This is a genomic window from Nocardioides panacisoli, from assembly GCF_039537325.1.
GTDB classification, from domain to species: Bacteria; Actinomycetota; Actinomycetes; order Propionibacteriales; family Nocardioidaceae; genus Nocardioides; species Nocardioides panacisoli.
In genome coordinates, this window is the sequence record NZ_BAABAH010000001.1 from 426,510 (window position 1) to 484,180 (window position 57,671).

Genomic DNA, 57,671 nt, shown 5'->3' on the forward strand with positions numbered 1-57,671 from the left:
CTGCTCGGGATGACCAACCCGGCCTACTTCGCTCTCTACGCCCGGCGGCGGATGGATCTCTACGGCGCGACGTCGGAGGACTTCGCCCGGGTGAAGGTCAAGAACGCCCGGCACGGCCTGGAGAACCCGAACGCGCGCTACCGCAAGGAGGTCAGCGTCGAGGACGTGCTGTCGTCCGCGGTCGTGTCCGACCCGCTGCACCTGCTCGACATCTGCGCCACGTCCGACGGCGCGGCGGCGGTCGTGCTCACGTCGACCGACTACGCCAAGAGGCTCGGGATCGCCGCACCGGTGCGGGTTTCCGCGGTCTCGACGGTCACTCCGACGTTCCCCAACACCGTCATCGACATGCCGCTCCTGGCGACCGACTCCTCCGCCGTGACCGGGTCGCCGGCACGGACCTTCAAGGAGTCGATCGGTGACGCGGCCTACGAGGAGGCCGGGATCGGCCCGGACGACGTGGACGTCGCCGAGGTCTACGACCTCTCGACCGCTCTGGAGCTCGACTGGATCGAGGACCTCGGCCTGTGCAAGCGCGGCGAGGCCGAGGTGCTGCTCCGGGCGGGGGAGACCACGATCGGCGGCCGGATCCCCGTGAACCCCTCCGGCGGCCTGGCCTGCTTCGGCGAGGCCGTGCCGGCGCAGGCGATCGCGCAGGTGTGCGAGCTGGTGTGGCAGCTGCGGGGTCAGGCGACCGGCCGGCAGGTCGAGGGCGCGAAGGTCGGGATCAGCGCCAATCAGGGGCTGTTCGGTCACGGTTCGGCTGTGGTTCTGTCGGTGTGACCAACGGGCCCGCGTGGTTCTGGTCCTTCACCGCCGGGCCCCGCTCGATCGCCCACTGGGCGAGCGCACCGACCTGCCGGGGCATCGCGTCCGCGATGTCCGCCAACCGGTCGGTGCGGCCGGCGAGCCCCAGCGCGAGGACGGCAGCACTCGCGGTCTGCTGCGTCTCCGAGGTGTCGACCGCCGCCCGGGCGAGCACCTCGACCGCGTCCTCCGGCAGGGTGTCGGTCACCCACATCAGCGTCGACGCGGCGCGGGTGCGCAGCCGCGGCCGCCGCTCGGTGAGGAGCTGCTCCGCGAGCGCGTGCGCGCTGAGCGCCGAGGCCATCCGGCCGACCAACGACCAGCACAGGTTGGCCAGCCGCTCGTCGTCGTGAGCGGTGAGACCGAGCGCCACCTCGGCGACCGAGTGGGCGTAGGGGCTGGCGAGCAGCATCGCCGCTGCCAGGTGCCGGCGCCGACGGTGCACGTGGCACAGCGCCTCCCGGACCAGCCGTCGCAGCATCTGGTCGGGGTCCGGCGACTTGCGCGACGACAGCAGCTCGGCGTGCATGCCGATGTGGTCGGCGAGGGTCCGCGCCTCCTCGGGGTCGATCAGCTCGTGGTTGGCCCGCGCCTGGCGCAGGGCGGCTCGCGCGGCCTCGTCGGTGGTCGCGTGCAGCACCCGCTCGAACCTCGCGTCGGTGAGCCGCGAGGCGAGGTCGAGGGTCACCGAGGACGGGACGCCCGCCGCCGCCTTGAGCTCGTGGCCGACGTGCACCTCGATCACGTGGTCGTCGGGGTCGAGATGCTCGCGCCCGATCATGGCCGCCGCGACGATCGCCGCGCTGTTGCGCAGCTTGCCGCTCGGTGACTGCAGCAGCCGGAGCACTAGGTCGCACGCGGCGGGGTCGGACATCTCGGACAGGACGGCGAGCACGGGCGTGATGACCGCGGCGTCGGGGTCGAGGACGAAACGGCCGACGCTCTTGGTCAGGTGCGGCTGGGCCTGCCGGGCGTTCAGCAGCGTCACCGTCGCCTCGTAGCGCGCCAGGTACGGCGTCGTCGCCGCCCGCGCCAGCTCGTCGACGAGGTGGGTGGCGAGGCTCTCCCACGTCCGGCGGGGGAGGTAGACGTTGTCGTAGGCGTGCAGCTGGTCGGCCAGCCACAGCCACTCGTGGCCGTGCACCTCGCCGGCGTCGACCCGGTCGAGGATCTCGTCGATCCGGACCGGGTCAGGTGGCTCCGGCTTCTTGGCGTGCCGGTCCATCAGCTGGCCGTCCCGTGCGACCGCACGGCGTACGACGCCCAGGTGCTCGGGCGGCAGGCCCGCGACCTGTTCATAGGCAGCGACCAGCCGGGGGGAGAGGTACTCCAGCCCGGACTCCCAGCGGGAGATCCGGCTGGAGTCGATCCTGATCCCGAGCTCGCGCATCGGCGCGACGAAGTCCGCGCGCGGCAGTCCCCGGGTGTTGGGTCCCAGCATGCGCGTGGTCGCGAGCAGCCAGGCCATTCGCTTGTTGCCCTCGTAGCGCGATCCCGCAATTGCCGTCTCGTCGTGCGGGAGCCGCTGCGGTCGACCAAGGGAGCGTCGGTCGCCGCTGCCGCGGATAGGCGTCACAGTGTCCCCTCTGTTGTCCCCCTACGTGCGATCTAAGACAGGCCCATCAGAACCCGTCTCGCCCGTTTGATTCAGGGATTTCCAGAAACTTGCAAGAACTGTCTGGACCGCGTCGTCCGACACGAGGCTCGCCAGTGCTTCGGGACGCAACTGTCTCGCGGCATGCCTCCACGGAGGCTGAGTGGCGCGGTCCCCGCGCCTTCTTGAGGGAATCCGAAAGGGACAAGATGAATAGCAGCGGCATCAAGCGCGGACTGGCAGTAGCTGCCGTCAGCGCGATGGCTGTGTTGGGGGTCCCCCACGCAGCCTTTGCAAACACGATCGCGGAACAGCAGGACAACGCGAACGGCACCAAGTCCGTTACGCTCTACAGCCCGCACCCGATCGCCAACCAGGCCTCGACCAAGAACGACGGTCAGAACACGACCATCTCGCTCGAGGCAGCCGGCTCCTCCGACATCGTCACGATGCGCTGGGAGTTCAGCACCGACGGCGGCGCGACCTGGACGAACATCGGCAGCGTCCTGACCTCGCCGAACGACGACGGTGCGTGGCACCTCGAGTGGAACCCGGTGGCGGACAGCGGGCTCACGCTCCCTGACGCCAATGTCAAGGTCCGTGCGGTGGGTCACTCCAACCTCGACGGCCTCGACCACGCCAGCTCGTCCTCGACGATGACCGTGAGCAGCACGTTCGACACGATCGCGATCAACGACGGCAGCGCCCTCGGCGTCTGGCACGCCAACGGTGGCGGCGCCAAGGTGATCCTCAGCGGCTCCGCGTCGACCAACTTCCCGAACGCCCAGATCGCGATCGCGGACCCGGGCAACGGTTTCGACCTCGGCGAGCAGACCCTGCTCATCGCGGCCGGCAAGTGGAAGTCCGTCTACGACATCGAGCCGACCTACGCCTCGGCGCCCTTCGGCTACAACGCCCCCGACCAGATCGTCTTCAACGCGGTGACCGACCAGGTCAACCCGCTGTCGGCGGACTCCGAGGGCTTCACGCTCTACAACCAGACCATCGCCAGCATCACCGCGACGCACGGCACCCCGCCGGACAACGCGACGGCGATCCCGGTGACCCTGACGGTCAAGGACCAGAACGGCAACCCGATCGCGGGCGTCAACGTCTCGGCGCTGCAGGGCGGCCTTCCGCTCGCCGCGCTCGGCACGACCGACGCCAACGGTCAGGTCACCACCACGCAGTCGGTGAACACCGGCACGGTGCAGTACGTCGCGAACGCGGCGACCGGCAACCAGGTGCTCTTCGACTCGGGTCTGGGCGACAAGGACACCAGCCTGCTGCTCGAGGCGGGTCACGCGGCCAGCCTGGTCGCGACCAGCGCCGACGGTGCTGCCTTCGACTTCGACGAGCAGGACGGCAACGACGTCCAGGTGCAGGTCAAGGACCAGAACGGCTCGAACTTCGACGTTCCGGACACCCAGGACCTGACCTACCACTGGAAGTCGATCAGCTTCACCGGTGAGACAGTGAACGGCACCAGCCACACCGTCGCGACCGACACGACCGGCAAGTTCGACATCCCGGCCCTGAACGGTGCGGACTTCCCGCACGGTCTCGAGTCGGGCACCTTCGAGCTCTACGCCTCCCTCGGCGAGGGCGGCACCGGCCACCCGGTCACCGAGGCGAAGGTCCTGACGGTCAAGGCCGGCGAGGCCGCGGTCCGCTACACCGACCCCGACGGTGACGGTAAGGTCATCGCCCCGGTCGGCACCACCGCCCACGTCCAGGGCCAGTTGGTCCTCGAGGACGGCACCGGCCTCCCGGGCCGCAAGGTCGACGTCAACATGGCGCTGGGCACCGAGTTCGACGGCCACGGCAACACCACCGGTACGCCGGACGCCGTGATCACGAGCAACGACCCCGACACCACCGGCGCCAACGGCTCGTTCACGGTCGACGTGGAGGACCTCTCCACCGACCCGAACGAGACCGAGGTCGGCGGCGAGGTGCAGGCCTTCTCGGCCGTGTCCTCGTTCGGTGACTGGCTCGGTGACGCCAACCAGGCCGGCGAGGGCCCCGAGCCCTACACCGAGGGTGTGGACTTCGTGGCCAACTCGGCTCCGGCCGGCTCGGTCCTGAGCACCGACGTCAGCGCCACGGCCGGCCCCGCCGGCAGCGCCGCCATCGGCACGCTGCACCTGGAGACCGCGAACGGCGACGACCTCGCCGGCGTGCAGGTGAACCTGACCCTCGACCACGGGTACTTCATCAACAACAACCACCCGTTCATCGACCCGGTCGAGGGTGCCTACGTGCCGGAGTTCGACTCCAGCCTCGGCAACCACCTGACGGTCAGCACGGACAGCAGCGGTGACGCGTTCTACTTCACCAGCATCGGTCGGGACTCCGGTTTCGACGACGACGGCAAGGTGGACGCGAAGGTGACGGCGTCGGTGACCGGGGCTTCCTCGGCGAACGACTCCACCACCTGGAGCTCGGACAACCCGTTCAACGTCAGCGAGATCTCCGTCGTGAAGACGCCGGACGCTGACCAGGACGAGCCGACCGACCCCGCTCCGCTGGGTGGCCCGGGCGTCTACTACGACGTCTTCGCCAAGGACCAGTTCGGCAACCCGGCCCGTGGTGTGGAGGTCCAGGTGGACTGCGCCGTCTCTGACGACGCCGACTGCCCGACCTTCGACTACGACCTGGCTCACGACGGCTACGGTGTGGCCGGTGCCTCCGACCTCGACAACGGCGGCGACATCGCGCTCGTCGGCAACGAGGCCGGCGACTTCCACCTCACCGCCACCGTGACCGGTGGTCTGACGCCGGACTTCTTCGGCAACTCGACCAGCACCACCGAGGTCTGGGACGCCGACGGCACGTTCGTCGGGCTCATCTTCCCGACGTCCAACCCGGTCGAGAAGGCGGTCACGACCACCTTCGAGCAGACCTTCTACGAGGTCGACGAGACCCAGGGTCACTACGCCATCAGCGCCGACCCGGGCACGCAGAACGTCCCGACCGACGCGCCGGTGACGGTCACGGTGAACGCGACCGACCAGGTGGGCAACCCCCTGGCCGGCATGGAGGTCGACTTCGTCCGGACCTCGGACGCCGACAACGACCAGGTGTTCTTCACCGACGGCAGTGGTGAGGCGCAGTACGTGTTCCAGGGCACCGACCAGCAGTGCGGTAGCTCCGAGACCGTCACCGCGGTCGTCCGGGACCCGAACACCCAGGCCATCGTGAAGACGCTGAACATCACCATCCACTTCAAGAAGTGCGCGGTGGACGCGTCCCTGTCCGGTCAGTCGTCGCAGGACGGCAAGAAGGACATCCTGAAGGTCACCGCCACCACCGCAGACGGTGGCAGCGCCCTGACCGGCACGCCGGTCACGCTGATGGCGAAGATCAACGGCCACTGGACCCACGTGGGTATCGGTGGGGACGTGCTGAACAGCAACGGCAAGGTCAAGATCACCGTGAAGGACCGCAACGGTGACCACGTGACCAAGTACAAGGCCATGATCGACGAGCACGGCCGCAACCAGGCCACGACGACCAACAAGGCTCGCGTGCGCTGATCAACGAGGGGACGTCCTGGGTGGGCTCGGCCACCCAGGACGCCGCCCGTTTTGTCTCACCTGACAACCCCTGGACGCGGTCCGGGCCAGCTCTCCTGTCGCTGCGAGATGACTTGGCCCGGACCGCTCCACGTCGTTTTCCGGCCGATGATCCAGGGCCGGTTTCTGTGTATTTACTGAGAACTTGCAAGAACTACTTGTCTGGTCCAGTCCGGCAGCAGGCTCACGAGGGTCTGGGCAGACATCCGTCTTCCGGGCCGCCTCCTCGGAGGCTCAGCGGCGCGGCTCCCAGCCGTCGGGACTTTCCCGGCAGCGCTTCCCGTGCCACCAGGGGAAACCGAAAGGGAACAGCATGAAAAGCAGCGGCATCAAGCGCGGACTGGCAGTAATTGCCGTCGGCGCGATGGCTGCGTTGGGCATCCCACACGCAGCATTTGCAAACTCCATCGATTCGCAGATGGACAACCAGTGGGGCAGCAAGCACGTGACCCTCTACGGGCCGCACCCCGGTGCCAACCAGATCTCGATCAAGAACGACGGGTCCAACACGACCGTCCGCCTCGAGGCCGGCGGCACGTCCGACATCAACACGTTGCGCTTCCAGTACAGCGACGACGGCGGTGTCACCTGGGTGAACATCGGCGGAGTCCTGACCTCCCGCAACGACGACGGCGCCTTCTCCATGGAGTGGAACCCGCAGGCTGACAGCGGCATCGCTCTCGGCACCGTCCTGCAGGTCCGCGCCAACGGTCACTCGACCCTCGACGGCCTGGACCACCCCGGCTCGGGCGTCCCGGTGACGTTCACCAACACGCAGGACACCATCAACGTCAAGGACGGCTCGCAGCTCGGCGTCTGGCACTCCAACGCCGGCACGGACCTCGTGATCGTCAGCGGCACGGCGTCCTACAACGGCACCGGCACCATCGGCATCGGCGAGCCCGTCACCGGCACGCGGGTGGACGTGGTCAACTTCCCGATCGCGAGCAACGCCTGGAAGCTGGCCTACGACATCAAGCCGTCGTACTCGGTCTTCCCGTTCGGCTACAACGCCCCTGACCAGATCGTCATGAGCGCGACCACCTCGTCGGCCAACCCGACGTCGAGCGACACCGAGTCCTACACGCTCTACGACCAGGTCATCACCTCGATCACGGCCACGCACGGCACGCCGCCGGACAACGCGACGGCGATCCCGGTGACCCTGACGGTCAAGGACCAGAACGGCAACCCGATCGCGGGCGTCAACGTCTCGGCGCTGCAGGGCGGTCTTCCGTTCGGCTTCTTCGGCCCGACCGACGCCAACGGCCAGGTGACCACCACGCAGTCGGTGAACACCGGCGCGGTGGAGTACGTCGCCAACGCCGCCACCGGCAACCAGATCCTGTTCGACTCGGGTCTGGGCGACAAGGACACCACCCTCCAGCTCGAGGCCGGCCACGCTGCCAGCCTGGTCGGGACCAGCGCCGACGGTGCTGCCTTCGACTTCGACGAGCAGGACGGCAACGACATCCAGGTGCAGGTCAAGGACCAGAACGGCTCGAACTTCGACGTTCCGGACACCCAGGACCTGACCTACCACTGGCGGAGCATCGGCTTCAACGGTGAGACGGTGAACGGCACCAGCCACACCGTCGCGACCGACACGACCGGCAAGTTCGACATCCCGGTCATCAGCGCGGGCGACTTCCCGCACGGTCTGGTCGCGGGCACCTTCGAGCTCTACGCCTCGCTCGGCGAGGGCGGCACCGGCCACCCGGTGACCGAGGCGAAGGTCCTGACGGTCAAGGCCGGCGAGGCCGCGGTCCGCTGGAGCGACCCCGACGGTGACGGCAAGGTCATCGCCCCGGTCGGCACGACCGCGCACCTCCAGGGCCAGCTGGTCCTCGAGGACGGCACCGGCCTCCCGGGCCGCAAGGTCGACGTCAACATGGTCCTGGGCACCGAGTTCGACGGCCACGGCAACACCACCGGTACGCCGGACGCCGTGATCACGAGCAACGACCCCGACACCACCGGCGCCAACGGCTCGTTCACGGTCGACGTGGAGGACCTCTCCACCGACCCGAACGAGACCGAGGTCGGCGGCTTCGTCCAGGCGTTCTCCGCGGTCAGCTCGTTCGGCGACTGGCTGGGCAACACCAACCCGTCCGACCCGTCCGACCCGGCTGAGGGCGCTGAGCCCTACACCGAGGGTGTGGACTTCGTGGCCAACTCGGCTCCGGCCGGCTCGGTCCTCGACGTCAACGTGAGCACCACGGCGGGTCCCGCGGGCGCCAACACCGTCGGTACGGTCCACCTGGAGACCTCGTCCGGCGACGACCTCGCCGGCGTGCAGGTGAACCTGTCGCTCGACCACGGATACTTCATCAACATCAACCACCCGTTCGTCGACCCGAACGAGGGCGGCTACGTGCCGGAGTTCGACTCCAGCCTCGGTAACCACCTGACCGTCAGCACCAACGCATCCGGCGACGCGACGTTCTTCACGAGCATCGGTCGCGACTCCGGGTTCGACGACGACGGCAGGGTGGACGCCACGGTGACCGCGGCGGTGACGGGCGCTTCGTCCGACAGCGACACGACCACCTGGAGCTCGGACAACCCGTTCAACGTCAGCGAGATCTCCGTCGTGAAGACGCCGGACGCTGACCAGGACGAGCCGACCGACCCCGCTCCGCTGGGTGGCCCGGGCGTCTACTACGACGTCTTCGCCAAGGACCAGTTCGGCAACCCGGCCCGTGGTGTGGAGGTCCAGATCGAGTGCTCCGTCTCTGACGACGCCGACTGCCCGACCTTCGACTACGACCTGGCTCACGACGGCTACGGTGTGGCCGGTGCCTCCGACCTCGACAACGGCGGCGACATCGCGCTCGTCGGCAACGAGCCCGGCACCTTCCACCTCACCGCGCACGTCACGGGCGGTCTGACGCCGGACTTCTTCGGAAGCTCGACCAGCACCACCGAGGTCTGGGACGCCGACGGCACCTACGTCGGGTTCTTCGTCCCGACGGCCAACCCGGTCGAGAAGGACATCAGCACGACGTTCGAGCAGACGTTCTACGCCTCGGAGCCGACCACCTTCGCCATCGCAGCGGACCCGGGCACGCAGGACGTCCCGACCGACGCGCCGGTGACGGTGACGGTCACCACCACCGACCAGGAGGGCAACCCGGTTCCGGGCCTGGAAGTTGACTTCGTCCGTACCTCGGACTCTGACAACGACCAGACGTTCTTCACCGACGGCGATGGAGTGGCGCAGTACGTGTTCCAGGGCACCGACCAGCAGTGCGGCAGCCAGGACACGGTCACCGCGGTTGTTCGGGACCCGAACACCCAGGCCATCCTGAAGACGCTGAACATCACGATCCATTTCGCCAAGTGCCACGTGGATGCCTCCCTGTCCGGTCAGTCGTCGCAGGACGGCAAGAAGGACATCCTGAAGGTCACCGCCACCACCGCAGACGGTGGCAGCGCCCTGACCGGCACGCCGGTCACGCTGATGGCGAAGATCAACGGGAACTGGACCCACGTGGGTATCGGTGGGGACGTGCTGAACAGCAACGGCAAGGTCAAGATCACCGTGAAGGACCGCAACGGTGACCACGTGACCAAGTACAAGGCCTTCATCGACGAGCACGGCCGCAACGAGGCCGCCGTCACGAACAAGGCCCGCGTGCGCTGATCCGATGACGGGAACGTCCTGGGTGGACTCGGCCACCCAGGGCGGACCCGCCCCTAGTCCCGACAGCTACACAGGTCGTACCTGACCAACCCGGTTCCCGTCCCACTCGAGCGTTCCTGCACCAGCGCTCGGCTCGGGGAGTGGGACCATCAGGACTCACGGTGCTTCCCGGACGCGGTCCGGGCCAACTCTCCTGTCGCTGCGAGATGACCTGGCCCGGACCGCCCGGCATTTTTGCGACGCGGCCTCATCGAGACCACCGGTGCTTTACCCAAAACCCGAGGTTAAGAACCGGATCGACGGCTCATCTGGTGGAATAGCCGCGGCACGGTCCGGACCAGTCATCTCGCAGCGACAGGAGAGTTGGCCCGGACCGTGTCACGTCCGCAGGGGTCAGCCCTTGCGCGAGCTGACCGTGAGGTCGATCAGCTGCTCGGCGAGGGCGACGGCATCGTCGACGCCCGCGGAGTCGGGGGTGATCGCGCTGACCTGGTAGCGGTAGGCGCCGGCGTTGTCGAGGTAGCCGACCGCGATGTTCAGCTCGTCGTCGGTCCAGGCGACATAGGCCTGGCCGCCGACGTCGTCGAGCTCCTGGAAGTTGTCCATCTTCTGGTAGGTCTTCGACTCGGCGTCGTAGGACTTGTTGTCGGCGGCGGCGTCGAGGGTGACCGAGATGCGACCGGACTTCTTCGGCTGCTCGAAGGAGCACTCCTGGCCCTTCGTGGCCTTCAGGGCGAGGTCGAGGGCCTCGCTGAGCTGCTGGTCGGAGAACGGGCAGTCGGGGGACCGGGTGTCCGGCGTCTTCGGGCCGGCGACGTCCCCGGTGCCGCTGTCGATCTGACCGCTCGAGTCGCCGCTCGACGTACCGTCGTCGCTCTTGTCGTCCCCGCCGCACGCGGAGAGCGGCAGGAGGAGCGCGAGCGCGGTCACGGACAGGGCGAGAGATCGAGAGCGCATGCGGAGAACGTTAGGTGGTCGGTGGTGGAGGGCACACGCGATTCAGGAACGTCTCAGCAAGGGGTCAGGAACGCCGCTCGACGACCCGCCAGACCGTGTGCTCGCCCGGCAGTCCCTTGAGCTCGACCACCTCGGGATCGACCAGCTCCACGGCCGCGTCCTCGTCGAGGTGCTCCCGTACGGCGTCCCCGGCCAGCACGTCGCCGCCCTCGGCGAGGTCCGCGACCCGCGCCGCCATCGCGACGTTGCGACCGAAGTAGTCGCCCTCGCGGGCAACGACCTGCCCGGTGTGCACGCCGATCCGGACCCTGATCCGGTGCCGCCGCAGCAGCGGGTCGGTCGGGCGGGCCAAGTCGGCCTGGACCGCCAGCGCCGCGCGACACGCCGCCTCGGCGTCCCGGAACGCCACCATGAACCCGTCGCCGGCGGTCTTGACCACCTGGCCCCGGTACTGCCCGATCCGGCCGCGCAGGACCTTGTCGTGCGCCGCGAGCACCCGGACCCAGCTCCGGTCGCCCAGGCGGTCGTTGAGGGACGTGGAGTCCTCGATGTCGGAGAAGAACAGCGTCACCGTGCCGTCCGGTGCCGCCATGTTGAGGATGTCGGCGCGCTCGCTCGCGGCCCAGCTGCCGATGTCGTCGATCGTCGACTGGATCAGTCCGGTGATCCCGTGGTCCCGGACCTTCGTCGCGGTCTGCACGACCCGCCGCAGGTAGCGCTCGGTCGTCGACTTCGGAGGGCCGGGCCGCAGCGCGGCGTCGAGGTCGGACTCGAGCTCCGCGATCCGGGCCTCGCGGTCCGCGAGCTCGCCCTGCAGTCGACGTACGACGACCAGGAGCGCCAGGGCCGCGCCGGCCAGCACGACGCACCCGATCGCCAGGACGATTGCCACGGTCGCCAGCCTAGGAGAGCTCGCAGAGGACGAGCCGGTCGGTGCCGGACGCGTCGGTCCAGTGCTCCTGCCGGGTGAGGCGGACGCCCTGATCGGCGAACAGCGCCGCGACGAGCTCGGGGCTGCGGTAGAGGTCGTGGCGGCGCGGGAAGTCCCGCGGTGGAGGGGCGCCGGCGCCGGCCCCGGGCGGGCCGAAGGTCGCCGTGACGATCCGGCCCCCGGAGGCCAGCACCCTGCGCCACTCGACGACGACCGCCGACGGGTCCCGGAAGAGGTGGAGCGCCGTCACGCAGGTCAGCAGGTCGACCGACGCATCCGGGACCGGGAGGGCGGCAGCGTCGGCTCGGGCCCAGGCAGCGGACGGGAGCGCGGCGCGGGCGACGGTGAGCATCCGCTGCGAGAGGTCGACCCCGAGGAGCCGGCCGCTCCCGCCGGCGAGTTCGCGCAGCACCAGTCCCGTGCCCGTGGCGACGTCGACCACCAGGCCGCGGACGGGTCCGGCGAACCGAGCGACCGCCGCGGCGAGGCCGCGGTGCATCTCGTTGTCGTCGTACGTCGCCGCCCGCTCGTCGTAGTGCGCGGTGACGGCCGCCCGGACGGGATCGGCCACCTCAGAGGGCCGGCTCGTTCGGCGCCGGCGCGCCGCGCACCCCGATCACCGGCCGCGGCTCCCAGCCGGGCGGCCCGAAGAGGTAGCCCATCCGGTCGCGCCAACGGGTCGCGCCGCGCACGTTCCGGAAGATCTGTGCGTAGTCGCCGTACTGGAGCTTGATCAGGTTGTAGGTGCCGACCGGCTTGGTCAGGCCGTACCTGGGGCGCTGCCGCTCCTGCACGAAGCTGCCGAACATCCGGTCCCAGACGATGAGGATGCCGGCGTAGTTCTTGTCCAGGTACTCCGGGTCCGAGCCGTGGTGGACCCGGTGGTGCGACGGGGTGTTGAAGACCAGCTCGATCGGGCGGGGGAGCCGGTCGATGGTCTCGGTGTGGACGAAGAACTGGTAGATCAGGTTGAAGCCGAACGCGACGTAGAGCGTCCACGGCGGGAAGCCGAGCAGGGGCAGGGGCACCCAGAAGGCCAGCTCCCACCAGGGGTTCCACTTCTGCCGGAGCGCGGTCGCGAAGTTCATGTACTCGCTGGAGTGGTGCGCCTGGTGCGCCGCCCAGCCGACGTTGACGCGGTGCACGAACCGGTGCTGCCAGTAGTAGAAGAAGTCGAGCGCGACCAGGACGGCCGGCCAGTACCACCAGGCGCCGGTGTCGACGTGGAACGGCGCCACGTGGTCGTAGAGCCACAGGTAGCCGAAGAAGCCCATCACCTTGAGCAGGGTCAGCGTGACGATCGATCCGAGCCCCATCAGCAGGCTGGTCCTCGCGTCCCGGCCGAGATAGCCGGTCGCCCCGTTGAAGCGGTCGTCGTGGTCGAGCCACTTCAGCGCCGCGAGCTCCAGGGCGATGCTGAGGAGGAAGAACGGGATCGCATAGGTGACCGGGTTCTTCGCGGGGTCGAGCAGGTCGTGCACGTACTTCTCCCAGGGCGGCGGCGGACTGGCTCGAGGGTACCGTCGAGAATCGGGTTGCCGCGCTGAGTAGCGTGAATGCGTGACCGTCGCCCCCACCCTCAGCACCGTCGGCGAGCTCCGCGCCGCGGGCCACGTCCAGAAGACGCTGCGGACCGAGATCCGCGACAACCTGCTTGCCAAGCTCGCCGCCGGTGAGAACCCGTGGGAGGGCCTGCACGGCCTCGAGGACACCGTGCTTCCCCAGCTCGAGCGCGCCCTGCTCGCCGGCCACGACGTGGTCCTGCTCGGCGAGCGCGGCCAGGGCAAGACCCGGATCCTGCGCACCCTGATGGGCCTGCTCGACGAGTGGACGCCGGTGATCTCGGGCTCCGAGCTGGGCGAGCACCCCTTCGACCCGGTCACGGCGACCTCGCGTGCCGCGGTGGCGGAGTACGGCGACGACCTCCGCATCTCGTGGAAGCACCGGACCGAGCGCTACTCCGAGAAGCTCGCGACGCCGGACACGAGCGTCGCGGACCTGATCGGCGACGTCGACCCGATGAAGGTCGCCGAGGGCCGCTCGCTGGGCGACCCGGAGACCATCCACTTCGGCCTGATCCCGCGCTCGCACCGCGGGATCGTCGCGATCAACGAGCTCCCCGACCTCGCCGAGCGGATCCAGGTCGCGATGCTCAACGTGATGGAGGAGCGGGACATCCAGATCCGCGGCTACGTGCTGCGGCTGCCGCTCGACGTGCTCGTCGTCGCGAGCGCGAACCCCGAGGACTACACCAACCGCGGCCGGATCATCACCCCGCTCAAGGACCGGTTCGGAGCGGAGATCCGCACCCACTACCCGACCGAGCTCGAGTCCGAGATCGCGGTCATCCGGCAGGAGGCGGAGCTGGTCGCCGACGTGCCGGCACCGCTGCTCGAGATCCTCGCCCGGTTCACCCGCAACCTGCGGGACTCCACGGCCGTCGACCAGCGCTCGGGCGTCTCCGCGCGGTTCGCGATCGCCGGAGCCGAGACGATCGCCGCCTCCGCGCTGCGCCGCGCCACGGTGCACGGCGAGGACCACGCCGTCGCCCGGGTCGTCGACCTGGAGACGGCGGTCGACGTGCTGGGCGGGAAGATCGAGTTCGAGAGCGGCGAGGAGGGCCGCGAGGAGGAGATCCTCACCCACCTGCTGCGGACCGCGATCGCCGAGACCGTCCGCGGCCGGTTCCGCGGCGTCGACTTCGCGCTGCTGGTCGACGTGATCGAGGGCGGCGCGATGGTCACCACCGGCGAGGGCGTCACCGCCCGCGACGTGCTGACCGGGCTGCCGGTCCTCGGCGAGTCCGAGCTCTACGACGAGGTCTGCGAGCGGGTCTTCCCCGGCACCGGTGGGGTCAACGACGGCGAGCGGGCCTGCGCGATCGAGCTCGCCCTCGAGGGGCTGTTCCTCGCCCGCAAGATCGGCAAGGACACCGACGGGTCCGAGACCGTCTATGGCTAGGGGGAGCCGCTACCAGCGGTACGGCGGCGGCGACCCGCTCGCCCCGCCGGTCGACATCGCCGAGGCGCTGGACGCGATCGGCGAGGACGTGATGGCGGGCTACAGCCCGGAGCGGGCGCTGCAGGAGTTCCTGCGCCGCGGCGGCCGGGAGGGTGACGGCCTCGACGACCTCGCCCGCCGGGTCGCGGAGCGGCGCCGCGAGCTGCTCCAGCGGCACAACCTCGACGGAACGCTCGACGAGGTCAAGGAGCTGCTCGACAAGGCGGTCCTCGAGGAGCGCAAGCAGCTGGCGCGCGACGCGATGATGGACGACGCCGACCGCGCCTTCCGCGAGATGCGGATGGACAACCTGCCGTCCTCGCCCGCCGCCGCGGTGACCGAGCTCGCCGACTACGACTGGCAGTCGGCGGAGGCGCGGGCGGCGTACGAGGAGATCAAGGACCTGCTCGGCCGTGAGCTGCTCGACCAGCGGTTCGCCGGCATGAAGCAGGCGATGGAGAACGCCACCGACGAGGACCGGGCGGCGATCCAGGAGATGCTGTCGGACCTCAACGAGCTGCTCGAGAAGCACGCCCGCGGCGCGGACACGCAGCAGGACTTCGACGACTTCATGGCCAAGCACGGGGACTTCTTCCCGGAGAACCCCCAGAACGTCGAGGAGCTGGTCGACGCCCTGGCGCAGCGGGCGGCCGCGGCGCAGCGGATGCTCAACTCGATGACGCCCGAGCAGCGCCAGGAGCTGATGGAGCTCTCGGCGCAGGCGTTCGGCTCGCCGGCGCTGATGGACCAGCTGGGCCGGCTGGACGCGAGCCTGCAGGGTCTGCGGCCCGGTGAGGACTGGTCGGGATCCGAGCGGTTCGACGGCGAGGAGGGGCTGGGCCTGGGTGACGGCACCGGCGCTCTGCAGGACCTCGCCGACCTCGACGAGCTCGCCGACCAGCTCTCGCAGAGCTATGGCGGCGCTCGGCTCGACGACGTGGACCTCGACAAGCTCGCCCGCCAGCTCGGCGACCAGGCCGCCGTCGACGCCCGCCGGCTCCAGGAGCTCGAGCAGGCGCTGCGCCGGTCGGGCACCCTCGAGAAGGGCTTCGACGGCGAGCTGCGGCTCACCCCGAAGGCGATGCGCCAGCTCGGCAAGGCGCTGCTGCGCGACGTCGCCCAGCGCATGTCGGGCCGCCAGGGGCAGCGCGACCTGCGTCAGGCCGGTGCTGCCGGCGACCTGTCGGGCGCCACGCGGGCCTGGGAGTTCGGCGACACCGAGCCGTGGGACATCCCGCGGACGATCACGAACGCCGTGCTCCGGACCGCAGGCGAGGCGCCGGGGGTTTCGAGGCTCGGCGCTGGGGCGCCTCGCACCTCAGCCACCGGCGGCGTGCGGCTCTCGATCGAGGACGTCGAGGTGCAGGAGACCGAGGCGCGGACCCAGGCGGCGGTGGCGCTGCTGGTCGACACGTCGTTCTCGATGGCGATGGACGGGCGCTGGGTGCCGATGAAGCGGACGGCACTCGCGCTGCACACGCTCATCGGGACGCGGTTCCGCGGCGACCGCCTGGAGCTGATCGGCTTCGGCCGGCACGCGGAGACGATGGACATCGAGCACCTGACTGCGCTCGACGCCCGCTGGGCCAAGGGCACCAACCTGCACCACGCCCTGCTGCTGGCCAACCGGCACTTCCGCAAGCACCCGACCGCACAGCCGGTCCTGCTCATCGTCACCGACGGCGAGCCCACCTCGCACCTCGAGCCGGATGGGCAGGTCTACTTCGCCTACCCGCCGCACCCGCTGACCATCGCGCTGGCGGTGCGCGAGCTCGACAACTCCTACCGGCTCGGCGCGCAGACGACGTTCTTCCGGCTCGGCGACGACCCGGGCCTGGCCCGCTTCGTCGACTCGATGGCCCGCCGCGTGGACGGCAAGGTGATCAACCCCGAGGCCGACGACCTCGGCGCTGCGGTGGTCGGGTCCTACCTCGGCTCCCGCGGGCCGCGCGGCGCCGGCGGCCCGTCGTCGTACGGCGACTGGTTCGGCGGGCGCGGGTTCTGGGTGGGCTAGCGCCGGCTGTGGAGGAGCGCGGGCGCCTGTTTGCCGGCCTGCGGGCTCGGGCAGGCGAACGGGCATGGCAGACGATCTCGGGCGCCCGCTGCGCCGTACCTCCCCTTCCGTAGTCGAGAGCGACCCGTTCTGGGCCGCCGTCCGCGAGCGGCACCCCGGCGCCACGCTCGTCCTCCTCCCACCGGAGCTGCCCGGCGACGAGCCGCCACCCGTGCCGCTCGCCGAGGCGCGCGACGCCGTCCGGGCCGCCCGCCGTGCCTGGGAGGTGGCCGCACCCGTCCTCGAGGAGTACGGCGACCCGGGCTCGCCGTCCGTCGGCTGGCGCAGCCGCCCCGGCGGCCGGGCCCTCGTCACCGAGGCGGGCGTGCGCGGGATCGGGGTGGACGCCGGCGCCGCGGCCCTCCGCGAGATCGCGGCCCGGCTCGACCGCGACGACGGCGGCTGGCGGTTCGATCCCGGCAGCCGCAACGGCCACCCGCTGCTGCGGGCGACCGACGGCCACGCCGAGCTCCGCGCCGAGGCCGGGCCGGGCGCCACCGTGCTGACCGTCGCCACGCGCCCGATGGCGGTCGCCGGCCAGGACCGGGCGCTGCTCGTCGAGGAGGCGGGGTCATGGCGGTGACGATCGACGTCCCCTACGGGGTGCTGAGCGCGGCGAAGGCGGAGTGGGACGAGGCCGCCGACGAGCTCGACGGCTCCTTCCGCCGGCTCGTGACCGCGTCCACGAGCGGGCTCTCGCCGGCCGCGACCGCCGCCGTGGAGACGTTCCGGCAGCGGTGGGGCGACGAGCTCAAGGCGTGCGGCCAGAAGGCGCAGACCTTCAGCGACGCTTTCCTCGACACCGGCAGTGACTTCCTGATCACCGACACGGCGCAGGCGAGGCTGATGCGGTCGGTGCTGCCGTGGGCCTTCCACGACGCCCGGATCGAGGGCCGCTGAGATGGCCGCGATCGTGCTGCCCGCCGAGGTCGGGCCGTTCCGCCGGATGCAGTCGACCTCGCAGGGCGCCGCGCAGCTCGCCGGCGACCTGCGGGCCGTCACGACCGACGTCAAGGAGGTCCAGGCCTGGGCCCAGGGCTCGTCCAGCACGGACTGGGCCGGTGAGGCGCAGCAGTCCGCGGTCAGCGCGCGAGCGCGGTTCGCCGTACGCCTCGACGGAGGCGAGGCCGCCCTCGACGGTGCAGTGGTGGCCGCCGACCGGTTCGAGGACCGGCTCCGCCGGCTGGAGAACGAGCGGATCGCCCTCGAGCGCGAGCGGACCGACCTCGGTGAGGACATCGAGACCGTCCGCTCGGCGATCGCGCACGCGGGCGAGTCCACGGACCTCACCGGACTCGAGAGGATCGCCGCCCGGCTGCGCCATCGTGCGGGGACGCTCGTCGCGGACATCTCCGCCTGGGAGACCCGCTACCAGGCGGCGGAGGACGACTTCGTCACCGCGCTACAGGCCGTCGACACCGTCGGGGAGGGCAGGGCCGCGGCGCGGGCCCCGGGCCGGCTCGACCCGACCGACCTGCTGCACCAGCTCTCGCAGCGGGTGGGCGACCCGGCAGCGCTCGCCGCCTGGTGGCGGACCCTGACCCGCGCCCAGCGCGAGTGCCTGGTGACCGAGGCGCCGCACCTGCTCGGCAACGCCGACGGGATCCCGGTGACCGCACGCGACCAGGCCAACCGGGCCTACCTGGGCGGGCGGCTGGACTACCTCGGCCGCCGGGAGCGGGACGGCCAGCTGACCGACGCCGAGCGCGCGGAGCTCGAGAAGGACCGGAGGCTCGCAGACCTCGTCGACCGCTACAGCGCTCCGGACCCGGACACCGGGGGGCAGCAGCTGTTCGTCATCGGCTTCCGGCCCGACGACTACAGCGGCGACGGCGGCGTGGTCGTCAGCCTGGGCAATCCCGACACGGCCGACCACGTGGCGACCTACGTCCCGGGGACGACCAGCGAGGGCGGCGACCTGAGCGGCTTCGACCGCATCGACACCCTGCACGACACGATGGTCGACGAGGGTCGCGGCAGCGTCGCGACGATCCTCTGGGACGACTACGACGCCCCGAGCGCCGACTCGTTCACCGATGTGCACGAGCTCGCGGACATCGGCGGAGTCGTGTCCACGGACGACGCTCGGGTCGGCGGCGAGCGGCTCGCCGACTTCGTGGACGGTCTTCGCGCGACCGACCGCGGCGCCCCGGAGGACCTGACCCTGATCGGGCACAGCTACGGCGCGACGACGGCGGCATACGCAGCCCAGGACGGGGCGGCCGCGGACCAGTACGTCCTGCTCGGCAGCCCCGGCGCGCCGGCCCCGACCGCGGGACAGCTCACCCACGGGGACGTCTACGTCGGCGCCGCCGACTACGACCCGGTCAGCCTGCTCGGGCTGGGCTCGCGCGGCGGCGTGGGAGCGCTCGGCTACGACCCGGCGCAGGAGAGCTTCGGCGCGACGCGCTTCGACGTGGCGCCGGGGTCCTATCGCGTGGAGGACCTGCTCCACAACCACACGTCCTACTTCGGCGGGCGGTCGCTGGACAACATCACCGACATCGCCACCGGTGGCGACCCGACGGTCGACGCCGGACGGGCCGCGGGCGGCGACGGCTCTTACCAGAACCTCAGCGAGCTGCTCGCCGGCAGCACCACCAGCAGCGGCGGGGAGTGGCTGTTCGACCGCGGCAAGGACCTCGCCGACGACATCGGCCACTTCGGCGACTCGCTGCTGCACCTGGCGAGGCCGCACCCGTGACCGGTAAGGATGGGCTCATGCGTCTGCTGCGCCGGATCTCCCTGCTGGCCGTGACCGTGCTCGTGGCCGGGTTCGGTCTGACCGGCTGCGGCGGCGGCGGGGGAGGGGACAGCCAGGACGACGCGCGCAGCCGGCTCGACTCCGACGAGAAGTCGGTCGACGCGCTGGTCGCGGACCTGGTCCCGCGGCTCGCCAAGGCTCTGAAGGCCGACGCCTCCGGGGGGCGTGCCTTCTACCGCACCTGCGGGATGGAGCCCGACCTGACGGGCGCGGAGTACACCAGCAACCCTCAGTTCGGTGCGAGCCCCGAAGCCGGTGCGGCCGTGGACCGGGTGGCCACCCTGCTCGAGGACGACGGCTGGGCGGTCGACCGGCCCGCGAACCCCGAGGTCGTCGAGGGCACCCTGAAGCAGCGGTCGATCCGGATCCAGGTCGGTGCCCACGGCACCGACGTCAAGGTCGCCGGCGGGTGCGTGGACAGCTCCCACGACGTCGCCGTGGACTACGGCAGCCGGCCCGCCAAGGACGTCCCGGGCGCTGGCTGAGCTCAGCCCGGCGGCAGGGGGTGCAGGAGCGCCGCCAGCTCCTCGATGCCGTCGACCAGCCGGGTCCCCGGCCGCGCCCACGAGGCGTTGGCGTCCACGGCGTGCACCGGCGTTCCGACCGGCAGCACCTCACGACGGACCAGCTCGTCGGCGAGCTCCTGGGCCCCGTCCCGGTCGTAGCCGCACGGTGCCACGACGACCAGCTCCGGTCGCGCGTCCCGGACCTCGTCCCAGGTCGTGCGCACCGACTTCTCCCCGGGCGTGCCGAGCACGCACTCGCCGCCCGCGATCTCGATCATCTCCGGGATCCAGTGGCCGGGCGCGAACGGCGGATCGGTCCACTCCAGCAGCACGACCCGGGGCCGCGCGCGGCCGGCGACACGTCCGGTGACGGCCTCGATCCGGTGGCGCTGGTCAGCGACCAGGGCTGCGGCCTCGTCCGCGCGGCCGGTGGCGGCGCCCAGCCGCTCGACGGAGGCGAGCACCTCCTCCAGCGTGTGCGGGTCGCAGGTGAGCACCTCCGCCGTGCAGCCGAGGTGCGCGAGGGCGTCGTCGACGACGGACACGTCGACCGCGCACACGGCACAGAGGTCCTGCGTGACGACGAGGTCGGCGTCGAGCCCGGCGAGGGCGCCCGCGTCCAGGCGGTAGAGGTCCTCGCCGCGGCGCATCGCGTCGGCGACGAACGCGTCGATCTCGCTCGGCCGCAGGCCCTCGGGCATCGCGGAGGTCGACACGATCCGCCGCGTGCGCGCCTCCTCGGGGTAGTCGCACTCGAAGGTCACCCCGACGACGTCCTCGCCCGCGCCGATGGCGAACAGGATCTCCGTGGTCGAGGGCAGCAGCGACACGATCCTCACCCTCCCGACCCTACGGGTCGGGAGGGCCGGCCCGACGAGGGCGTCAGGCGCCGCAGGCTCCGGTCTGCCCCGCGTGGATCGTGCAGTAGTTGGTCCCGGTGAACGGGTCGGTCAGGACGCCGTGACGCACCCGGAACCGGCCGCGGTCGCCGCGGTGCGGCGGGTTGTCGATCAGCCCCGGGTCGAAGACCCGCACGTGGGTCACCCGCGCGTGCAGCCAGCCGCGGCGGGTGGTGCCGTGCGCGTGGCCGAGCCGGTAGCGGACGTTGAGGACGTGGTCGCAGCAGCCGGAGTAGACGACCTCGCGGGCGGTGTGGTCGCTGCGGATCCGCAGGTGGCGGGTGTGGCCGTACCAGGTGCGGACGAAGTCGCTGTAGGAACGGGCGACCGGCGCGACGTGCGGAGCAGTGCCGTGCGGAGCGGCGGCGTGCGAGGCGGCGGGGGCCGAGCTCCAGGCCGTGAGGCCGAGCAGCAGAGCGGCGAGCAGATGGGCGGAGCGCTTCATCGGTACCTCCTTCTAAGGTGATGACATGAGCATCCCGGTCGGCATCGGCGACCTCAAGGCGGCACTCGCGGACTTCGGCAGCGGCTACCTGCTGACGACCGTCGACGGGCGGGTGAAGGTGGTGACCGTCGACCCGGAGTACGGCGACGACGGCCTGCGCGTCACCGGTCCCGGCAGCGGCACCCTCGGCAACGTCGGCAGCAACCCTGTGGTCAGCCTGGTCTTCCCGCCCAAGGAGCCGCGCGGCTACACGCTGATCGTCGACGGCACCGGCCGTCCGCACGGCGACGACGTCGTCGTCCAGCCGACCTCGGCGGTCCTGCACCGGCCGCGGTCGCACGCGGACGGACCGCCGCCTCCCGACGGGTGCGGCCACGACTGCGCCCCGGTGCCGTGATCCGGCCCGCGACCACCGACGACTGGCCGCGGATCCACCCGTTCTTCGCCGCGATCGTCGAGGACGGGGAGACCTACGCCTACCCCGAGGGGCTGAGCAGCGAGGCCGCCAGGGACCTGTGGTTCGGCGGGGGTGGTGCGGTCGTCGTGCTGGAGGAGGACGGCGAGGTGCTGGGCTCCGCCCGGATGGGCGCGAACCGGCCCGGCCGCGGCGACCACGTCGGCACCGCCTCGTTCATGGTGGCCGAGGCCGCGCGCGGCCGGGGCGTCGGCCGGCGGCTGGCCGAGCACGTGGTGCAGTGGCACCGCGAGCAGGGGTTCCGCGGGATCCAGTTCAACGCGGTCGTGGAGACGAACACGGCCGCGGTGCGGCTCTGGCAGGACCTCGGCTTCCGGGTCGTCGGGACCGTGCCGGGCGCGTTCCGGTCGCGGCGGCACGGCTTCGTGGGGCTGCACGTGATGTACCTCGACCTCGAGGAGGAGGAGGCATGACCGTCAACTGGCTGACCGCCTTCCTCGACCTCGCGCCCGCGTCGTACGACGCCGGCGTCGGCTTCTGGGCCGCGCTCACCGACGATGACGTCTCGCCGTCACGCGGCGTCGAGGGCGAGTTCGCGACCCTGCTGCCGTCCGACGGCGACGCCTACCTGCGGGTCCAGCGGCTGGGCCGCGGCCCGGACGGCCTCCACCTCGACCTGCACGTCGACGACCCGCGCGACGCCGCCGAGAGAGCCGTCGGGCTCGGCGCGAGGGAGGTCGCGGACCTCGGCTACTACGTGATGGCGTCGCCGGGCGGGTTCACGTTCTGCCTGGTGCCGGGCGCCGGTGGAGAGCGAGCGCGACCCTCGGTGTGGCCCGGCGGCCAGGTCTCGGCGCTCGACCAGGTCTGCGTCGACGTGCCGGCGGCGCGCTTCGACGCCGAGTGCGCCTTCTGGGCGGCGTTGACCGGCTGGGAGCTGCGCGGCGCCGGGGAGCACACGGAGTTCCGCTCGCTGGCCCGGCCACCGGAGCAGCCGCTCCGGATCCTGCTCCAGGAGCTCGGTGCGGACGACCCGGGCGACGCCGTACGGGGGCACCTGGACTGGGCCTGCACCGACCGGCCGGCCGAGACCGACCGCCATGCCGCCCTGGGCGCGACCGTCGAGGAGGTGCGCGAGGGGTGGACCGTCCTCGTGGACCCGACCGGTCGGCGCTACTGCATCACCGACCGGGATCCCGGGACGGGACTGCTGTCTGCGGAGCCGCGTAGGTTCGGCGCATGAGCGACTTCCCGCGCACGCACCCGCCGGCCGACGCCGACGAGACGACCATGCTGAGGTCGTTCCTGGACTTCTACCGGGCGACGCTGCTGCGCCAGGTCGAGGGGCTCGACCGCGCGCAGCTCGCGCGCACGCTCCCACCCGACCACCCGACCACGCTCTCGCTGGGCGGCCTGGTCAAGCACATGGCCGGCGTGGAGGACTGGTGGTTCGGCGCCATCCTGCTCGACGTGCCCTGGGAGGAGCCGTTCGGCAGCGTCGACTGGGACTCCGACCCGGACTGGGAGTTCCGCACGGCGGCCGACGACGAGCCGGCCTACCTGGTCGGGCTCCTGACGGCCGCGATCGAGCGCGCGAACGCCCAGCTGGACCGGCTCGAGAGTCTCGACGTGCTCGCAGCGCGGTCCCAGCACGGCCGTCGACCGAACGTCCGCTGGATCGTGGTGCACATGATCGAGGAGTACGCCCGGCACTGCGGCCACGCCGACCTGCTGCGTGAGACGGTCGACGGCGCCACCGGGTTCTGAGGTCAGCTCGCCGCTGACGCGGGCACGACCGCGACGGCGCACTGGGCCTGCTCGACGACGGCGGTCGTCGTCGAGCCGACGAGCAGCTCGGCGAGGGTCCCGCGTCCGCGCACCCCGACGACCAGCAGGTCGTCGTCCTTCGACAGCCGGACGAGCTCCTGCTCGGGCAGGCCGTGCGCCGAGCGCACGTGCACCTCGACGTCGGGGTACTTCTCGCGGAGCCCCGCCGTGACCTCGCTGACGATGAGCTTCGTCTCCTCCGGAGACGTCGGGATGGGCGGCACGTAGCTGGCCCCGGCGACGTACGCGTCGGCGTCCCACGTGCTGTGCACGACCGTCAGGGGCGCATGGTGGAAGGAGGCGACCTCGAACGCGAATTCCAGTGCCGCCTGCGACCGCGGATCGGCGTCGACGCCGACGAGGACGCCGCGGTGCGACGGGAGCGAGGCGCCCGGCCGTACGACGACGAGCGGCCCGTGGGTGTGCCGGCTCAGCGAGACTGCGACCGAGCCCAGGATCGCGCGCCGGACGGAGCCGCGGCCCCGGGTTCCGACGACGACGAGCGCGGCGCGGCGGCTGCTCTCGGCCAGCACGTCCCGCGGGTCGCCGATGACGGCGTACTCCTCGACGTCGAGGCCGACGTGCTCCTTCCGGAGCCGATCCCGCAGAGCGACGAGCGTCTGGCCGGCCTCCGCGAGGAGCGCCTCGCGGTAGGCGACGACGTCGACGGCGTAGGTCGACGGCCAGGTCGCAGCGAGGTGCTCGGGGATGGCGTGCACGAGCACCAGGCGACGGTGCTCCAGGGCGGCGTGGTGGGCGGCCCAGCGGGCCGCTTCGTCGGATCCGGTGGATCCGTCGGCGCCGACGACGACGGCTCCGGTGACAGCGGTGGCGAGAGTGGTGTCCATACCTTCACGGTGCTCCGGGACGACGTGTTGGCGTAGCGGCGTAGGTCCCCAGGGTCGGGCCGAAGGTCACTCCGCGGAGGTCACGCCGCGAAGCCGGGAAGGTACTCCTCCATGATCGCCCGGAACGGCGCCTCGGCGCCCAGCTGGCTGAGCACGCCGACGCCGCCGAGCCAGGTGCGGTGGATCAGGACGTAGGACGGCGGCAGGTTGAGCTTGATCGAGATCGTGTACGCGGGGTCCTTGGGGTTGTTGATCCGCTGGAACTGCTCGCGCATCCACTCCCGCGAGAACCGGAACCGCTCGACCTTCGTGGGCTCGACGAAGGGCGACAGGTAGTCCATCAGCAGGTCCGGCTCGATCCGGATCTTGTCCTTGAGGAAGCCCTCCTCGCGCAGGCCCTCGATCAGCGCGTCGCCGTCGCCTGCGGCGCAGAGCCGGATCAGCCGGCCCATCGGCGCCGGGAGCCCGCGCTGGGGGAGGCGGGCGACCGCGCCGAAGTCGAGGACGCCGAGCTTGCCCGGGCTGCCGTCCTCGTTCGGGATGATGCGGAAGTTGCCGGGGTGCGGATCGGCGTGCAGCAGCCCGGTGCGGGCCGGCCCGGAGAACAGGAAGCGGGTGAAGATCTCGCCGTAGTGGTCGCGCTCCTCGGGCGTCCCGTCGGCGATGACCAGGGCCAGCGAGGCCGGCGACTCGAGCCACTCGGTGATCAGCACGCGCGGGCCGACCGCGACCACGTCCGGTACGACGATCCCGTCGTCGCCGCGGAACTCCTCGGCGAAGAGCCGCTGGGCCTGGGCCTCCAGGTCGTAGTCGAGCTCCTCCGTGGCGCGCGCCTGCACCTCCTCGACCAGCGGCTTCATGTCCACCCCGGGCACGAGCGGCCCGATCATCCGGGCCGCCCGGGCGAGGGTGCGGAGGTCGGCTTGGAGCGCGGCGCCGGCGTCGGGGTACTGCACCTTCACCGCCACGGTGCGGCCGTCGTGCCAACGGCCCTGGTGCACCTGCCCGATGGACGCCGCCGCGGTGGGGGCGCCGTCCAGCCAGACCAGCTGGTCGCGCCAGTCCGGCCCGAGGTCGGCGGCGAGGATCTCGCGGACGGTCTGCGTCGGCATCGGCGGCGCGGCGTCCTGGAGCCGGGTGAGGTGCTCGCGGTAGGGCGCCGCCATCTCCTCCGGCAGCGCCGACTCGAGGACCGACAGGGCCTGGCCGAACTTCATCGCCCCGCCCTTGAGCTCCCCGAGGGTGCGGAACAGCTGGTCGGCCGTGCGCTGCTGGATCTCGGTCATCACCGCCTCGGCGGGAGCCCCGCCGAGCCGCTTCCCGAGGCCCAGGGCGGTGCGGCCGGCGTACCCCAGCGGCAGCGCTGCCAGTCGTGCCGTGCGCGCCGCTGCGTTGCGGGGGAGGTCCGCCATGTCGCCTATTGTCGCGGGTGCGGGCAACCGGGGCCGGGCGACGTCCAGATCTGCGGCAGCTCGGCGTTCGGAGGCGGCCCGTCACGACCAGTGCTCGGACGCCGCGGCTCGTCAGAGCACCTACGCAGCGGCGCTGACGCCGGGTGCAGCTCCGCCTGTTGGCGCGGCCCGCACCGGCGAGCTCGTAAGATGCCGAGTCATCGGTGCTCCCCGATGTCGGCTTTCGGCCGCGACGTGCGGTCGCGAGCAGGCTCGAGTGGATCACGACCAGCTCCATCTCGGGACTCCGTCGCGGTGTCTCGCCGAATGACGATGAGGAGAGATCGATGACCGAGCCGACGCCACCCGAAGGAACCGAGCGTCTTGGTCCACGTCCGTCGGGACCGCCGCCCTCGGCCTCCTTGCCGTCTAGCCCGCCGCCTTTGATGCGCCCGCCACAGCCGTCGACCGGGGGCCTGGCCACCGTCGATCTCCGAGCCGCGGCAACACGCGTACTGGCCGGCAACTGGATCGGTTCGACGATCGTTGCCGCGGTGACCCTGGTGACGGCTGGGCTCCTTAGCCTCATCGTCGGTCTCGTCGCGAAGCCCCCGGACTTCGGGATCGATAACTCGCTGACGCTAGGCGCTGTCGTCGTGTGTGGCGTATTCGGTGCGGACTTCTTCGTCAACGGCACCCCTCAGGACATCGGCGGCGACAGTTGGGACTTCGGGCTGTCGGTCGCGGCTTTCCCGCTGACCATCACGATCGTCGCCTTCGCCGTGGCGGTGCTGGCATTCCAGCGGATGACCCGCGACTACCCCACACCGTGGCCCGCGCTCGCGGACGCACTGCGGGTCGCCCTGCTCGTCGCACTACCCCTGCTGGTCGTCTCGCTGGTCTTGCGGTCCGACTTCGATGAGCTCGGTCGAGGCTGGTTCGCTGATGCGGCTCGAGACCTGGACTTTGGCGATGACTCGACGTGGGGCTCGTATGCGGCTGGAGCCTTCTTCATGCCGCTCTTCACGATCACGCCGGTGCTCATCCTGGCCTGCGTCGCACGTCGCAGCTGGTGGACCGGGCGAATGCGAGCGGTTGTCGAGTGGGTGGCGCCGGTGCTGCACGGATTGGCGGCTTTCGTGGCCCTGCTGCCGGTGGCCGGAGTCATCGGAGTGGGACTGCTCATGTTCGGCGGCGACCGAGTGGACGAGGACGTCGACACAGGTGACACGGGGGCCGCATGGGCGGCTATCGCTGCGTTTCTCGGCAACGGTGGATTGGCTCTTCTCGGCCTGGGCGCCGGTGCAGACGTCGGCACTGCCGGCCGCGAGATCGGTGACGGCGAGAACAGCAGGCCCACTGACTGGCACCGCCTCGGCTGGTACGCCGGCGACGGCGGAGACGAGCCTGGTCTGTGGGCCGCCCCGCTCGTCCTCTTGGTCGTGTTGGTCGCGTCGGCGTGGGTCGTCTCGAGGCTCAGCGTCCGCACAACGCTGTTGCGCAACCTGCTGTGCTGGGCTGCCTCGCTCCTCATCGCGGTCCCCGTACTCGTCCGCCTCGCCAACGGTCACGGAACCGTCCATCTCGACGCTGGCAGCGAGACGTACGAGTCGTCGGGCGTCATGGGGCTGGAAGGTGTGCAGGCGACCTTCTTCATCACGGGGATTGCCCTGCTCGTCGCCCTCGCGCTGGCCGCAGCCCGAGGTGGCATCGACCGGCAGGTGCTCGGCGCCCTCAAGCGCCTGCAGGTCGACGCGGGTCGGTCGCGCTCGGTGGCGGCAGGCACGATGCCGCCACCCCCGCCACCACCGTCGGGACCGTCGCCGGTCACCCCAGACGTACCACCGCCCCCTCCGCCGCCGGCCTGACCGTCTCAGCGGAGAGCACAAGCTGCGCGGCTCAGGCCGGCGGCCGCCCGAAGCGGCGTACCTCCTGCGGCCAGCCGCACCCGACGGCGACCTTGCCGGCCCAGTACTTCGCCGCCTCGTCGTCGGGCACGCTGATGACGGCGAACCCGCCGAGGTGCTCCTTGGTCTCGACGTAGGGTCCGTCGGTGACGACGACCTCGTCACCGGTGGGGTCAGCCGAGTAGGCCTTCGCCCCCTCGTCCAGGCCGCCGGCGAACACGTAGACGCCCGCGGCCTTCATCTCCTCCACGACCGCCATCGACGGGGCGACCCGGCTGAGGAACCACTCCTCGGGGTGGTCACCGACCCACTGCTGGTTGAAGTACACGAGGTACTCGGGCATGGCATCTCCTTCGTCCGGGCAGCCCTCATGGCCACCCTCCTCCATCGCTACGAAGAGTGCTGCCCGGATACGACAGCTCCGCCGGAGGAATCGCCGCGAGGCGGTGCCGCGTTCAGGCCAGGCGTTTGCGCTGGTGCTCGAGGAACGACCGCCCTCGGCCGGCGACGTCGGCGACCCGCTTCCCGAGCGGCTCCAGCGCGGACGACGTCGCCGACCGCGCGTCGCCGGTCCGGTCCCGGACCGCATCACCGGCCGCCGCGACCGGATGTCTGACCTTCCTCGGCACGAGCATCGCCATGGCCGCGTGGAACAGCTTCCGGGCGAGCCAGAGCACTGGCACGCCCAGCGGTAGCAGGACGATCGTCACGCACAGCAGCACGCCGACCAGTCCCAGCACCGCCGCCGCGATCCACAGCAACGATCCTCCGAGAGCACGAAAAATACGCATGGTGCTCACTCCCTCTCCGGAGGGAGCAGTACCCGTGGTGGCTCGGGTGGATACCGGGGGTGCACGCGCGTCTCGCGCTGGGGGTAACTCAGTGTTACGAACGCTCCCCTGGAGTTGCGACCACTACCTCGGTGCTATGACGAGTCACAGCACCGAGGTAGTGGTCACAACACTGAGTTACAGCTCACCGCCACCGCCACCCTCACCCCCGCGGCCGCTGGAACCGGTTGACCTGCTGGGGCCATCCGCACGCGACGGCGATCCTGCCGGCCCAGTGCCGGGCGGCGTCCTCGTCGGGTACGTCGACCACGGCGAAGCCGCCGAGGTGCTCCTTGGTCTCGGTGTACGGCCCATCGGAGAACACCGGCTCGCCGCCCGAGGGATCGACGCTGAACGGGGGGCTGTCGTCGAGGCCGCCGGTGAAGACCAGGGCCCCGGCGGACCTCATCTCGTCGAGCAAGGGCCGGAGAACGGCCGACTTGCCGCGCAGCTCCTCCTCGCTGAACTCGGGCACCCACTCCTCGTTGAAGAAGATGACGTACTCGGGCATGGATCCTCCTTCGTCCGGGCAGCCCTCATGGCCACCCTCCACCATCCCTACGAAGAGGGGGAGCCGGATACGACAACCGCCTCAGAGATGAAGGTGCTCGCGCCAGTCGGACGGCACCGCTCCCGCGGGTCCCGGGCACGGCTGGTCCTCGGGGCGCGACTGGGGGTCGGCCAGGCGGGTGGCCGGCAGCTCCGTCCCGGAGCCGTAGTCCCAGAACCACTCCTCGCCCGGTTCGAACGAGGTGATCACGCGGTGCCCCGAGAGCCGGTAGTGGCTGGTCGCGTGCTGAGCGGGCGAGGAGTCGCAACAACCGACATGACCGCAGGTCGCGCAGCGCCGGAGGTGGAACCACCAGCCACCCGCCTCCAGGCACTCCACGCACCCCGCCCCCGACGCACGGACGTCGGGTCGGATGTCCAGCTCGTCAGCCAAGGCGAGTGGTCAGTCCGTGGACGGGAACGGGACGCCGGTGTTCGCGTGGCAGCGGTAGCCGTTGGGCACCTTGTGCAGGTACTGCTGGTGGTGCGGCTCGGCGTACCAGTAGTCCCCGGCGGGCTCGATCTCGGTGGTGATCTCGCCGTAGCCGCGGCGACTGATCTCGTCGCCGTAGACCTTCGTCAGCTCGCGGGCGGTCTGCTCCTGCTCGGGGGAGTGGAAGTAGATCGCGGAGCGGTACTGCGTGCCGACGTCGTTGCCCTGGCGCATCCCCTGGGTCGGATCGTGCACCTCGAAGAACTGCTTGACCAGGTCGGCGTAGGAGACGACCTGGGGGTCGAAGACGACGCGGATTGCCTCGGTGTGGCCGGTGCGGCCGGTGCAGACCTCTTCGTACGTCGGGTTCGGCGAGAAGCCGCCGGCGTAGCCCACCGAGGTCGACCAGACGCCCGGGATCTGCCAGAAGATCTCCTCGGCACCCCAGAAGCAGCCGAGGCCGAACTCGGCGACCTCGAAGCCGGCGGGGATGTTGGTCTCGTCGGTGACGAGCGGGGTGCCCAGCACCTCGTGCAGCGTGGGCAGTGCATAAGCAGGCTCGGGGCGGCCCGGGAGCGCGCGGTCGGCCTCGACCATCTCGGTCTTGCGGCTGAGGAACATGGTTCGATTCTCCCCGCTCGGGCAAGGTCACGCCATGACCGATTCCTACGACGCACCCGTCGCCCCCGGCTCGCCGCCGCCCACGGCCCCGCCACCCGCGGTTCCGCCGCTCGCGGCGCCCGCGCGACGCGGGGTGCCTATGGCCGTCCGCCACGTTCTGAGCGTGGTGGTCGCGGTCGTCGTGGCGCCGGTCGCGCTGCTGGTGTTCGACTACGGCGCCGAGGAGTACACCGTCCAGCGAACGGCGTACTTCGACGAGGCGCACACCGGGAAGGGCCTCGTCCTGGTCGCCGTCGGCGCCCTGCTGCTCCTTCTCGTGGCTGCACTCGGGCGCGTGTCCGGGCTCGGCCCCGTCCTCGCGGGGCTGCTGTACGGCGTCGCGCCCTTCCTGTGGTTCCACCTCGACGTCAGCAGCTTCTACTCGACCGCCAGGGACCTGCCCTCGACGCACCTCTGGTTCGTGGCGGCGGTGTACGAGTTCCCGCTGGTGGCGGCCCTGTTGATCGGCGCCGGCCTCGCCGGGCGCTGGGCGCGGCCACGTGTCTGAGTAGGGTCGGCGGGGTGAGCCAGGAGCACCGATCCAAGAGTGGTTTCGAGACCCGCGCCATCCATGCGGGCTACGACCCCGACCCGACCACCGGGGCGGTCATCCCGCCCATCTACGCGACGTCCACCTACAAGCAGGACGGCGTGGGCGGACTGCGCGGCGGCTACGAGTACAGCCGCAGCGCCAACCCCACCCGGACCGCGCTCGAGGGCGCGCTCGCGGCGCTGGAGGAGGGGGAGCGCGGCTTCGCGTTCGCCTCCGGGCTCGCGGCCGAGGACACCCTGGTCCGGGCGCTGTGCAAGCCCGGGGACCACGTGGTCATCCCGAACGACGCCTACGGCGGCACCTTCCGGCTCTTCGACAAGGTGGAGCAGCCGTGGGGCCTCCCGCACAGCCCGGCGCCGGTCGACGACGTCGACGCGGTCCGCGCCGCGATCCGGCCCGGTGAGACCCGGCTGGTCTGGGTCGAGACGCCCACCAACCCGCTGCTCACGATCGGCGACATCGAGGCGCTCGCCGCGGTCGCGCACGACGCGGGTGCGCTGCTCGTCGTCGACAACACGTTCGCGTCGCCGTACCTCCAGCAGCCGCTGACCCTCGGCGCCGACGTCGTCGTCCACTCCACGACCAAGTACGTCGGCGGCCACTCCGACGTCGTCGGGGGCGCGGTCGTCGTCCGCGATCTCGAGGTCGCCGAGCGGGTGGCCTTCCACCAGAACGCGATGGGCGCCGTGCCCGGGCCGTTCGACTCGTTCCTGACCCACCGGGGCATCAAGACCCTCGCGGTCCGGATGGACCGGCACTGCGACAACGCCGAGCGGGTCGTCGACTTCCTGACCTCGCACCCGGCGGTCGGCGACGTGATCTACCCGGGCCTCGAGACGCACCCCGGACACGAGGTCGCACAGCGGCAGATGAAGCGCTTCGGCGGCATGGTGTCGTTCCGCTGCACCGGCGGCGAGGAGGCGGCCCTCCGCGTCTGCGAGCGGGCCGAGGTCTTCACGCTCGGGGAGTCGCTCGGCGGCGTCGAGTCGCTGATCGAGCACCCCGGCCGGATGACCCACGCGAGCGTCGCCGGCACCGACCTCGAGGTCCCCGCCGACCTGGTCCGGCTCAGCGTCGGCATCGAGACCGCCGCCGACCTGGTGGCCGACCTGGAGCGCGCGCTTGACTGAGCCCGCCGGCGCGGTCCTCTGCGTCGACGTCGGGTCCACGTTCACCAAGGCGCTGCTGGTCGACCTCGACGACGCGGTCGTCGTCGGCATCGCGCAGGCTCCGACGTTCGGCACCGACGACGTGATGGACGCCGTCGACGCCTGCCGCGCGGAGCTCGCCGCCGCCGACCCGCGGGCTGCCGACGCCGACGTGCTCGCCTGCTCGAGCGCGGGCGGTGGGCTGCGGATCCTGGTCGTCGGCTACGAGGAGCTGGTCACCGCCGAGGCCGGGCGTCGGGTCGCCCTGTCGAGCGGCGGGCGGGTCGCGGGGGTGGTGGCGACGGCAGGACGAGCGGTCGCGGACACGGCGCCGGAGGTTTCGAGGCTCGGCGCTGGGGCGCCTCGCACCTCAACCACCGGCGGCGGGGCTGATCTGGTGCTGCTCACCGGCGGCACCGACGGGGGCAACCGGGACGCGCTGGTGGGTGCGGCGCGGGCGATGGTGGCGTCGGGGTGGCGCGGGCCGGTGGTCGTGGCGGGGAACGTGGAGGCCTACGACGAGGTGGGCGCGATCCTGGCCGAGGTGCCGCACGTGCTGGCCGCGAACGCGGTGCCGCGGATCGGCGTACTCGCTCCCGAGGAGGCGCGGGCCGCGATCCGCGAGCAGTTCCTGCGGCACGTCATCGGCGGCAAGGGGCTGAGCCAGCGCCCGGAGTTCACGGGGCTGGTGCGGGGCGCGACGCCCGACGTCGTCCTCAGCGGCGTCGAGGTGCTGGCGCGCGTCGTCGGCGACGTGGCTGTCGTGGACGTCGGCGGGTCGACGACCGACGTCTACTCGGTGGTGACCCTCGACCCCGAGCGGTCCGACGAGGGCCTGGCGCACGAGGTGGTCGCGCCGGCGGCCGCGACCCGGACCGTCGAGGCCGACCTCGGGATGCGGGAGTCGACCGGGATCGACCGGTCCTTCGTGCCGGCGACCGAGGCCGAGCTCGACCGCGACGAGACGATCGCCCGCGCCGCCGCCGAGGAAGCCGTACGGCGGCACGCGGGCCGATCGCAGGTCCGGGTAACCCCCGAGGGCCGGGTCGTCGAGCGGAGCGGCGTCGACCTGCGCGAGGTGGCGCTGGTGGTCGGGTCCGGCGGGGTGCTGCGGCACGGCCGCGACGGAGTGGCCGAGCGGGTGCTCGGCGGTCTGGTCGCCGCCCACCATCCCGACGGCTGGCAGCTCCCCGAACGGGCCCGGGTCGTCGTCGACGCGGACTACACCCTGCTCGCCCTCGGCCTGCTCGCGCCGGCGTACCCGGATGTCGCCGACGCGCTCGCGCGCCGGCTCACCTGAGCAGGACCGTCAGCCCTTCCGCTTGCGCAGCTCGGCGTTGATGGCGGGCACGATCTCGTGCAGGTCGCCGATGACGGCGTAGTCCGCCTTCGCCACCATCGGCGCCTCCGCGTCGGTGTTGATGGCGAGGATCGCCTTCGAGCTCGCGCACCCCGCCCAGTGCTGGATCGCGCCGGAGATGCCGCAGGCGATGTAGAGGTCGGGGGAGATCCGGCTGCCGGTCTGGCCGATCTGCTCGTGGTGCGGCCGCCAGCCCAGGCTGGTGACGACCCGCGAGACGCCGAGCGAGCCGCCGAGCAGCTCGGTCAGCTCGAGCAGGTCGCCGAACCCGTCGGCGCCGCCGGCGCCCCGGCCGGCTCCCACCACCACGCGCGCGGACTTCAGGTCGCCCGACAGGTCCGCCGCCGGTGGCTCCGCGGAGACGACGCGTGCCACGAGGTCGGCTGCCGCCACCTCCGGCGCCACCTCGACCAGGTTCCCCGCACCGGGGCTCTCCGCGGGCTGTGCCTCGACCGCGTGCCCCGCGATCGTGAAGACCGCCGGCCGCTCGTCGAGCACCATCTCCTCCAGTGCCGCCCCGCCGACGACCTGGCGGGTGACGGTGAACGGCGACAGGCCCTCGAACGAGACCACGTTCGCCGCCATCGCCACGCCGAGGCGCGCGGCCAGGTGCGCCAGCACCTCCATCCCGCGCGGCGTGCCGGCGGCGGTGACGACCACCGCGCGCGTGGAGTCGCGGACCGACTGCACCGCGCTGGCCCAGGCGGCGCCGCCGTACGCACCGAACGCCTCGCCCGTGGCGTGGTAGACGTCGCGGACGCCGTACGTCGCCAGCTGCCCGGCCAGCTGCTCGCTGGAGCACGGGAGCTCGCCGACCACGACCGCGTCGATCGGGACGCCTCCGCCGGCAGCGGACAGCCCGCGCGCGAAGGCGATGGCCTCCCGCGACATCTCGGCGGCGCCGTCGGCGTCGGTCTCCACCAGTACGACGATCATCGGGCCAGCACCCCCAGTCGCTCGAAGAGGTCAACGACCGCAGGGGCCGCGTCGGCGCCCCGACCCAGCACGTCGACCTTGCTCGGCTGCGGCGGTGGCAGCAGCAGGCGCACCCGCTTGGGCCCGACCGGGTCGACGGCAGGTGTCCGGTGCTCGATCTCCACCTTCTTGGCCTTCATCCGGCCGGGCACCGTGGGGTAGCGCGGCTCGACGCCGCCCTCGAGCACGGTGACCACGGCCGGCAGCGGCACGCGGTAGGTCTCGTGACCGTCCGGGCCCGCGACGCCGGCGACGACCTCGCCGTCGGCGACCTCGACGGTCGCGGCGCCGTTGACGACCGGCCGGCCCAGCTCGTAGGCGAGCCGGATGCCGACCTGGAAGTCGCCGCTGTCGGCCGCGTCGTTGCCGAGCAGGACCAGGTCGTGCGACCGCCCGGCAGCCTCGTGGTCACGGACCACCGCGGCGACCTCGCGAGCGACGTCGGCCGGCCCGTACGCCGACGGGTCGGCCTCGACGTGCACCGCCGCGGTGCAGCCGACCGCCAGGGCCGAGCGCAGCTGCTCGACCGCGTCCGGCTCACCGAGGGTGAGCACCGTCGCCGTGCCTCCCGTCGAGGCGGTCGCCTGCACGGCGAGCTCGACCGCGCACTCCTCGTGCTTGCTGACCGTGAAGCCGGCGTAGCGGCCGTCGACGGACTGGGCGTCCTCGGAGAGGACGACCTCCCCCGAGGAGTCGACCACCCGCTTCACGCAGACCAGGACGTTCGTCACGGCCGGGTCACCGGATCCGCTCGTTGTGCGGGTCGAGCAGGGCGGTCGCGTCCACCGAGCCGACGCTCACCGGGTAGAGCTCCTCCATGTAGGACACGGCGAGCTCGTTGCCGATCACCGCCTCCTCGGGAGGCAGGTAGGCCATCAGCAGGTGCTTGCCGAGCGAGGGGGCCGACCCGGCGGTGGTGACGTAGGGGTGGTGCCCGTGACCGTCCGTCAGCATGCCGCCCTCCCGGGTCAGTATGGGCTCGCCGCCGAGCATGTAGCGCTTCGTGCCGGACGCGGACGTGTGGTCCTCCACCACCAGCGTGCACAGCACGGCCTTCGGGTCCTGCTCGCGCTGCGCCAGGTAGGCCTCCTTGCCGACGAAGTCGGCAGCCTTCACCTTCGGCCGCTGCATCCCCGCCTCGACGATGGTCCGCTCCGCGTCGAGCTCGAAGCCGTAGGCGCGGTAGCCCTTCTCGATCCGGCCGGTCGTGCCGTAGACGCCGATGCCGACCGGGACCGCTCCGTGCGCGGCTCCGGCGTCGAGCAGCGTCTCCCAGAGCGCGGCCGCGTCGGCCATGCTCACGTAGAGCTCCCAGCCCAGCTCGCCGACGTAGGAGATCCGCGAGGCCAGGACGGTGATCTCCTCGCCGCTCGCGGTGCGGACCGGGATCTCGCGGCAGGTCAGGAACCCGAACCCCTCGTCGGAGACGTCCGCGGAGGTGAGCGAGGACAGGATGTCCCGGGCCCGCGGGCCCCACAGGCCGATGGTCGAGACGTCGTCGGTGACGTCGGTCAGCGTGGTCTCGCCGGCGCCCTGGTCGACGAGGTCGAGCTGGTCCCCGAACGTCTTGCGGTCCACCGGTCCGTGCGCACCGCCGGTGACCACCCGGAAGTGGTCGTCGCCGAGGCGCATCACCGTCAGGTCGGAGACGAAGCCGCCGGCCGGGTTGAGGACGGGGGTGTAGACGACCTTGCCGACGGCGACGTCGCACTGCGCCACGCAGGTGCGCTGGACGGTGTCGAGCGCGCCGGGGCCGACGATGTCGAGCACCTGGAACGCGGACAGGTCGATCACCCCTGCCGCCTCGCGCATCCGCAGGTGCTCGGCGTTGATGATCGGGCTCCACCAGCGCGAGTCCCACTCGTGCTCGCGCGGCATGACCGCGTCGCCGTACTCCTCGAGGAGGTTGGCGTTGGACTCGTACCAGTGCGGCCGCTCCCAGCCGGCGGTCTCGTAGAAGAACGCGCCGAGCTTCTTCTGCGACTCGTACATGGGCGAGAGGCGCTGCTCCCGGTCGGACTCGTACTGCTCGGCGGGATGGATGATCCCGTAGGTCTTGATGAAGGACTCGGTCGTGCGCAGCCGGGTGTGCTCCCGGCGCAGCTGGTGCTGGTGGAACCGGGCGATGTCGCTGTGGGAGACGTCGATCTCGGAGTACCCGTGGGTCATCCACTCGGCCACGGCGCGGCCGACGCCGGGACCCTCCTTGATCCAGACCGCTGCCGCCGTCCAGAGGCCCTTGACGTGGCTCTCGCCGAGGATGGGGGAGCCGTCGCAGGTGAGCGACAGCAGGCCGTTGATGGCGTAGCGCATCTCGGCGCCCTCGGCGCCGAGCAGCTCGGGCATCAGCTCGTAGGCCTGCTCGAGCTGGGGGTCGAAGTCGTCGGAGGTGAACGGCATCTCCGTCGGCGAGAGCTTGGCCTGCTCGAGGCTGGGGATCTCCTCCGGCTCGTGGAGGATCGCCCGGTGGGCGTAGGAGCCGACCTCCATGTCGGCGCCGTGCTGGCGCTCGTAGCAGAACGTGTCCATGTCGCGCACGATCGGGAACGAGATCTCGCCCTCGCGCTCGGCCAGCTGCGGGCAGGGGCCGACGCTGATCATCTGGTGCACGGCAGGGGTCAGCGGGATGCTGACGCCGGCCATGTCGCCGAGCTTGGGGCTCCAGACGCCGGCGGCGATCACGACGTACTCGGTCTCGATGTCGCCCTGGTCCGTCCGCACCCGGCGGACGCGGCCTTCTTCGACGTCCATGCCGAGCACCTCGACGTTCGGCACCGTCGTCAGCGCGCCCAGCTCCGCAGCGCTCTCGCGCATGATCGTGCCGGCGCGCAGCGAGTCGACCACGCCGACGCCGGGTGTCCAGAAGGCGCCGATGAACTGGTCGGTCTCGATGAAGGGGACCTTCTCCTTCACGAACGCGGGGTCGACGAGCTCGGCCTCGATGCCCCACGCCTTCGCGCTCGACATCCGGCGGCGCAGCTCCTCCATCCGCTCCTCGGTCCGGGCGATCTCGAAGCCGCCGGACTGGGTGAAGACGCCCATCTCCTTGTACTGGCGCACCGAGTCCAGCGTCAGGTCGGTGATCTCGCGGGAGTGGTCGACGGTGAAGATGAAGTTCGACGCGTGGCCGGTGGACCCGCCCGGGTTGGGCAGCGGTCCCTGGTCGATCTGCACGATGTCGCGCCAGCCGAGCTGCGCCAGGTGGTGCACGAGGCTGTTGCCGACGATGCCGGCGCCGATCACGACGACGCGTGCGGTGGAGGGGACGGTGGCCATGGGCGGGCCTCTTTCCGGTTCGTGCCGTGTGTTGCGTTATGCGCAACCGAATGCGTTATGCGAGACAACCCTAGAATCACTCGCGCCCGGCCGGGGTGTCAATGCCCCGACCGGGCGCGGGTGGTGCTTCTCTGCTCCCCCGGGGATCAGCCGGGTCCGGTCAGCGGCCCAGCCACTGGTCGACGAGGTCCTGGTTGGCGTCGACCCACTTCTTCGCAGCGGCGTCGGGGTCCATGCCGTCCTGGGCGATGTACGTCGAGACCGTGTTCTGGTCCTCGTTGGTCCAGTTGAAGTTCTTGATGAGGTCGACCGCCGGCGAGCCGGAGTTCGCGAAGTCGGTCGAGATCAGCTTGTCGAGCTTGTAGGGCGGGTAGTCGCAGTCGACCTTGGCCGGGTCGGAGTCGCAGCCGGTCTTGTACGGCGGCAGCTGGACCCGCTGGAGGTCCATCTCGTTGAAGAACCACTGCGGCTCGTAGAAGTAGGCGAGCAGCGGGGTGTGGTTCTTCTCCGCCGACCGGAAGCTCTCGATCAGCGCGGCCTCACTACCGCCGACGACGACCTTGTAGTCGAGGTCGAGGTTCTCGACCAGTGCCTCGTCGTTCGTCACGTAGGACGGGTCGCCGTCGAGCAGCTGACCCTTGCCGTCGGACTCCGAGGTCTTGAAGAGGCCGGCGTACTTGTTCAGGTTGTGCCAGTCGAGGATGTCCGGGTACTCCTTGACCATCCACGGCGGGACGTACCAGCCGATGATGCCGTCGTTGCCGGTCAGCCCGGCGTCCTCGACGGAGCCCTGCTCGTCGATGTACTTCTTCTTCAGGTCGTCGTGGCCCCAGTTCTCGACGATCGTGTCGATGCTGCCGTCGGCCATGCCCTGCCAGCCGACCTCCTCCTTCACGTCCGGGTAGGAGACGTGGCACCCGAGCTCGGTCTGGGCGATGTAGCCGATGACGTGGGCGTTGGAGACGTAGCCCGTCCAGGGATTGACCGCAATGTTCAGGTCGCCGCAGTCGCCGCCCCCGCTGGACGCGGAGTCCTTGATGTCGCTGCTGCCGCACGCCGACAGGCCGAGGCCCACGAGGGAGGCGAGGGCGGCGTAGGTGAGGGGTCGTGTTCCTCGTGCCATGGATGTTCCTTTCCTCGCTCCGCGTCCTCCGCGGAGAGCTCTGGTGAGTGGGTTGTTCATCGCCCGGACCTCGCCGCGGCGTAGCGCGCGATCCGGTCGAGCATGATCCCGAGCGCGGCGATCGCGATGCCCGCCGCGAGTCCCTTGCCGAACAGCTGGGTCTGCGAGAACCCCGACACGACGATGTAGCCGAGGCTGCCGCCGCCGACCATGCCGCCGATGACGACCATCGACAGCACGTAGAGAAGCCCCTGGTTGGTGGCGAGGACGAGCGCCTCGCGTGCCATCGGCAGCTGCACCTTCGAGATCACCTGCCAGGTCGTGCTCCCGCTGGCTCGTGCCGCCTCGACGGTGGTGGGCGACACCCCGCGGATGCCGTCGGCGACGAGCTTCGTCGCGATGGGCACGGCGTAGGCGACCGCCGCGACGATCGCGGTGAACCGGGTGGGCTGGAACAGCGCCAGCGCGGGGACGAGGTAGACGAAGGGCGGGATGACCTGGAACGCGTCGAGGAACGGGCGGATCACCAGGTCGGCGCGCCGGTTGCGTCCCATGGCGATGCCGAGGACGACGGCGAACAGCATCACCAGAGCGGTCGCGATCAGGGTCATGGCCAGGGTGACCATGGTGTCGTTCCAGAGGCCGGTCCAGTAGATGACGGCCTCGCAGGCCAACGTGATCACCGTCGGGCGCCACCCGCCCAGGACGTAGGCGAGCGCCAGCAGGACTGCGGCCATCACGAACCAGGGCGACTCCGACAGCAGGTTCTGGAGCGGGTCGATCGCCCACTTCGTGATGTCGTCCTTCAACGCACTGGTGAACGAGTCGACAGCACCGACGAACCAGTCCGTGAAGTCGTTGATGTACCCGGTGAGCTTCGGGCCGCTCAGGTACTTCAGGACAGGCGTGTTGCTGACGTCGGGGAAGATCGCGAACTCGGTGCGGTAGCGGGAGAGCCACACGAGGAAGAGGACGGGGAGCAGCAGCAGGGTGAGGAGCAGCCACCGGCCCGCCTTGGTCAGCCGAGGCAGCCGCTGCCCCTTCCCGGCGTCCTCGGTGGCCCACCGGGGCAGGTGCTCGAGGACGACGCCGGTCAGCATCACGCCGGGCCCGCTCACCGACGCCACGCCGTCCCTCCCGGCCGAGCGCTCGCTGGCTGCGGTCGTGGTGCGGTCCAGCATGATCGCCATCACCACGATCGCGAGGCCGGCGACCGACGCCGCTCCGACGTTCAGTGTCTGGAGGGCCGCGAGCACGTCCTTACCCAGCCCCGGTCCGTTGACCAGCCCGGCGATCGTTGCCATCGAGAGCGCCGCCATCATCGCCTGGTTGATGCCGACCACGATCGTGCGGCGTGCCATCGGCAGCTGGACCTGGCGCAGCATCTGGCCTCGGGTGAGCCCCATGGACCGCGCCGCCTCGACGGTCGTCGGCGACACGGACCGGATGCCGTGCTCGGTGATCCGGATCAGCGGCGGGATCGCGTAGGCGAAGGTGAGGACGAGCGCGGAAGCCGGGCCGATGCCGAAGAAGAGGGCGACCGGTGCCAGGTAGCAGAACGGCGGGAAGGTCTGCATCACGTCGAGCACCGGGGTCACCACGGCCGAGACGGCCTTGCTGCGCGCCATCAGGATCCCCACCGGCAGACCCAGCACGATGCAGAACAGGACCGCGAGGAAGGTGACGATGACGGTGTCCATGCTGTCGGTCCACAGCCCGAACACGCCGAACACCGCCAGCGACAGACCGACCAGGATCGTCGACCGCAAACCGGCGAGCACGTAGGCCACCCACACGGCGATCGCGATCACGCCGACCCAGCCGATCTCGGGGACCGGGCGGGGGAAGGCCGGGATGCTGATGAGCTGCTGGAGGTTCTCGAAGGCCCAGTTCAGGAAGTCGCCGATGGCGCCGAGCACACCGCCGAGGAACCAGTTGTCCTTGCCCTGGAACTGCACCCAGTCGCGGGCCTCGTTGAACTTGTCGTGGACCGTGGTGGTGTCCTGCAGCCCGAGGGCCTTGGTCGCCTTGCCCTTGAACGCGAAGTAGAGGCCCACCCACACGCCGAGGATCGCGAGCAGCTTCCAACCGGTGTAGCGCTTGCGCCCCTGCTCGACGTACGGCTGCTCCTCCTTGGTGCTCGAGCCCTGGTCGTACGGCGGCGGATCCGGCCGCGAGAGCGTGGGCGCGGTCATGACGCGTCCTCCTCCGCGACCACGACGCGCAGGATGTCCTCGTCGTCGACGACGCCGACGACCTTGTCGTCGGCGTCCACGACGCGGCACGGCCCGTGGTGGTCGAGGACCACGCGGGCCGCGTCGCGCACGATCTGGTCGGAGCGGACCACCGGGCCGTCGACCGCGGAGCCGTCGGGCTCGCGCATCACCCACTTGAGGGTCAGCACGTGCGAGCGGGGCACGTCGCTGACGAAGTCGCGCACGTACTCGTCGGCCGGCGCAGCCACGACCTCGTCGGGCGTGCCGATCTGGACGACCTCGCCGTCGCGCATGATCAGGATCCGGTCGCCCAGCTTGAGCGCCTCGGCGAGGTCGTGGGTGATGAAGACCATCGTCTTGCCCACCTCCTCGTGGAGGCGGATCACCTCGTTCTGCATGTCGCGGCGGATCAGCGGGTCCAGGGCGGAGAACGGCTCGTCGAACATCAGGATGTCCGGGTCGGCGGCCAGCGCCCGGGCCAGCCCCACCCGTTGCTGCATGCCGCCCGAGAGCTGGTCGGGGAAGTTGTTCTCGTAGCCGGAGAGCCCGACCAGGTCGACCATCTCCTGGGCGCGGTTGCGCCGGTTGCCCTTGCCCTCGCCGCGAACCTCCAGGCCGAACGCGACGTTGTCGATGACCTTGCGGTGGGGGAGCAGCCCGAAGTGCTGGAAGACCATCGACACCTTGCGACGCCGGGTGTCGAGCAGCGCCTTGTCGGACATCGCGGTGATGTCCTCGCCGTAGAGCTGGACGGTGCCCGACGTGGGCTCGATGAGCCTGGTCAGCAGGCGGACGAGCGTCGACTTGCCGGAGCCGGACAGGCCCATGACGACGAAGACCTCGCCGGGCGCGACGTCGAAGGAGACGTCCCGCACGCCGACGACGTGACCGGTCTTCTCCTGGAGCTCCTTGCGCGACAGCTTCGCCTCGTCGCTCTGCATGATCTTGTCGGCGCGCGGACCGAAGATCTTCCAGAGGCCGTCGACGTGCACCGCGGGTGCGTCGGTGGTGCTCGCGGCGGGTGACTGCTCGATCGTCGTCATGGCTGTTCCTCACGGTTGCGCGGGTCGCCGGGCGGATAGAGCGGCATGCCGTCCCGGTAGCGGTAGTAGGGCACGTCCGCCGGCGGGAGGGGCGTGTTTCCGGCAATCAGGTCGGCAGCCTTCTCGGCGACCATCATCACGGGCGCGTAGATGTTGCCGTTGGTGACGAAGGGGAAGACCGAGGCGTCGACGACGCGGAGCCCCTCGACGCCGTGCACCTGCATGGTCGTCGGATCGACGACCGCCATGTCGTCGACGCCCATCTTCGCGGTGCAGGACGGGTGCAGGGCGGTCTCGGCGTCGGCGCGGACCCACTCCAGGATCTCCTCGTCGGTGGCCACCGAAGGCCCGGGTGAGATCTCGCCCTTGTTGTAGGGCGCGAACGCCGGCTGGTTGAGGATGTCGCGCGCGACCCGCACCGCCTCGACCCACTCCTTGCGGTCGGTCGCCGTGGACAGGTAGTTGAACCGGATCGACGGGTGCACCCGCGGGTCGCGGGACCGGATCCGGACCCAGCCGCGCGTGTCGGCGTACATCGGGCCGATGTGCACCTGGTAGCCGTGCCCCTCGACCGGCGACGTCCCGTCGTAGCGGATCGCGATCGGCAGGAAATGGAACATCAGGTTGGGGTAGTCGACCTCGTCGTTGCTGCGCGCGAAGCCACCGCCCTCGAAGTGGTTGGTGGCACCGAGCCCCTTGCGCTGGAAGAGCCACTGCCACGCGATCTTCGGCCGCTGGTGCCAGGCCAGGCCGGGCGCGATCGAGACGGGCAGCTTGGAGGCGTACTGGATGTAGACCTCGAGGTGGTCCTGCAGGTTCTCGCCGACGCCGGGCAGGTGGTGCACGACGTCGACGCCCTGCTCGCGCAGAAGCTTCTCGTCGCCGACGCCGGAGAGCTGCATCAGCTGCGGTGTGTTGATCGCGCCGCCGCACAGGATCACCTCGCCGGCATCGACGCTGTGCATCCGCCGCGCGCGTGAGTAGTCCACGCCGACCGCGCGGTTGCCGCGGAAGCGGACCCCGGTGACCAGCGCGAGGGTGCGGATCGTGAGGTTCTTCCGGTTGCGCACGGGATGCAGGTAGGCGCGCGCCGCGGAGTAGCGCCGACCGCGGTAGACGTTGCGGTCGAACTTCGCGAAGCCCTCCTGCCGGTAGCCGTTGACGTCGTCGGTCAGGTGGTAGCCGGCCTCGGTGGTGGCCGTGAAGAACGCATCGAACAACGGATTGGTCGCGGGGCCGCGTTCGAGCTTGAGCGGCCCGTCACCGCCGCGCCAGTCGTCGGCCCCGGCGAGACAGGTCTCCATCTTCTTGAAGTAGGGAAGGCAGTGGAGGTAGTCCCACTCCTTCATCCCCGGCTCGCGCGCCCAGCGCTCGTAGTCGAGCGGGTTGCCGCGCTGGAAGATCATCCCGTTGATGCTGCTGGAGCCGCCGAGGATCTTGCCGCGGGCGTGGAAGACCTTGCGACCGCCGAGGTCGGGCTCGGGGTCCGTCTCGTAGCGCCAGTCGTAGAGACGGCTGCCGATGGGGAAGGGCAGCGCGGCCGGCATGTGGATGAGGGGGTCGATCTTGTAGTCGGACCGTCCCGCCTCCAGGACCAGCACCGAGGTGCCCGGGTCGGCCGAGAGCCGGTTGGCCAGGGCGCAGCCCGCGGAGCCGCCCCCCACGATCACGTAGTCGTACCGCTCCGTCGTCATCCGACCTCCCCGCCTAGCCCGCGAACCAGCGCTGCTCGGCGGGCCGGATGTTGTGCCACACGTGCTTGGTCTCGCGGTACTCCTCGAGGCCGGCGAGGCCGAGCTCGCGGCCGGTGCCGGACTGCTTGAAGCCGCCCCACTCGGCCTGTGGCACGTAGGGGTGGTAGTCGTTGATCCACACCGTGCCCATCCGCAGCCGCGCGGCGACCCGCTGGGCCCGCCCGGCGTCCTGGGTCCAGACCGCACCCGCGAGCCCGTAGATGCTGTCGTTGGCCGTCGCGACCGCGTCGTCCTCGCCGCTGAAGGTCTCGACGGTGAGCACCGGCCCGAAGGACTCGTCCTGGGTGACGGACATGTCGCTGGTGCAGCCGTCGAGGATCGTCGGCAGGTAGTAGAACCCGTCGGCCAGGCCTGGGTGCTCGGCGTCGTCGGGACGCCGCCCGCCGCAGCGCAGCACCGCCCCCTCGGCGAGCCCGGCGGCGACGTACGCCTCGACCTTGTCGCGGTGCGCGGCGCTGGTGAGCGGCCCGGTCTCGGCCTTGTCGTCGAACGGCCCGCCGAGCCGGATCCGCTCCGCGCGCTCGACCAGCCGGTCGACGAACGCGTCGTGGATCGACTCCTCGACGAGCAGGCGGGCGCCCGCGGAGCAGACCTGCCCGGAGTGCAGGAAGACCGCCGTCAGGGCGAAGTCGAGGGCGACGTCGAGGTCGGCGTCGGCGAAGACGATGTTGGGGTTCTTGCCGCCGAGCTCGAGCGCGACCTTCTTCACCGTCGGCGCGGCGGCTGCCATGATCCGCCGCCCGGTCGCCAGGCCGCCGGTGAAGGAGACCAGGTCGACACGGGGGTCCTCGGACAGGGGCGCGCCCGCGTCCGGGCCGGCGCCGAGGACCAGGTTGCCGGCACCTGCCGGGAGCCCGGCCTCCTCCAGGAGCCGCATCAGGTGGATCGACGTGTGGGGCGTGAGCTCGCTCGGCTTGAGCACGAACGTGTTCCCCGCCGCCAGGCAGGGCGCGACCTTCCACGACACCTGGAGCAGCGGATAGTTCCACGGGGCGATCAGGCCGCAGACGCCGACCGGCTCGTGCACGATCCGGCTGACGACGTCGGGGTTGCCGGTGTCGACGACCCGGCCCCCTTCCTCGGCGGCGATCCGTCCGTAGTGGCGGAACACCCCGACGACGTCGTCGATGTCGTACTCCGACTCGACCAGCCGCTTGCCGGTGTCCAGCGACTCCATCCGCGCGAGCTCTGCCTTGTCGCGCACCAGCAGGTCGGCGACCGCGAGCAGCAGGTCGCCGCGCTCGCGCGCCGGCGTCCGGGGCCACGGGCCTTCGTGGAACGCGCGGTGCGCCGCGTCGATGGCGGCGCGGGTGTCCTCCTCGCCGGCCTCGTCGACCGTCGCGACCAGCGAGCCGTCGGCGGGGCACCGGATCTCCCGGCGCCCGCCTCCGCGCGCGCTGACCCACGTGCCGTCGATGTAGAGCTCAGCCAAGGGTCACCCTGTCCTCGGGAGATCGTTGCGCATGATGCAACGCGTTGCCCTATGCGCGTCTTCTCTTGCCACGAGAATGGTGCGACGGGGCGTCGGCGTCAAGGACCGAGTCCCAGCCGTTACCTAGCGGATGCCCCACCCGAGCCGGTGCGAGACCTCGTCCGCAGCGGCCACGCACATCGGGATCACCGACTCCATCCGCTCGCCGGCCAGGCGGAAGGTCGGGCCCGAGACGCTGATCGACGCGACGATGTCGCCGTGCGCGTTGCGGATCGGCGCGGCCACCGCGGCGAGACCGATCTCGAGCTCGTCGACGGCGAGCGCGTAGCCCTGCTCGCGGACCCGTCCGAGCTCGGCGCGCAGCTCCGCCTTGCGGGTGATCGTCGTGGGCGTGAAGCGCGACAGCGAGCCGAGGGACTCGTCGAGCCGGTCCTGCTCCATCTCGCAGAGCAGCACCTTGCCGTTGCTGGTGGCATGCAGCGGGATGTGCTGCCCGACCCAGTTGTGGGACTGGAGGGCGGAGGAGCCCGCCACCTGGTCGAGGTAGAGCGCCGAGTGCTCGGCGAGCACCGTCAGGTTCACCGTCTCGCCGGTGTCGGCGGCCAGCTGACGGCACACGGGCCTGGCCTCCTGGACGAGGTCGAGCCGCGCCGTGGTCGCGCCGGCCAGCCGGAGCAGGCCGACGCCGAGGCTGTAGCGGCCGCGGTCACCCGCCTGCTCGACCAGCCGGTGCGCCTCGAGCGTGGCCACCAGGCGGAACGCCGTCGACTTGTGCACGCCGAGCTCGGCGGCGATCTCCGTGACGCCCGCCGTGCCCACCCGCGCGAGCACCTCGAGGATCGTGATGGCACGATCCACGGACTGCACGTTCGCAGCCTCGGCGTTCCCCATGGCGCAACACTAGAGGGCAGGACGCAACCCGTCACCCGGCGTGCGTCAGCGGAAGACGACGGTGCGGTGCCCGTTGAGGAGGACCCGCGACTCCGCGTGCCACCGCACGGCGCGCGAGAGCACCTGGGCCTCGACGTCGCGACCGGCGGTGACCAGCTGCTCCTGGCTGTAGCCGTGGTCGACCCGCAGCACGTCCTGCTCGATGATCGGTCCCTCGTCGAGGTCGGCGGTGACGTAGTGCGCCGTCGCGCCGACCAGCTTCACGCCGCGGTCGAACGCCTGGTGGTAGGGCTTCGCGCCCTTGAAGCTCGGCAGGAACGAGTGGTGGATGTTGATCGCCCGACCCGCCAGGTCGCTGCAGAGCCGGTCGGAGAGCACCTGCATGTAGCGGGCGAGCACGACCAGGTGGATGCCGTGGTGCTCCATCAGCTCCCGGAGCCGATCCTCCGCGGCGTCCTTGGTGTCGGGGCTGACCGGGACGTGGACGAACTCGATGCCGTGCGCCTTGACGAGCGGCTCGGCGTCCAGGTGGTTCGAGACGACGACCGGGATGTCGATCTGCAGGGCGCCGGTGCTGGTGCGGAACAGCAGGTCGTTGAGGCAGTGCAGGTGCTTGGAGACCATGATCAGCGTCCGGTACGGCGCCCGCGCGTCCCACAGCTCGAAGGACATGCCGAAGCGCTGGGCGACCGACGCGAAGTCCGCGCGCAGGCCCTCGGCCGTCACCTCGGCCGGGCCGTCGACGACGAAGTCGATCCGCATGAAGAACCGGCCGGTCAGCTGGTCGCCGAACTGCTGGCTCTCGAGGATGTTGCCGCCGTGCTCGACGAGGAAGCCCGAGACCGCGTGCACGACACCCGGCTGGTCGGGGCAGGTCAGGACCAGGACGAAGTCGCCGGCCGGGGCGGTCGAGCGGGCGTGCTGCTGGGTCGTCGCGTAGGCCATGTCGGTGCCCGTCAGTCGCCCAGCTCGGCGCGGCGGCGGACGACGTACTCCTCCAGCTCCTGGCGGACGGCGTCGTCGAGCGCGGGTGCCTCGTACTCCTCGAGGCGCTTCTTGTAGGTCTCTCCGGCCCGCACGGCGGCGTCCTTGCCGCCGTTGCGCATCCACCGCTCGTAGTTCTCCGAGGAGGAGAGCATCGGCCGGTAGAAGCAGGTGCGGAACCGCTCCATCGTGTGCATCGCGCCGAGGAAGTGGCCCCCGTGGCCGACTTCCTCGTGGGCGCCGAAGGCCATCGAGTCCTCGTCGATCTCCAGCGGGGTGAACTCGTGCTGGAGCATCTGCAGGATCTCGACGTCGACGATGAACTTCTCGTAACCGGCGACCAGGCCGCCCTCGAGCCAGCCGGCCGAGTGCATCACCCAGTTCGCGCCCGCGAGGAACGTCGGCAGCATCGTCATCAGGGCCTCGTAGCCCGCCTGGGCGTCCGGCACCTGGGAGGACGTCAGGCCGCCGCCGGTCCGGAACGGCAGCCCGAAGTGGCGGGCGATCTGCCCGGTGCAGAGCAGGCCGATGCCGGACTCGGGGGTGCCGAACGTCGGCGACCCCGACTGCATGTCGATGTTGGAGAGGAACGAGCCGAAGATGACCGGGGCGCCGGGCCGGATGAGCTGGGAGAGCGCGATGCCGGACAGCGCCTCGACGATCTGCTGGACCAGCGCCGCCGGGATGGTCACCGGCGACATCGCGCCCATCAGGATGAACGGCGTGAGGACGACCGGCTGGTTCGCGGCGGAGTACTCGAACTGCGCCTCGAGCATCCGGTCGTCCCAGCGTAGCGGCGAGTTGCAGTTGATCAGCGAGATGGTCGCAGGGTTCTGCTCGATCGACTCGCGGGAGCCGAAGAGGATCGAGGACATCGCGATCGTGTCCGCGGCGTTGACGCCGGAGACGACGTTGCCCATGTAGACCTTGTCGGTCAGCGTCTGCAGCGCGTAGGTCATGTCGAGGTGGCGGCTGTCCAGCGGGGTGTCGCTGGGCTCGCAGATGATGCCGCCGGCGGAGTCGAGTGCGGCGAAGGACTGCGCGAGCTTGGTGAAGTTGCGGAAGTCCTCCATGGTCGCGTCGCGGCGCACCTCGCCCTCGCGCACGAACGGCGGCCCGTAGACCGCACCGAAGGCCATCGCGTCGCCGCCGATGTGGACGCTGTGCTCGGGGTTGCGGGCCTGCACGTCGAACTCCGAGGGGGCCTTCGCGACCTGCTCGAGGACGAAGTCCGGGTCGAGGAAGACGGTCTTGTCCTCCACCCGCTGCCCCGCCTTGCGGAACAGGTCGAGCGCGCGGTCGTCCATGAACTCGATGCCGATCTCGGTCATCAGTCGACGCCAGCCCTTGTCGAGCGTGGCCATCGCGTCCTCGGACAGGATCTCGTAGCGGGGCATGCGGTTCCGGAACATCGAGCCTCCTGCTGCCAACCAGGTCTGCGCGGGACAACTCTTGACCCCGCCTCTGTGGCATCCTAGCCTCACGTTATGGGATCAGGGTTCCACATGATGGAACTCTTCGACGAGGGGCAGGCGGATGGCAACCCAGGGCGGCACGGGCACCCAGGCGGTCGACCGCGCCGTCGCGCTGGTCGCCACGGTGGTGCGCGCCGACGAGCCGATGACGTTCGCCGAGCTGCAGGAGGAGAGCGGCCTGCCGAAGTCGACGACGTCGCGGCTGCTCACCGCGCTCGAGCGCACCGAGCTGCTCGAGCGCGACGGCAGCGGGTCCTACGTCGCCGGTCCGCTGTTCTGGCTGTACGCCGCCCGCCACGACAGGTGGGAGGAGCTGGTCCGGCTGGCCGGGCCCATCCTCGAGAAGGTCGGCGCCGACACCGGCGAGACCGTCCACCTCTCGGTGACCCGCGGCGACCGGGTCGTGCAGGTCGCGCAGGTCGACTCGACGTACCTCCTCGGGAGCCGTGACTGGACGAACGTCGACGTGCCGGCGCACAGCTCGGCGTTGGGCAAGGTGCTGCTCGCCCACGGTGCCTTCGAGCTGCCCGGCGGCGCCCTCGAGCGGCTCACCCCGCACACGGTCACCGACCGCGAGGCGCTGGCCCACGAGCTCACGACGGGCGCGCGACGAGGCTGGTTCAGCACCGTCGACGAGCTGGAGATCGGCCTGACCGGTGTGGCCGTGCCGGTGCGGGGCGAGGCCGGCGACGTCGTCGCTGCCCTCGGAATCTCGGGACCCAGCCCCCGGCTGGAGAACCGGCGCGACGAGATCGGCCGGCTGTTGATGGACCGAGCGGAGCAGCTGTCCGGGCTGCTGCGCCGGAGAACCCGCAAGGAGGGCGTGGCATGACCCCCGAAGAGATCCTGCAGGGCCTTTACGACGAGACGCTCGTGGGCAACGCCCCGCGCGTGCTCGAGCTGACCGAGGAGGGCCTGGCCAACGACATGGAGCCGCAGATGCTCCTGTTCGACGCGCTCATCCCGTCGCTGGAGGAGGTCGGCGCCCGGTTCGAGCGCGGTGACTTCTTCGTGCCCGAGATGCTGATCGCCGGCCGCGCGATGGCCGGCGCGATGGAGCGGCTTCGTCCGCTGCTGGTCGCCGGCGGCATCGAGACGATCGGCAAGTTCCTCATGGGGACGGTCAAGGGCGACGTCCACGACATCGGCAAGAACCTCGTCAACATCATGCTCGAGGGCGCCGGCTTCGAGGTGATCGACCTCGGCGTGCAGGTCGCGCCGGAGAAGTTCGTCGCCGCGATCGAGGAGCACCAGCCCGACATCGTCGGGTTCTCCGCGTTCCTCACGACCACGATGCCGATGTTCAAGGCGAACATGAACGCCCTCGAGAAGGCCGGCCTCCGCGACCAGGTGGTCGTCATGGTCGGCGGCGCGCCCGTCACCCAGGAGTACGCCGACGCGGTCGGCGCCGACGGCTACGCGGCCGACGCCTCCGCGACCGTGAAGCGCGCCAAGGCGCTGCTCCACGAGAAGCGCTCCAAGGTGCTCGCGTGACGGCGCCGCGGCTCGAGACCGTCCTGCGCTCGGCGACGCAGGAGGTGGTCATCGGCCACGACCGGCGGTTCTGCCTGATCGGCGAGCGGATCAACCCGACCGGCCGCCGGATCTTCCAGGAGCAGCTGCGCGCGGGCGACCTGTCCGCCATCGAGCGCGACGTCAAGGCACAGGTCGAGGGCGGCGCCGACGTGCTCGACATCAACATGGGCGTGCCGCTGACCGACGAGGCCGACCTGCTGGCCAAGGCGATCCGGATGGTCCAGGAGCTCACCGACAAGCCGATCTGCATCGACTCCTCCGTGGTCGAGGCGCTGGAGGCCGGACTGTCGGTCTACCAGGGCCGGGCCCTGGTCAACTCCATCACCGCCGAGGACGACCGGATGGCGCAGATCCTGCCCCTGGTCAAGAAGTACGACGCCGCGGTGATCGCGCTCCCGAACGACGAGGACGAGATCCCGATGGAGGTCGACAAGCGGCTCGAGCTGACGGCCAAGATCGTCGAGGTCGCGACCAAGGAGTACGGCATCGCCCAGGCCGACATCGTGATCGACCCGCTCGCGATGCCGATCGGAGCCGACCAGAGCGTGGTCCTGACCGTGCTCGAGACGATGCGCCGGATCCGCGACGAGTTCGGCGTCAACATGACCTGCGGCGCCTCGAACGTCTCCTTCGGGATGCCGTCGCGGCACGCCATCGGCGCGGCCTTCCTGCCGATGGCGATGACCGCCGGGCTGACCTCCGCGATCATGGACACCCGCACGCCGCAGATCGTCGAGGCCGTCAAGGGCGCCGACCTGCTGCTCGGACACGACGAGTGGGGCGGCGCCTGGATCGCCGCGCACCGCGCGAGGCAGGCCGCCTCCGCATGACGGACGACCCGGCCCCGGAGCTCGACCTCGACGCCCTCCGGCGTGAGGGGCTGCTCCCGGCGCCGGGCACCGAGACCGCGGCCCACGACGGCACCGGCCGCGTGGAGCTGTCGTTCACCGTCGAGGACTCCGGCGGCGCGCCGCCGTCCCACCGGGCCGTGCGGGTGCCGCCCGGCGTGACGGTGTTCGACTCGGCCTCCTGGAACGGCATCGCGATCGACTCGACGTGCGGGGGCCACGGCACCTGCCACAAGTGCAAGGTCCGGGTCGAGGGGTCGACCCCGATCAGCCGGCACGACGTCCGGACCTTCAGCCGGGAGCAGCTCGACGACGGCTGGCGGCTGGCGTGCCTCCTCCAGGCGACGCGCGACCTCCAGGTCGCCGTACCTCCGCTGACCACCCGGCCGAAGGCCGCGACCGTCGGCGTCGGGAGGCAGGTCATCCTCCGGCCGGCGGTGCAGAAGCGCTACGTCGAGCTGGACGAGCCCAGCCTCACCGACCAGCGCTCGGACCTGCAGCGGCTGCTCGACGCGATCGACGACCTCGAGCCGCGGCCCGACCTGCACGCGCTGCGGCGGCTGCCGACGGTGCTGCGGCAGGCGGACCACAAGGTGACCGCGGTCGTCGTCGACGAGGCGTTGGTCGACGTCGAGCCGGGGGACACCACCGACCAGCGCTACGCGATCGCGTTCGACCTCGGTACGACGACGGTGGTCGCGACGCTCCTCGACCTCGCGCTCGGGACGCCGGTCGCGGTCGCGTCGATGCTCAACCGGCAGCAGCCCTTCGGCGGCGACGTCATCACCCGGATCAGCGCGACGATGATGGATCCCGACGCGCTGCCGCGGCTTCAGCGCGCCGCGGCCGACACCCTCGTCGAGCTCGCCGCGCAGGTCTGCAAGGAGGGCGAGGTCGACCCGGCGCAGGTCTACGAGGTCGCGGTCGCCGGCAACGCGACGATGACCGCCCTCGTCCTCGGCATCGACCCCGAGCCGCTCGGCATGGCGCCGTTCGTGATGGTGGCCGCACAGCCGCCGTCGGTGCTCGCGAGCGAGATCGGGCTGGAGCTGCACCCCCGCGCCCGGGCCCTGTTCTTCCCGGCGCTCGGCGCCTACGTCGGCGGCGACATCGTCGCCGGGATGCTGGCGACCGGCATGGACCGCGACAAGCGGACCCGGCTGTTCGTCGACGTCGGCACCAACTGCGAGATCGTGCTCAGCGACGGCGAGCGGATCCTGGCGACCGCCGCGCCGGCCGGGCCTGCCTTCGAGGGCGGCGCGATCAAGTGCGGCATGCGCGCCGCCGAGGGAGCGATCGAGGTCGTGAGGCTCGGCGGCGCCGACGACCCCGTCCAGCTCGGTGTGATCGGCGACGTCGAGCCGATGGGGCTGTGCGGCTCCGGGCTGGTCGACGCGGTCGCCGAGCTGGTGAGGGTCGGGCTGCTCGACGCGTCCGGCCGGTTCGTCCCCGACGAGCAGGCCCCGATCGTCGCCCCGGCCCTCGCCGACCGGCTCACCCGGATCGGCGAGGAGCGGGTCTTCGTGCTGCACCGCCCGCACCCGGAGGCCGGCCCGGAGGAGAGTGTGGTCCTCTCGCAGCGCGACGTCCGCGAGCTGCAGTTCGCCAAGGCCGCCATCTCGACGGGCTGGACGCTCCTGCTCGAGGAGCTCGGTCTGGAGCACCGCGACGTCCAGCAGGTGCTGATGGCCGGCTCGTTCGGCAGCTACATCTCGCCGGCGTCCGCGGTCCGGATCGGTCTGGTCCCCACGCTGCCGGTGCTGCGGATCGTGTCGGCGGGCAACGTCGCCGGTGAGGGCGCGAAGATGGCCCTGCTGTCGATCCGCGAGCGCGCCGGCGCGGCGGCGCTGCTGGAGGAGGTGACCTATGTCGAGCTCTCCGACCGCACGGACTTCAACGACCGGTTCGTCGAGCAGCTCAGCTTCTGAGCGCCCGCTCGCACTGATCGCCTGCGGTGCCTTGGCGCAGCCGGCGGCCGCGATCGCGCAGCGGCGGTCCTGGCCCGTCGACGTACTGCCGCTCCCGCCGCTGCTGCACAACCAGCCGCAGCTGATCGCGGGGGAGGTCCGGGCGCTGGCCGCGTCGCTGCTCGCCGAGGGCAGACGGGTCGCCGTGGGGTACGCCGACTGCGGCACCTACGGCGCGCTCGACGCCGTGTGCGAGGAGCTCGGCCTCGAGCGGCTGCCGGGGCTGCACTGCTACGACCTGTTCGCCGGGGCCGACCGGCTCGCGGCGATGTTCGAGGCCGAGCCCGGCACCTACGTGCTCACCGACTTCCTGGTCCGTTCGTTCGCGCGGACCGTCCTCCGTGAGCTCGGCCTGGACCGCTACCCGGAGCTCCGCGACGACTACTTCGGCTCCTACACGCGGGTGGTCTGGCTCGCCCAGGAGCCCGACGACGAGCTGCGCGCGCAGGCCGCGGACGCCGCCGCCGCGATCGGGCTGCCGCTCACGGTGGTCGAGACCGGGCAGCGGGGCCTGGAGGAGGCGCTCGAGGGTCTCGTGACGGTCGCTGCGCGACCTCCTCGACCACCGGCTATTCCGTCAGGCGCGTGAGCCAGTCCTGGCGCCAGGCCTCGGTCTCGGCGACCTGGTTGAACGTGTAGACGTGCAGGCCGGTGACCCTGGCCTCCGGCTCACCGACCGTCGGAGCGACGCGGGTCAGGAACGACTCGCCGGTGAACCCGCCGGGCGCGACGAGCCGCGTCATCAGGCCCTTCTGCTTGGACAGGAACCTCGTGGAGTCGCCGACGCCGATCTTGGTCGCCATGCCGAGCAGCTTGGCGCGGTCGACCGGTCCCGGCACCCCGATCAGCAGCGGCAGGGTGATCCCGCGCAACCGCATGCGGTGGACCCAGTCCTTGATCACGGCCGGGTCGAAGGTCAGGTTGCTGACGACGTACGTCGCGTGCTTCCGCTTGTCCCACATCGACTGCACGGTGAGGTCGTCGTGGATGGTCGGGTGGCTCTCCGGGTAGCCGGTGACGCCCACCTCGGCGAACGGGCTCCCGATCGCGGTGAGGTCCTCCAGCATCGCGAGCGCGTCCGGGTAGGTGCCGTCGGCCTCGGCGTCGCCGCCGGGCACGAAGACGTTGGTGATGCCGGACGCCCGCAGCCGCTCCACGAGCTCCTCCAGCTCGGGGCGGCCGTGCACCATCCGCGCCGCGATGTGGGGCACCACGGAGTAGCCGTTCTTCGCGAGCCGCTCGGCGGTCTCGAGAGTGCGCTCCAGGCCCATCGAGGGCGACGCGGTGACGGTCACCGCGACCGACGTCGGGACCGACGCGAGCACCTTCTCCTCGATCGACCTCGTCGGCAGCACCTCGTAGCGAGCCGTGCCGAGCAGCCTCCGGATCGTGGCGGCATCCTTGTTGCGCATAGCGGAACTCATTTCGTGATACGCACCTTCGGGCTAGCGTAGACCCGTCATGGGTCAGGGCAACAGGGTCCGGAGGGGCCACTTCCGACGGGACGCGGCGAACCACCGGGGCCCGGATAGCCTGACGACGTGACGGAACCCTCGAGCGATGCCGGCGCCCCCAGCGAGCAGCCGACCGAGGAGCCGACCGGGGAGCCGACCGGGGAGCCGAGCGGGGGACCCGTCGACGAGCCGACCAGGCGGCGGCTGCCCCGCCGCCGGCGCTCGCACGAGGAGCGGCCGGCGGTCGAGGGCGAGTCCGAGGACTCGCTGATCCATCGGTTCGTCCACCAGCTCGCGCTCGTCCGTGAGGAGCGGCGGGCGACCCCGGAGCCGATCGTCGCGGGCCCGTCGAACCTCGGCCGCGCCGACGTGCCCGTCGGGCTCGACCTCGCCGCGGCCTGGGCCTGGCGGCTGCTGATCATCGGTGCTGCGACCTACCTGCTGCTCTGGCTGCTCGGCTACTTCGCCGTGGTCACCGTCCCGCTCGCGATCGCGCTGCTCGTCAGCGCGCTGGCCAGCCCGGTCGTGAACGGCGTCCACCGGATCGGCGTGCCCCGCGGCATCGCCGCGCTCCTCGTCGTGCTCTTCGGGTTCGCGGTGATCGGCGCGCTGCTCACCTTCGCCGGCCAGCAGGTGGCGAGCGGTGCGCAGGACCTCGCCGACTCGACGGTCGAGGGCCTGGGGCAGATCCGGGACTGGCTGCAGACCGGCCCGCTGCACGCCAGCGACTCCCAGATCAACGACTGGATCCAGTCGGCCCAGGACACGATCCAGAACCAGTCGAAGGGCGGTGAGGCCGTCAACCGGATCACCGAGATCGGCGCCGCGCTGGGCCACGTCGTCGCGGCGTTCTTCATCACGCTCTTCGCCACCTACTTCTTCCTGGCCGACGGCGACCGCATCTGGTCCTGGCTGGTCCGGCTGACGCCGCGGGCCGCCCGCGAGCGCGTGGACAGCTCGGGCCGCGTCGCGTGGGTCTCGCTGGTCCAGTTCGTGCGGGCCACCGTGATCGTCGCCCTCGTCGACGCGGCCGGGGTGATGATCGGCGCCGCGGTCCTGCGGGTCCCGTTCGTGCTCGCGATCGGCGTGGTCGTCTTCCTCGGTGCGTTCGTCCCGGTCGTCGGCGCGACCGTCGCCGGCACGGTGGCGGTCCTCGTCGCGCTCGTGGACCAGGGCCCGGTGACCGCCCTGATCATGGCCGCCGTCCTGATCGGCGTGCAGCAGCTCGAGGGCCACGTGCTCCAGCCGTTCCTGCTCGGCCGCTGGGTCTCGCTGCACCCGCTGGGGGTGATCGTCGCCCTGGCCTGCGGCGTGCTCGTCGCCGGCGTGGTCGGCGCCATGGTCGCCGTACCGCTCGCCGCCGCCGGCAACGCCGTGGTCCTGCACCTCGCGTCCCTCTCCGCCAGCGTGGAGGGGCCCGCGGAGACCACCGAGGAAGGGCTCGAGCCACCCACACCCGAGGAGGTACTGCCGTGAGCATCGAGGAGTGGGCGGCCGCGATCGCCGAGGCCCGGCCCCTGGTGGACGCGGCCGCGGTGCGGACGCCGATGCTGGAGTCGCGCTGGCTCAGCTCCGCGCTGGACCGGCCGGTCTGGCTCAAGTGCGAGAACCTCCAGCGCACCGGCTCGTTCAAGATCCGCGGCGCCGCCGTCCGGATCAGCCGGCTCACCGAGGAGGAGCGCGCGCACGGCGTCGTCGCGGCGTCCGCCGGCAACCACGCCCAGGGCGTCGCGCTCGCGGCCCAGCAGGCGGGCATCCACGCCACCGTCTTCATGCCCGCGGGCGCACCGATCCCGAAGGAGCGGGCGACCCGGGCCTACGGAGCCGAGGTGGTCTTCGGGGGTCGCTTCCTCGAGGACTGCCTGGGCGAGGCGCGGAAGTACGCCGACCGCACCGGCGCGGCCTTCGTGCACCCCTTCGACCACGCGGACATCGTCGCCGGCCAGGGCAGCCTCGGTCTCGAGGTGATGGAGCAGCTGCCGGAGGCTGCCACGGTGGTCGTGCCGACCGGTGGCGGCGGGCTGCTCGCCGGCGTCGCGGTGGCCGTGAAGTCCCGCCGGCCGGACGTCCGCGTGGTCGGCGTACAGGCATCGATGGCGGCGGCCTACCCGCCCTCGATCGCCGCCGGCCACCCCGTCCGGCTCAAGGAGATGGCGACCATGGCCGACGGCATCGCCGTCGGCGAGCCGGGGACGCTGACCTTCGGCCTGGTGCGCGACCACGTCGACGAGATCCGCACCGTCTCCGAGGAGTCGATGTCACGGGCGCTGGTCACCCTGGTCGAGCGCGAGAAGCTCGTCGTCGAGCCGGCCGGCGCCGCGGCCGCCGCCGCCCTGATGGACGTCGCCTCCGGCGACGCGGACGGGGACTTCCCGGGGCCGGTCGTCGTGGTCCTCTCCGGGGGCAACATCGACCCGCTGCTGCTCGGGAAGGTGATCGTGCACGGCATGAGCGCCGGCCGGCGCTACCTGTCGCTGCAGGTCACCATCGCGGACGTGCCCGGCGGCCTGGCTCGGCTGCTCACGCTGGTCGGCGACCTCGGCGGCAATGTGCTCGAGGTCGTGCACGAGCGGGTGTCACCGGGGCTGCACCTGGGCGAGGTCGAGGTGCTGCTCCAGCTGGAGACGCGCGGCGAGCCGCACGCGGAGACCCTCCTGGAGGGTCTGCGCAGCAGCGGCTACGTCGTGGTCGAGCGTTCCTGACGCCGAGTCGGCACAAGCTTGAGCCGACTCGGCGGGCTCAGCCGACGAAGGGCTTGGCGTCGAGGATGACGACCTCGATGGTCTTGCCGTTGGGAGCCTCGTAGCCGACCTTCTCGCCGATCTTGTGGCCGGTGAGGGCCGAGCCGATGGGGGACTGCGGCGAGTAGACGGTCAGGCCTTCGGGCTCGATCTCGCGGGCGCCGAGGAGGAACGACTCGGCCTCGTCGTCGTCGTCGCCGTCGAACTTGTAGGTCACGACCATCCCGGGCTCGACGACGCCGTCGTCGGCCGGGGTCTCGCCGACCTCGGCGCGGCGCAGCATGTCCTTGAGCTGGGCGATGCGGGCCTCGAGGCGGCCCTGCTCGTCGCGGGCGGCGTGGTAGCCGCCGTTCTCCTTGAGGTCACCCTCGTCGCGGGCCGCGCTGATCCGGGCGACGATCTCGGAGCGCTGCGGACCCTCGAGGTCGGCGAGCTCCGCCTGGAGCTTGTCGTAGGCCTCCTGGGTGAGCCAGATCTTGTCGTCGGTCGTGCCGGTCTGCGTCATGTGGGTAACTCCTGACTCTCGTGGACCAGGGGTGGTCCACTGATGTCCTGTGCGTGCGGTCCGTACCGCGATCCCGGGGGGCGAGAACGGCCCCGGGGACCGCGCCGGTGGTCGGGCTTTCGTGAAGGGCGCGCTGCGGCTCTCTCGACCACCGATGCTCGCGATCGGACGGAAGGGTCAGTTTAACAACGGGGGCGGGCAGATGTCCGATTGTCGACGTTTCCGCAGGTCAGCACGGGTTTTCGGGTCAGCGGGGGTGGGTCTGGCCGGGGGCTGTGCAGCCGAGCCACTCGATCGAGCTCGGCCGGCGCGTGGTGCGGAAGGTGACTGTGTAGTCCGGCCCCTCGCTC

52 protein-coding genes (2 of these 52 cut by a window edge) are annotated in these 57,671 nt (G+C 71.2%); 24 read left to right on the plus strand and 28 right to left on the minus strand.

Annotated features, from left to right (window positions below; translation table 11 throughout):
* Positions 1-783, plus strand: partial view of a lipid-transfer protein gene (locus ABD709_RS02245; protein WP_344772161.1) — the 3' portion only. The gene continues 405 nt to the left of window position 1, outside the view; 783 of the gene's 1,188 nt are visible here — the last part of the coding sequence; its start codon lies off the left edge, out of view; its stop codon occupies positions 781-783.
* Here ABD709_RS02245 and ABD709_RS02250 read toward each other — a convergent pair.
* Positions 728-2,275, minus strand: a complete 1,548-nt coding sequence (locus ABD709_RS02250; RefSeq protein WP_344772162.1) for a hypothetical protein — start codon at positions 2,273-2,275, stop codon at positions 728-730. The two genes, ABD709_RS02245 and ABD709_RS02250, sit on opposite strands and share 56 nt — an antisense overlap.
* A 386-nt stretch (positions 2,276-2,661) precedes the next feature.
* On the opposite strand from ABD709_RS02250, the gene ABD709_RS02255 reads away from it, so the two are divergent.
* Both ABD709_RS02255 and ABD709_RS02260 read left to right on the plus strand, forming a co-directional pair.
* Positions 2,662-5,940, plus strand: a complete 3,279-nt coding sequence (locus ABD709_RS02255; RefSeq protein WP_344772163.1) for an Ig-like domain-containing protein — start codon at positions 2,662-2,664, stop codon at positions 5,938-5,940.
* 457 nt (positions 5,941-6,397) lie between these two features.
* Positions 6,398-9,625 carry an Ig-like domain-containing protein gene (locus ABD709_RS02260; RefSeq protein WP_344772164.1) on the plus strand — a complete coding sequence of 1,076 codons (3,228 nt, stop codon included), beginning with the start codon at positions 6,398-6,400 and terminating at the stop codon, positions 9,623-9,625.
* Positions 9,626-10,018: 393 nt separating this feature from the next.
* Here ABD709_RS02260 and ABD709_RS02265 read toward each other — a convergent pair whose 3' ends face one another.
* The 4 genes from ABD709_RS02265 to ABD709_RS02280 form a co-directional block, all read right to left on the minus strand.
* Entirely contained in the window at positions 10,019-10,582 is a 564-nt protein-coding gene (locus ABD709_RS02265) for a hypothetical protein (RefSeq protein WP_344772165.1), read from the minus strand.
* Positions 10,583-10,646: 64 nt separating this feature from the next.
* Positions 10,647-11,474, minus strand: coding sequence for an adenylate/guanylate cyclase domain-containing protein (locus tag ABD709_RS02270; RefSeq protein ID WP_344772166.1), 828 nt, complete (start codon positions 11,472-11,474; stop codon positions 10,647-10,649).
* A 10-nt stretch (positions 11,475-11,484) separates the two neighbouring features.
* Complete coding sequence (locus tag ABD709_RS02275) at positions 11,485-12,084, minus strand: class I SAM-dependent methyltransferase (protein ID WP_344772167.1); 600 nt, start codon at positions 12,082-12,084, stop codon at positions 11,485-11,487.
* Between the two features lies 1 nt (position 12,085).
* Positions 12,086-12,994, minus strand: coding sequence for a sterol desaturase family protein (locus ABD709_RS02280; RefSeq protein WP_344772168.1), 909 nt, complete (start codon positions 12,992-12,994; stop codon positions 12,086-12,088).
* Positions 12,995-13,073: 79 nt separating this feature from the next.
* Here ABD709_RS02280 and ABD709_RS02285 point away from each other — a divergent pair, with 79 nt between their 5' ends.
* From ABD709_RS02285 to ABD709_RS02310, 6 genes are all read left to right on the plus strand, one after another.
* Positions 13,074-14,474, plus strand: a complete 1,401-nt coding sequence (locus ABD709_RS02285; protein ID WP_344772169.1) for a magnesium chelatase — start codon at positions 13,074-13,076, stop codon at positions 14,472-14,474.
* Positions 14,467-16,527 (plus strand): vWA domain-containing protein, encoded by a 2,061-nt coding sequence (locus ABD709_RS02290; protein ID WP_344772170.1) that lies wholly within the window; start codon positions 14,467-14,469, stop codon positions 16,525-16,527. The genes ABD709_RS02285 and ABD709_RS02290 overlap by 8 nt, the downstream gene beginning before the upstream one ends.
* A 64-nt stretch (positions 16,528-16,591) precedes the next feature.
* Positions 16,592-17,149, plus strand: a complete 558-nt coding sequence (locus ABD709_RS02295; protein ID WP_344772171.1) for a hypothetical protein — start codon at positions 16,592-16,594, stop codon at positions 17,147-17,149.
* The gene (locus ABD709_RS02300) at positions 17,140-17,466 is read left to right on the plus strand and encodes a hypothetical protein (RefSeq protein ID WP_344772172.1); all 327 of its coding nucleotides are present in this window, start codon (positions 17,140-17,142) and stop codon (positions 17,464-17,466) included. Before ABD709_RS02295 ends, ABD709_RS02300 begins: the two co-directional genes overlap by 10 nt.
* Position 17,467: 1 nt before the next feature.
* Complete coding sequence (locus tag ABD709_RS02305) at positions 17,468-19,270, plus strand: alpha/beta hydrolase (RefSeq protein ID WP_344772173.1); 1,803 nt, start codon at positions 17,468-17,470, stop codon at positions 19,268-19,270.
* Between the two features lie 17 nt (positions 19,271-19,287).
* A complete protein-coding gene (locus ABD709_RS02310) occupies positions 19,288-19,815 on the plus strand; it encodes a hypothetical protein (RefSeq protein WP_344772174.1) in 528 nt (175 codons plus the stop codon).
* Between the two features lie 2 nt (positions 19,816-19,817).
* On the opposite strand, the gene ABD709_RS02315 is transcribed toward ABD709_RS02310, so the two are convergent.
* Entirely contained in the window at positions 19,818-20,675 is an 858-nt protein-coding gene (locus tag ABD709_RS02315) for a cobalamin-binding protein (RefSeq protein ID WP_344772175.1), read from the minus strand.
* Between the two features lie 43 nt (positions 20,676-20,718).
* Positions 20,719-21,180: a hypothetical protein gene (locus ABD709_RS02320; RefSeq protein ID WP_344772176.1), complete on the minus strand. Its 462-nt coding sequence runs from the start codon at positions 21,178-21,180 to the stop codon at positions 20,719-20,721.
* Positions 21,181-21,205: 25 nt separating this feature from the next.
* Between ABD709_RS02320 and ABD709_RS02325 the strand changes: the two genes are divergently transcribed.
* The 4 genes from ABD709_RS02325 to ABD709_RS02340 are packed head-to-tail and all read left to right on the plus strand — an operon-like array spanning position 21,206 to position 23,362.
* Positions 21,206-21,577, plus strand: coding sequence for a pyridoxamine 5'-phosphate oxidase family protein (locus ABD709_RS02325; RefSeq protein ID WP_344772177.1), 372 nt, complete (start codon positions 21,206-21,208; stop codon positions 21,575-21,577).
* The gene (locus tag ABD709_RS02330; protein WP_344772178.1) at positions 21,547-22,068 is read left to right on the plus strand and encodes a GNAT family N-acetyltransferase; all 522 of its coding nucleotides are present in this window, start codon (positions 21,547-21,549) and stop codon (positions 22,066-22,068) included. The genes ABD709_RS02325 and ABD709_RS02330 overlap by 31 nt, the downstream gene beginning before the upstream one ends.
* Positions 22,065-22,838, plus strand: coding sequence for a VOC family protein (locus tag ABD709_RS02335; RefSeq protein ID WP_344772179.1), 774 nt, complete (start codon positions 22,065-22,067; stop codon positions 22,836-22,838). The genes ABD709_RS02330 and ABD709_RS02335 overlap by 4 nt, the downstream gene beginning before the upstream one ends.
* On the plus strand, positions 22,835-23,362 hold the full coding sequence (locus ABD709_RS02340) for a DinB family protein (protein WP_344772180.1): 528 nt from the start codon (positions 22,835-22,837) through the stop codon (positions 23,360-23,362). Before ABD709_RS02335 ends, ABD709_RS02340 begins: the two co-directional genes overlap by 4 nt.
* 2 nt (positions 23,363-23,364) lie before the next feature.
* On the opposite strand, the gene ABD709_RS02345 is transcribed toward ABD709_RS02340, so the two are convergent.
* Positions 23,365-24,270 (minus strand): universal stress protein, encoded by a 906-nt coding sequence (locus tag ABD709_RS02345; RefSeq protein WP_344772181.1) that lies wholly within the window; start codon positions 24,268-24,270, stop codon positions 23,365-23,367.
* An 80-nt stretch (positions 24,271-24,350) separates the two neighbouring features.
* On the minus strand, positions 24,351-25,682 hold the full coding sequence (locus ABD709_RS02350) for an ABC1 kinase family protein (RefSeq protein ID WP_344772182.1): 1,332 nt from the start codon (positions 25,680-25,682) through the stop codon (positions 24,351-24,353).
* A gap of 326 nt (positions 25,683-26,008) precedes the next feature.
* On the opposite strand from ABD709_RS02350, the gene ABD709_RS02355 reads away from it, so the two are divergent.
* Positions 26,009-27,529, plus strand: a complete 1,521-nt coding sequence (locus ABD709_RS02355) for a hypothetical protein (RefSeq protein ID WP_344772183.1) — start codon at positions 26,009-26,011, stop codon at positions 27,527-27,529.
* Positions 27,530-27,560: 31 nt separating this feature from the next.
* Here ABD709_RS02355 and ABD709_RS02360 read toward each other — a convergent pair whose 3' ends face one another.
* From ABD709_RS02360 to msrA, 5 genes are all read right to left on the minus strand, one after another.
* Positions 27,561-27,911 carry a YciI family protein gene (locus ABD709_RS02360; protein ID WP_344772184.1) on the minus strand — a complete coding sequence of 117 codons (351 nt, stop codon included), beginning with the start codon at positions 27,909-27,911 and terminating at the stop codon, positions 27,561-27,563.
* 112 nt (positions 27,912-28,023) lie between these two features.
* Positions 28,024-28,329, minus strand: coding sequence for a hypothetical protein (locus ABD709_RS02365; RefSeq protein WP_344772185.1), 306 nt, complete (start codon positions 28,327-28,329; stop codon positions 28,024-28,026).
* 232 nt (positions 28,330-28,561) lie between these two features.
* Positions 28,562-28,909, minus strand: coding sequence for a YciI family protein (locus tag ABD709_RS02370; protein ID WP_344772186.1), 348 nt, complete (start codon positions 28,907-28,909; stop codon positions 28,562-28,564).
* Positions 28,910-28,990: 81 nt separating this feature from the next.
* Positions 28,991-29,341, minus strand: coding sequence for a UBP-type zinc finger domain-containing protein (locus tag ABD709_RS02375; protein ID WP_344772187.1), 351 nt, complete (start codon positions 29,339-29,341; stop codon positions 28,991-28,993).
* Positions 29,342-29,350: 9 nt separating this feature from the next.
* On the minus strand, positions 29,351-30,001 hold the full coding sequence (gene msrA, locus ABD709_RS02380) for a peptide-methionine (S)-S-oxide reductase MsrA (protein WP_344772188.1): 651 nt from the start codon (positions 29,999-30,001) through the stop codon (positions 29,351-29,353).
* A gap of 34 nt (positions 30,002-30,035) precedes the next feature.
* Between msrA and ABD709_RS02385 the strand changes: the two genes are divergently transcribed.
* Genes ABD709_RS02385 through ABD709_RS02395 form a run of 3 tightly spaced genes read left to right on the plus strand, consistent with a single transcriptional unit; the run spans position 30,036 to position 33,041 of the window.
* A complete protein-coding gene (locus ABD709_RS02385) occupies positions 30,036-30,548 on the plus strand; it encodes a hypothetical protein (protein ID WP_344772189.1) in 513 nt (170 codons plus the stop codon).
* 14 nt (positions 30,549-30,562) lie between these two features.
* On the plus strand, positions 30,563-31,723 hold the full coding sequence (locus ABD709_RS02390) for a cystathionine gamma-synthase (RefSeq protein ID WP_344772190.1): 1,161 nt from the start codon (positions 30,563-30,565) through the stop codon (positions 31,721-31,723).
* Positions 31,716-33,041, plus strand: coding sequence for a glutamate mutase L (locus ABD709_RS02395; RefSeq protein WP_344772191.1), 1,326 nt, complete (start codon positions 31,716-31,718; stop codon positions 33,039-33,041). The genes ABD709_RS02390 and ABD709_RS02395 overlap by 8 nt, the downstream gene beginning before the upstream one ends.
* Before the next feature lie 9 nt (positions 33,042-33,050).
* On the opposite strand, the gene ABD709_RS02400 is transcribed toward ABD709_RS02395, so the two are convergent.
* The 11 genes from ABD709_RS02400 to ABD709_RS02450 form a co-directional block, all read right to left on the minus strand.
* Entirely contained in the window at positions 33,051-34,037 is a 987-nt protein-coding gene (locus ABD709_RS02400) for an electron transfer flavoprotein subunit alpha/FixB family protein (RefSeq protein ID WP_344772192.1), read from the minus strand.
* The gene (locus tag ABD709_RS02405) at positions 34,034-34,807 is read right to left on the minus strand and encodes an electron transfer flavoprotein subunit beta/FixA family protein (RefSeq protein WP_344772193.1); all 774 of its coding nucleotides are present in this window, start codon (positions 34,805-34,807) and stop codon (positions 34,034-34,036) included. Before ABD709_RS02405 ends, ABD709_RS02400 begins: the two co-directional genes overlap by 4 nt.
* Positions 34,808-34,814: 7 nt before the next feature.
* Positions 34,815-37,352: a GcvT family protein gene (locus ABD709_RS02410; RefSeq protein ID WP_344772194.1), complete on the minus strand. Its 2,538-nt coding sequence runs from the start codon at positions 37,350-37,352 to the stop codon at positions 34,815-34,817.
* A gap of 160 nt (positions 37,353-37,512) precedes the next feature.
* Positions 37,513-38,475 carry an ABC transporter substrate-binding protein gene (locus ABD709_RS02415; RefSeq protein WP_344772195.1) on the minus strand — a complete coding sequence of 321 codons (963 nt, stop codon included), beginning with the start codon at positions 38,473-38,475 and terminating at the stop codon, positions 37,513-37,515.
* A 56-nt stretch (positions 38,476-38,531) separates the two neighbouring features.
* Positions 38,532-40,670, minus strand: coding sequence for an ABC transporter permease (locus ABD709_RS02420; protein ID WP_344772196.1), 2,139 nt, complete (start codon positions 40,668-40,670; stop codon positions 38,532-38,534).
* A complete protein-coding gene (locus ABD709_RS02425) occupies positions 40,667-41,734 on the minus strand; it encodes a quaternary amine ABC transporter ATP-binding protein (protein ID WP_344772197.1) in 1,068 nt (355 codons plus the stop codon). Before ABD709_RS02425 ends, ABD709_RS02420 begins: the two co-directional genes overlap by 4 nt.
* Positions 41,731-43,428, minus strand: coding sequence for a choline dehydrogenase (gene betA / locus ABD709_RS02430; protein ID WP_344772198.1), 1,698 nt, complete (start codon positions 43,426-43,428; stop codon positions 41,731-41,733). Before betA ends, ABD709_RS02425 begins: the two co-directional genes overlap by 4 nt.
* Positions 43,429-43,441: 13 nt before the next feature.
* Positions 43,442-44,920, minus strand: coding sequence for an aldehyde dehydrogenase family protein (locus tag ABD709_RS02435; RefSeq protein ID WP_344772199.1), 1,479 nt, complete (start codon positions 44,918-44,920; stop codon positions 43,442-43,444).
* Positions 44,921-45,043: 123 nt separating this feature from the next.
* The gene (locus ABD709_RS02440) at positions 45,044-45,811 is read right to left on the minus strand and encodes an IclR family transcriptional regulator (protein ID WP_344772200.1); all 768 of its coding nucleotides are present in this window, start codon (positions 45,809-45,811) and stop codon (positions 45,044-45,046) included.
* Between the two features lie 45 nt (positions 45,812-45,856).
* Entirely contained in the window at positions 45,857-46,756 is a 900-nt protein-coding gene (gene purU / locus ABD709_RS02445) for a formyltetrahydrofolate deformylase (RefSeq protein WP_344772201.1), read from the minus strand.
* An 11-nt stretch (positions 46,757-46,767) separates the two neighbouring features.
* Positions 46,768-48,207 (minus strand): trimethylamine methyltransferase family protein, encoded by a 1,440-nt coding sequence (locus ABD709_RS02450; RefSeq protein WP_344772202.1) that lies wholly within the window; start codon positions 48,205-48,207, stop codon positions 46,768-46,770.
* Between the two features lie 124 nt (positions 48,208-48,331).
* Here ABD709_RS02450 and ABD709_RS02455 point away from each other — a divergent pair, with 124 nt between their 5' ends.
* The 5 genes from ABD709_RS02455 to ABD709_RS02475 are packed head-to-tail and all read left to right on the plus strand — an operon-like array spanning position 48,332 to position 53,210.
* Complete coding sequence (locus ABD709_RS02455) at positions 48,332-49,102, plus strand: IclR family transcriptional regulator (protein ID WP_344772203.1); 771 nt, start codon at positions 48,332-48,334, stop codon at positions 49,100-49,102.
* Positions 49,099-49,764: a corrinoid protein gene (locus ABD709_RS02460; protein WP_344772204.1), complete on the plus strand. Its 666-nt coding sequence runs from the start codon at positions 49,099-49,101 to the stop codon at positions 49,762-49,764. The genes ABD709_RS02455 and ABD709_RS02460 overlap by 4 nt, the downstream gene beginning before the upstream one ends.
* A complete protein-coding gene (locus ABD709_RS02465; RefSeq protein WP_344772205.1) occupies positions 49,761-50,636 on the plus strand; it encodes a dihydropteroate synthase in 876 nt (291 codons plus the stop codon). Before ABD709_RS02460 ends, ABD709_RS02465 begins: the two co-directional genes overlap by 4 nt.
* Entirely contained in the window at positions 50,633-52,582 is a 1,950-nt protein-coding gene (locus ABD709_RS02470; protein WP_344772206.1) for an ASKHA domain-containing protein, read from the plus strand. Before ABD709_RS02465 ends, ABD709_RS02470 begins: the two co-directional genes overlap by 4 nt.
* A gap of 31 nt (positions 52,583-52,613) precedes the next feature.
* Positions 52,614-53,210: a DUF1638 domain-containing protein gene (locus tag ABD709_RS02475; protein WP_344772207.1), complete on the plus strand. Its 597-nt coding sequence runs from the start codon at positions 52,614-52,616 to the stop codon at positions 53,208-53,210.
* Here the strand turns inward: ABD709_RS02475 and ABD709_RS02480 are convergent.
* Positions 53,191-54,033, minus strand: a complete 843-nt coding sequence (locus tag ABD709_RS02480; protein WP_344772208.1) for a methylenetetrahydrofolate reductase — start codon at positions 54,031-54,033, stop codon at positions 53,191-53,193. The genes ABD709_RS02475 and ABD709_RS02480 overlap by 20 nt on opposite strands.
* 129 nt (positions 54,034-54,162) lie before the next feature.
* Here ABD709_RS02480 and ABD709_RS02485 point away from each other — a divergent pair, with 129 nt between their 5' ends.
* Positions 54,163-55,551, plus strand: coding sequence for an AI-2E family transporter (locus ABD709_RS02485; RefSeq protein WP_344772209.1), 1,389 nt, complete (start codon positions 54,163-54,165; stop codon positions 55,549-55,551).
* Entirely contained in the window at positions 55,548-56,777 is a 1,230-nt protein-coding gene (gene ilvA, locus ABD709_RS02490) for a threonine ammonia-lyase (protein ID WP_344772210.1), read from the plus strand. Before ABD709_RS02485 ends, ilvA begins: the two co-directional genes overlap by 4 nt.
* A gap of 37 nt (positions 56,778-56,814) precedes the next feature.
* On the opposite strand, the gene greA is transcribed toward ilvA, so the two are convergent.
* Both greA and ABD709_RS02500 read right to left on the minus strand, forming a co-directional pair.
* On the minus strand, positions 56,815-57,321 hold the full coding sequence (gene greA / locus ABD709_RS02495) for a transcription elongation factor GreA (RefSeq protein WP_344772211.1): 507 nt from the start codon (positions 57,319-57,321) through the stop codon (positions 56,815-56,817).
* Positions 57,322-57,568: 247 nt separating this feature from the next.
* Positions 57,569-57,671: the 3' end of a DUF4307 domain-containing protein gene (locus ABD709_RS02500; RefSeq protein ID WP_344772306.1), read on the minus strand. It continues 302 nt past the right edge of the window; 103 of the gene's 405 nt are visible here — the last part of the coding sequence; the start codon falls outside the window, past its right edge — the gene reads right to left on this strand; the stop codon is at positions 57,569-57,571.

Coding starts and splice junctions, on each gene's coding strand:
- greA (WP_344772211.1), bottom strand. CDS start 57,321: ATGACGCAGACCGGCACGACCGACGACAAGATCTGGCTCACCCAGGAG.
- purU (WP_344772201.1), bottom strand. CDS start 46,756: ATGGCCTACGCGACGACCCAGCAGCACGCCCGCTCGACCGCCCCGGCC.
- ABD709_RS02310 (WP_344772174.1), top strand. CDS start 19,288: ATGCGTCTGCTGCGCCGGATCTCCCTGCTGGCCGTGACCGTGCTCGTG.
- ABD709_RS02420 (WP_344772196.1), bottom strand. CDS start 40,670: ATGACCGCGCCCACGCTCTCGCGGCCGGATCCGCCGCCGTACGACCAG.
- ABD709_RS02320 (WP_344772176.1), bottom strand. CDS start 21,180: ATGAAGCGCTCCGCCCATCTGCTCGCCGCTCTGCTGCTCGGCCTCACG.
- ABD709_RS02415 (WP_344772195.1), bottom strand. CDS start 38,475: ATGGCACGAGGAACACGACCCCTCACCTACGCCGCCCTCGCCTCCCTC.
- ABD709_RS02255 (WP_344772163.1), top strand. CDS start 2,662: ATGGCTGTGTTGGGGGTCCCCCACGCAGCCTTTGCAAACACGATCGCG.
- ABD709_RS02460 (WP_344772204.1), top strand. CDS start 49,099: ATGACCCCCGAAGAGATCCTGCAGGGCCTTTACGACGAGACGCTCGTG.
- ABD709_RS02350 (WP_344772182.1), bottom strand. CDS start 25,682: ATGGCGGACCTCCCCCGCAACGCAGCGGCGCGCACGGCACGACTGGCA.
- ABD709_RS02260 (WP_344772164.1), top strand. CDS start 6,398: ATGGACAACCAGTGGGGCAGCAAGCACGTGACCCTCTACGGGCCGCAC.
- ABD709_RS02300 (WP_344772172.1), top strand. CDS start 17,140: ATGGCGGTGACGATCGACGTCCCCTACGGGGTGCTGAGCGCGGCGAAG.
- ABD709_RS02250 (WP_344772162.1), bottom strand. CDS start 2,275: ATGGCCTGGCTGCTCGCGACCACGCGCATGCTGGGACCCAACACCCGG.
- ABD709_RS02385 (WP_344772189.1), top strand. CDS start 30,036: ATGACCGATTCCTACGACGCACCCGTCGCCCCCGGCTCGCCGCCGCCC.
- ABD709_RS02325 (WP_344772177.1), top strand. CDS start 21,206: ATGAGCATCCCGGTCGGCATCGGCGACCTCAAGGCGGCACTCGCGGAC.
- ABD709_RS02425 (WP_344772197.1), bottom strand. CDS start 41,734: ATGACGACGATCGAGCAGTCACCCGCCGCGAGCACCACCGACGCACCC.
- ABD709_RS02305 (WP_344772173.1), top strand. CDS start 17,468: ATGGCCGCGATCGTGCTGCCCGCCGAGGTCGGGCCGTTCCGCCGGATG.
- ABD709_RS02400 (WP_344772192.1), bottom strand. CDS start 34,037: ATGATCGTCGTACTGGTGGAGACCGACGCCGACGGCGCCGCCGAGATG.
- ABD709_RS02470 (WP_344772206.1), top strand. CDS start 50,633: ATGACGGACGACCCGGCCCCGGAGCTCGACCTCGACGCCCTCCGGCGT.
- ABD709_RS02340 (WP_344772180.1), top strand. CDS start 22,835: ATGAGCGACTTCCCGCGCACGCACCCGCCGGCCGACGCCGACGAGACG.
- ABD709_RS02265 (WP_344772165.1), bottom strand. CDS start 10,582: ATGCGCTCTCGATCTCTCGCCCTGTCCGTGACCGCGCTCGCGCTCCTC.
- ABD709_RS02295 (WP_344772171.1), top strand. CDS start 16,592: ATGGCAGACGATCTCGGGCGCCCGCTGCGCCGTACCTCCCCTTCCGTA.
- betA (WP_344772198.1), bottom strand. CDS start 43,428: ATGACGACGGAGCGGTACGACTACGTGATCGTGGGGGGCGGCTCCGCG.
- ABD709_RS02360 (WP_344772184.1), bottom strand. CDS start 27,911: ATGCCCGAGTACCTCGTGTACTTCAACCAGCAGTGGGTCGGTGACCAC.
- msrA (WP_344772188.1), bottom strand. CDS start 30,001: ATGTTCCTCAGCCGCAAGACCGAGATGGTCGAGGCCGACCGCGCGCTC.
- ABD709_RS02440 (WP_344772200.1), bottom strand. CDS start 45,811: ATGGGGAACGCCGAGGCTGCGAACGTGCAGTCCGTGGATCGTGCCATC.
- ABD709_RS02410 (WP_344772194.1), bottom strand. CDS start 37,352: ATGGCCACCGTCCCCTCCACCGCACGCGTCGTCGTGATCGGCGCCGGC.
- ABD709_RS02480 (WP_344772208.1), bottom strand. CDS start 54,033: ATGCGCAACAAGGATGCCGCCACGATCCGGAGGCTGCTCGGCACGGCT.
- ABD709_RS02345 (WP_344772181.1), bottom strand. CDS start 24,270: ATGGACACCACTCTCGCCACCGCTGTCACCGGAGCCGTCGTCGTCGGC.
- ABD709_RS02370 (WP_344772186.1), bottom strand. CDS start 28,909: ATGCCCGAGTACGTCATCTTCTTCAACGAGGAGTGGGTGCCCGAGTTC.
- ABD709_RS02290 (WP_344772170.1), top strand. CDS start 14,467: ATGGCTAGGGGGAGCCGCTACCAGCGGTACGGCGGCGGCGACCCGCTC.
- ABD709_RS02355 (WP_344772183.1), top strand. CDS start 26,009: ATGACCGAGCCGACGCCACCCGAAGGAACCGAGCGTCTTGGTCCACGT.
- ABD709_RS02335 (WP_344772179.1), top strand. CDS start 22,065: ATGACCGTCAACTGGCTGACCGCCTTCCTCGACCTCGCGCCCGCGTCG.
- ABD709_RS02455 (WP_344772203.1), top strand. CDS start 48,332: ATGGCAACCCAGGGCGGCACGGGCACCCAGGCGGTCGACCGCGCCGTC.
- ABD709_RS02450 (WP_344772202.1), bottom strand. CDS start 48,207: ATGTTCCGGAACCGCATGCCCCGCTACGAGATCCTGTCCGAGGACGCG.